This window comes from Tenericutes bacterium MZ-XQ, from assembly GCA_002838205.1.
Lineage (GTDB): Bacteria > Bacillota_I > Bacilli_A > Acholeplasmatales > Acholeplasmataceae > Mariniplasma.
Genome location: CP017950.1, coordinates 692,057 through 749,727, shown reverse-complemented (window position 1 = coordinate 749,727; position 57,671 = coordinate 692,057). Strand labels below are relative to the sequence as shown.

Annotated in this window: 53 protein-coding genes and 3 tRNA genes (2 of these 56 running past the window's edge); 50 read left to right on the top strand and 6 right to left on the bottom strand. The window is 31.6% G+C overall.

What is annotated here, in order from left to right; genetic code table 11:
* The 6 genes from BK011_03730 to BK011_03705 form a co-directional block, all read left to right on the top strand.
* Positions 1 to 577, top strand: partial view of a hypothetical protein gene (locus BK011_03730; GenBank protein ID AUD64825.1) — the end only. 749 nt of this gene lie to the left of the window's left edge; 577 of the gene's 1,326 nt are visible here — the last part of the coding sequence; the start codon falls outside the window, past its left edge; the stop codon is at positions 575 to 577.
* A gap of 78 nt (positions 578 to 655) precedes the next feature.
* Positions 656 to 732 (top strand) — tRNA-Pro (locus tag BK011_03725).
* 96 nt (positions 733 to 828) lie between these two features.
* A complete protein-coding gene (locus BK011_03720) occupies positions 829 to 1,347 on the top strand; it encodes a glutathione peroxidase (GenBank protein ID AUD64824.1) in 519 nt (172 codons plus the stop codon).
* The gene (locus BK011_03715) at positions 1,347 to 1,757 is read left to right on the top strand and encodes a hypothetical protein (protein AUD64823.1); all 411 of its coding nucleotides are present in this window, start codon (positions 1,347 to 1,349) and stop codon (positions 1,755 to 1,757) included. Before BK011_03720 ends, BK011_03715 begins: the two co-directional genes overlap by 1 nt.
* A gap of 41 nt (positions 1,758 to 1,798) precedes the next feature.
* Positions 1,799 to 1,875, top strand: a tRNA-Arg gene (locus tag BK011_03710).
* Positions 1,876 to 1,878: 3 nt separating this feature from the next.
* Positions 1,879 to 1,967, top strand: a tRNA-Ser gene (locus tag BK011_03705).
* A gap of 10 nt (positions 1,968 to 1,977) precedes the next feature.
* On the opposite strand, the gene BK011_03700 is transcribed toward BK011_03705, so the two are convergent.
* Complete coding sequence (locus BK011_03700) at positions 1,978 to 3,252, bottom strand: hypothetical protein (protein ID AUD64822.1); 1,275 nt, start codon at positions 3,250 to 3,252, stop codon at positions 1,978 to 1,980.
* 867 nt (positions 3,253 to 4,119) lie between these two features.
* On the opposite strand from BK011_03700, the gene BK011_03695 reads away from it, so the two are divergent.
* Entirely contained in the window at positions 4,120 to 5,085 is a 966-nt protein-coding gene (locus BK011_03695; protein AUD64821.1) for a hypothetical protein, read from the top strand.
* Between the two features lie 239 nt (positions 5,086 to 5,324).
* Complete coding sequence (locus tag BK011_03690; protein ID AUD64820.1) at positions 5,325 to 5,792, top strand: hypothetical protein; 468 nt, start codon at positions 5,325 to 5,327, stop codon at positions 5,790 to 5,792.
* A 146-nt stretch (positions 5,793 to 5,938) separates the two neighbouring features.
* On the opposite strand, the gene BK011_03685 is transcribed toward BK011_03690, so the two are convergent.
* Positions 5,939 to 6,754 (bottom strand): hypothetical protein, encoded by an 816-nt coding sequence (locus BK011_03685; protein AUD66139.1) that lies wholly within the window; start codon positions 6,752 to 6,754, stop codon positions 5,939 to 5,941.
* A gap of 876 nt (positions 6,755 to 7,630) precedes the next feature.
* Here BK011_03685 and BK011_03680 point away from each other — a divergent pair.
* The 8 genes from BK011_03680 (at position 7,631) to BK011_03645 (ending at position 16,892) form a co-directional block, all read left to right on the top strand.
* A complete protein-coding gene (locus BK011_03680; GenBank protein AUD66138.1) occupies positions 7,631 to 8,275 on the top strand; it encodes a hypothetical protein in 645 nt (214 codons plus the stop codon).
* 132 nt (positions 8,276 to 8,407) lie between these two features.
* Positions 8,408 to 8,950 carry a hypothetical protein gene (locus BK011_03675; protein AUD64819.1) on the top strand — a complete coding sequence of 181 codons (543 nt, stop codon included), beginning with the start codon at positions 8,408 to 8,410 and terminating at the stop codon, positions 8,948 to 8,950.
* Positions 8,951 to 9,689: 739 nt separating this feature from the next.
* A complete protein-coding gene (locus BK011_03670) occupies positions 9,690 to 9,905 on the top strand; it encodes a heavy metal-binding protein (protein AUD64818.1) in 216 nt (71 codons plus the stop codon).
* On the top strand, positions 9,902 to 11,803 hold the full coding sequence (locus BK011_03665; GenBank protein AUD64817.1) for a copper-translocating P-type ATPase: 1,902 nt from the start codon (positions 9,902 to 9,904) through the stop codon (positions 11,801 to 11,803). Before BK011_03670 ends, BK011_03665 begins: the two co-directional genes overlap by 4 nt.
* Entirely contained in the window at positions 11,742 to 12,425 is a 684-nt protein-coding gene (locus BK011_03660; protein ID AUD64816.1) for a hypothetical protein, read from the top strand. The genes BK011_03665 and BK011_03660 overlap by 62 nt, the downstream gene beginning before the upstream one ends.
* A 668-nt stretch (positions 12,426 to 13,093) precedes the next feature.
* Positions 13,094 to 13,726, top strand: coding sequence for a hypothetical protein (locus tag BK011_03655; protein ID AUD66137.1), 633 nt, complete (start codon positions 13,094 to 13,096; stop codon positions 13,724 to 13,726).
* A gap of 443 nt (positions 13,727 to 14,169) precedes the next feature.
* Positions 14,170 to 14,535 (top strand): transcriptional regulator, encoded by a 366-nt coding sequence (locus BK011_03650; GenBank protein AUD64815.1) that lies wholly within the window; start codon positions 14,170 to 14,172, stop codon positions 14,533 to 14,535.
* A gap of 14 nt (positions 14,536 to 14,549) precedes the next feature.
* Positions 14,550 to 16,892, top strand: coding sequence for a cadmium-translocating P-type ATPase (locus tag BK011_03645; protein AUD64814.1), 2,343 nt, complete (start codon positions 14,550 to 14,552; stop codon positions 16,890 to 16,892).
* Between the two features lie 277 nt (positions 16,893 to 17,169).
* On the opposite strand, the gene BK011_03640 is transcribed toward BK011_03645, so the two are convergent.
* A complete protein-coding gene (locus BK011_03640; protein AUD64813.1) occupies positions 17,170 to 17,553 on the bottom strand; it encodes a hypothetical protein in 384 nt (127 codons plus the stop codon).
* A 154-nt stretch (positions 17,554 to 17,707) separates the two neighbouring features.
* On the opposite strand from BK011_03640, the gene BK011_03635 reads away from it, so the two are divergent.
* From BK011_03635 to BK011_03525, 23 genes are all read left to right on the top strand, one after another.
* Positions 17,708 to 19,348, top strand: coding sequence for a mercury(II) reductase (locus BK011_03635; protein AUD64812.1), 1,641 nt, complete (start codon positions 17,708 to 17,710; stop codon positions 19,346 to 19,348).
* Between the two features lie 527 nt (positions 19,349 to 19,875).
* The gene (locus tag BK011_03630; protein ID AUD64811.1) at positions 19,876 to 20,589 is read left to right on the top strand and encodes a hypothetical protein; all 714 of its coding nucleotides are present in this window, start codon (positions 19,876 to 19,878) and stop codon (positions 20,587 to 20,589) included.
* A gap of 382 nt (positions 20,590 to 20,971) precedes the next feature.
* On the top strand, positions 20,972 to 22,837 hold the full coding sequence (locus BK011_03625; GenBank protein AUD64810.1) for a hypothetical protein: 1,866 nt from the start codon (positions 20,972 to 20,974) through the stop codon (positions 22,835 to 22,837).
* Between the two features lie 42 nt (positions 22,838 to 22,879).
* Positions 22,880 to 23,644, top strand: coding sequence for a hypothetical protein (locus BK011_03620; protein ID AUD64809.1), 765 nt, complete (start codon positions 22,880 to 22,882; stop codon positions 23,642 to 23,644).
* Between the two features lie 78 nt (positions 23,645 to 23,722).
* Positions 23,723 to 24,106, top strand: a complete 384-nt coding sequence (locus BK011_03615; GenBank protein ID AUD64808.1) for a GNAT family N-acetyltransferase — start codon at positions 23,723 to 23,725, stop codon at positions 24,104 to 24,106.
* A gap of 55 nt (positions 24,107 to 24,161) precedes the next feature.
* On the top strand, positions 24,162 to 25,961 hold the full coding sequence (locus BK011_03610) for an oligoendopeptidase F (protein ID AUD64807.1): 1,800 nt from the start codon (positions 24,162 to 24,164) through the stop codon (positions 25,959 to 25,961).
* 162 nt (positions 25,962 to 26,123) lie between these two features.
* Complete coding sequence (locus BK011_03605) at positions 26,124 to 26,477, top strand: hypothetical protein (GenBank protein ID AUD64806.1); 354 nt, start codon at positions 26,124 to 26,126, stop codon at positions 26,475 to 26,477.
* A gap of 18 nt (positions 26,478 to 26,495) precedes the next feature.
* Positions 26,496 to 27,911 (top strand): hypothetical protein, encoded by a 1,416-nt coding sequence (locus BK011_03600; GenBank protein AUD64805.1) that lies wholly within the window; start codon positions 26,496 to 26,498, stop codon positions 27,909 to 27,911.
* A gap of 27 nt (positions 27,912 to 27,938) precedes the next feature.
* Positions 27,939 to 28,502 (top strand): hypothetical protein, encoded by a 564-nt coding sequence (locus BK011_03595; GenBank protein AUD64804.1) that lies wholly within the window; start codon positions 27,939 to 27,941, stop codon positions 28,500 to 28,502.
* A gap of 111 nt (positions 28,503 to 28,613) precedes the next feature.
* Entirely contained in the window at positions 28,614 to 29,375 is a 762-nt protein-coding gene (locus BK011_03590) for a hypothetical protein (GenBank protein AUD64803.1), read from the top strand.
* A gap of 164 nt (positions 29,376 to 29,539) precedes the next feature.
* Entirely contained in the window at positions 29,540 to 30,130 is a 591-nt protein-coding gene (locus tag BK011_03585) for a hypothetical protein (GenBank protein ID AUD64802.1), read from the top strand.
* A 26-nt stretch (positions 30,131 to 30,156) separates the two neighbouring features.
* Positions 30,157 to 31,593, top strand: coding sequence for a flotillin (locus tag BK011_03580; GenBank protein ID AUD66136.1), 1,437 nt, complete (start codon positions 30,157 to 30,159; stop codon positions 31,591 to 31,593).
* A 105-nt stretch (positions 31,594 to 31,698) separates the two neighbouring features.
* Positions 31,699 to 32,034 (top strand): hypothetical protein, encoded by a 336-nt coding sequence (locus tag BK011_03575; GenBank protein AUD64801.1) that lies wholly within the window; start codon positions 31,699 to 31,701, stop codon positions 32,032 to 32,034.
* A 91-nt stretch (positions 32,035 to 32,125) separates the two neighbouring features.
* Positions 32,126 to 32,611 (top strand): hypothetical protein, encoded by a 486-nt coding sequence (locus tag BK011_03570; protein AUD64800.1) that lies wholly within the window; start codon positions 32,126 to 32,128, stop codon positions 32,609 to 32,611.
* A complete protein-coding gene (locus BK011_03565) occupies positions 32,611 to 33,144 on the top strand; it encodes a hypothetical protein (protein AUD64799.1) in 534 nt (177 codons plus the stop codon). The genes BK011_03570 and BK011_03565 overlap by 1 nt, the downstream gene beginning before the upstream one ends.
* Positions 33,145 to 33,258: 114 nt before the next feature.
* Complete coding sequence (locus BK011_03560) at positions 33,259 to 34,362, top strand: hypothetical protein (GenBank protein AUD64798.1); 1,104 nt, start codon at positions 33,259 to 33,261, stop codon at positions 34,360 to 34,362.
* On the top strand, positions 34,349 to 35,278 hold the full coding sequence (locus BK011_03555) for a pseudouridine-5-phosphate glycosidase (GenBank protein AUD64797.1): 930 nt from the start codon (positions 34,349 to 34,351) through the stop codon (positions 35,276 to 35,278). The genes BK011_03560 and BK011_03555 overlap by 14 nt, the downstream gene beginning before the upstream one ends.
* Before the next feature lie 110 nt (positions 35,279 to 35,388).
* Positions 35,389 to 37,371 carry a hypothetical protein gene (locus tag BK011_03550; protein ID AUD64796.1) on the top strand — a complete coding sequence of 661 codons (1,983 nt, stop codon included), beginning with the start codon at positions 35,389 to 35,391 and terminating at the stop codon, positions 37,369 to 37,371.
* 1,415 nt (positions 37,372 to 38,786) lie between these two features.
* Positions 38,787 to 40,220, top strand: coding sequence for a hypothetical protein (locus BK011_03545; GenBank protein ID AUD66135.1), 1,434 nt, complete (start codon positions 38,787 to 38,789; stop codon positions 40,218 to 40,220).
* 64 nt (positions 40,221 to 40,284) lie between these two features.
* Positions 40,285 to 41,319, top strand: a complete 1,035-nt coding sequence (locus BK011_03540) for a threonylcarbamoyl-AMP synthase (GenBank protein ID AUD64795.1) — start codon at positions 40,285 to 40,287, stop codon at positions 41,317 to 41,319.
* A gap of 77 nt (positions 41,320 to 41,396) precedes the next feature.
* Positions 41,397 to 42,383 carry a hypothetical protein gene (locus BK011_03535; protein ID AUD64794.1) on the top strand — a complete coding sequence of 329 codons (987 nt, stop codon included), beginning with the start codon at positions 41,397 to 41,399 and terminating at the stop codon, positions 42,381 to 42,383.
* Between the two features lie 250 nt (positions 42,384 to 42,633).
* A complete protein-coding gene (locus tag BK011_03530) occupies positions 42,634 to 43,176 on the top strand; it encodes a hypothetical protein (protein ID AUD64793.1) in 543 nt (180 codons plus the stop codon).
* A gap of 84 nt (positions 43,177 to 43,260) precedes the next feature.
* Positions 43,261 to 44,484, top strand: a complete 1,224-nt coding sequence (locus tag BK011_03525; protein ID AUD64792.1) for a hypothetical protein — start codon at positions 43,261 to 43,263, stop codon at positions 44,482 to 44,484.
* 126 nt (positions 44,485 to 44,610) lie between these two features.
* On the opposite strand, the gene BK011_03520 is transcribed toward BK011_03525, so the two are convergent.
* Positions 44,611 to 45,129: a hypothetical protein gene (locus BK011_03520; protein ID AUD64791.1), complete on the bottom strand. Its 519-nt coding sequence runs from the start codon at positions 45,127 to 45,129 to the stop codon at positions 44,611 to 44,613.
* Between the two features lie 175 nt (positions 45,130 to 45,304).
* On the opposite strand from BK011_03520, the gene BK011_03515 reads away from it, so the two are divergent.
* From BK011_03515 to BK011_03505, 3 genes are all read left to right on the top strand, one after another.
* Positions 45,305 to 46,387, top strand: a complete 1,083-nt coding sequence (locus tag BK011_03515; GenBank protein ID AUD64790.1) for a hypothetical protein — start codon at positions 45,305 to 45,307, stop codon at positions 46,385 to 46,387.
* 99 nt (positions 46,388 to 46,486) lie between these two features.
* Entirely contained in the window at positions 46,487 to 46,999 is a 513-nt protein-coding gene (locus BK011_03510; protein AUD64789.1) for a hypothetical protein, read from the top strand.
* Between the two features lie 788 nt (positions 47,000 to 47,787).
* Positions 47,788 to 48,207, top strand: coding sequence for a hypothetical protein (locus BK011_03505; GenBank protein ID AUD66134.1), 420 nt, complete (start codon positions 47,788 to 47,790; stop codon positions 48,205 to 48,207).
* Between the two features lie 112 nt (positions 48,208 to 48,319).
* Here the strand turns inward: BK011_03505 and BK011_03500 are convergent, their stop codons facing one another.
* Entirely contained in the window at positions 48,320 to 49,897 is a 1,578-nt protein-coding gene (locus BK011_03500; protein AUD64788.1) for a gamma-glutamyltransferase, read from the bottom strand.
* A gap of 120 nt (positions 49,898 to 50,017) precedes the next feature.
* Between BK011_03500 and BK011_03495 the strand changes: the two genes are divergently transcribed.
* From BK011_03495 to BK011_03475, 5 genes are read left to right on the top strand one after another with little or no spacing between them, the layout of a single operon-like run.
* Positions 50,018 to 50,635, top strand: coding sequence for a hypothetical protein (locus tag BK011_03495; GenBank protein AUD64787.1), 618 nt, complete (start codon positions 50,018 to 50,020; stop codon positions 50,633 to 50,635).
* A 14-nt stretch (positions 50,636 to 50,649) separates the two neighbouring features.
* The gene (locus tag BK011_03490; protein AUD64786.1) at positions 50,650 to 51,543 is read left to right on the top strand and encodes a 6-phosphogluconate dehydrogenase (decarboxylating); all 894 of its coding nucleotides are present in this window, start codon (positions 50,650 to 50,652) and stop codon (positions 51,541 to 51,543) included.
* Positions 51,540 to 52,907 (top strand): glucose-6-phosphate dehydrogenase, encoded by a 1,368-nt coding sequence (locus BK011_03485; protein AUD64785.1) that lies wholly within the window; start codon positions 51,540 to 51,542, stop codon positions 52,905 to 52,907. The genes BK011_03490 and BK011_03485 overlap by 4 nt, the downstream gene beginning before the upstream one ends.
* Positions 52,904 to 53,539 carry a cyclase gene (locus BK011_03480; protein ID AUD64784.1) on the top strand — a complete coding sequence of 212 codons (636 nt, stop codon included), beginning with the start codon at positions 52,904 to 52,906 and terminating at the stop codon, positions 53,537 to 53,539. The genes BK011_03485 and BK011_03480 overlap by 4 nt, the downstream gene beginning before the upstream one ends.
* Complete coding sequence (locus tag BK011_03475; GenBank protein ID AUD64783.1) at positions 53,523 to 54,125, top strand: hypothetical protein; 603 nt, start codon at positions 53,523 to 53,525, stop codon at positions 54,123 to 54,125. Before BK011_03480 ends, BK011_03475 begins: the two co-directional genes overlap by 17 nt.
* A gap of 28 nt (positions 54,126 to 54,153) precedes the next feature.
* Here the strand turns inward: BK011_03475 and BK011_03470 are convergent, their stop codons facing one another.
* Positions 54,154 to 55,380, bottom strand: a complete 1,227-nt coding sequence (locus BK011_03470; GenBank protein ID AUD64782.1) for a hypothetical protein — start codon at positions 55,378 to 55,380, stop codon at positions 54,154 to 54,156.
* Positions 55,381 to 55,699: 319 nt separating this feature from the next.
* On the opposite strand from BK011_03470, the gene BK011_03465 reads away from it, so the two are divergent.
* From BK011_03465 to BK011_03455, 3 genes are all read left to right on the top strand, one after another.
* The gene (locus BK011_03465; protein AUD64781.1) at positions 55,700 to 56,620 is read left to right on the top strand and encodes a hypothetical protein; all 921 of its coding nucleotides are present in this window, start codon (positions 55,700 to 55,702) and stop codon (positions 56,618 to 56,620) included.
* Between the two features lie 216 nt (positions 56,621 to 56,836).
* Positions 56,837 to 57,286 (top strand): acetyl-CoA carboxylase, biotin carboxyl carrier protein, encoded by a 450-nt coding sequence (locus BK011_03460; protein ID AUD64780.1) that lies wholly within the window; start codon positions 56,837 to 56,839, stop codon positions 57,284 to 57,286.
* A protein-coding gene (locus BK011_03455; protein AUD64779.1) for an acetyl-CoA carboxylase biotin carboxylase subunit crosses the window boundary here: on the top strand, positions 57,276 to 57,671 show its 5' end (the start). Its footprint extends 969 nt past the window's final position; 396 of the gene's 1,365 nt are visible here — the first part of the coding sequence; it begins with the start codon at positions 57,276 to 57,278; the stop codon falls past the right edge of the window. The genes BK011_03460 and BK011_03455 overlap by 11 nt, the downstream gene beginning before the upstream one ends.

The following is a 57,671-nucleotide window of genomic DNA, read 5'->3' as shown; positions in this document are numbered from 1 at the left end:
CGGTGATGTTTTAAGTGATTATGTATCAATCATCAATGCGCCTACAACCGATAAGCCATTTATGAAAACTTATACAGTTGCTTATTTAGGGAACGTCATCGGTGGGAAAGACATTAAGTATTTGAATCTAAAGATGAAAGATTTAAAAGACTTAGTTTTAAAACAAATGCTTAATCAAGAAGTTGTATGGTTTGGCTCTGATGTCGCTAGATTTGGAGATCGTAAAGCTGGCATTTGGGATGATGAAAAATTTGATTATGAAGAAATGCTTGGTATGTCTTTTGAGATGTCAAAAGCCGATCAGTTAGATTATGCACAAAGTGCAATGAATCATGCGATGGTTTTAACTGCAGTTCATTTAGATGATCAAAGACCACAAAGATGGAAAATTCAAAATAGCTGGGGAGACCAAAACGGAAATAAGGGATATTATATGGCTTCTGATTCTTGGTTTGATCAGTATGTTTATCAAGCAGTGATTCATAAGAAATATTTAAGTGAAGCTCAACTTAAAGCTTGGGAAGAAGAACCAAAGGTATTAAAGCCTTGGGATCCAATGGGTTCACTTGCAACATAAATAAAAATGATACTGACTTAGCGTCGGTATCTTTTTTTAATGACAAAAACATGTTAAAATAATGGAGGTTAAATGTGTCGGGACGTGGCGTAGTTTGGTAGCGCGCTTGGATGGGGTCCAAGAGGTCGCAAGTTCAAATCTTGTCGTCCCGACCATTTTTTATATACTGACGATAAAGTAAGCAGAACGCTATCTTTTTATCAAAATATTTGATAAAATATAATTGTATAAAATATAAATGGAGGATAGATATGAAAATCTATGATTTTAAAGTCAAGAATATCAAGAATGAAGATGTAGCGCTTGATCAGTATAAGGGTAAAGTTTTACTGATCGTAAACACTGCACCAAAATGTGGATTTGCACCTCAATATGAGGGTTTAGAAAAGTTGTATGAAACTTACAAAGATCAAGGATTTGAAATACTTGATTTTCCTTCAAATCAATTTATGAATCAAGCTCCAGGAACCAATGAAGAGATTAAATCTTTTTGTGAACTTACATATGGTACACAATTTGAGACATTTGCAAAAATTGATGTAAATGGTAATAAAGAAGAGCCTCTTTATAATTATTTAAAGCAACATGCTCCTTATGAACTTAAAGATAATGGTAAACCTGAAGGGTTTTTTAGAAAGATCATTTTTGGGAACAACATCAAATGGAATTTCACTAAGTTTCTTGTAGATAGAGATGGAAACGTAGTTAAGAGATTTAGTCCGGGGTTTAAACCAGAAAAAATTGAAAGCTATATCCAAGAGGTATTGTAATGATTTGGAATCTAGATGATCAATTATGCTTTTTGATGTATTCTAATTTTAGAAAAATATCAAGAATATATCAAGATTATTTGGAGCCATTTCAGCTAACATATACCCAATACATTACACTTATCGTTTTATTTGAGAAAGACAACCGAACCATTAGCGAAATTGGAGATAGACTGGGTTTAGATTCAGGTACATTAACACCATTGATTAAAAAGTTAGAAAAAAGAGGAATCTTAAAAAGAATACGCGGTAAAGATGATGAGAGAAGAGTATATATTGAGTTAACTGAATTAGGAGTTAAACTAAAAGAAGACTTAATGCATATTCCTTTGGAAATGGTCAAACATTATGATCTAACTTTGGAAGAAGTAAAAAGACTTTATGAACTCCTTGATAAAACAGTACAATGATATAGACAAAAATCACACATATATGATAATATAAAGTGGTCGCATCCGTAGCTCAGTTGGATAGAGCGTAACCCTCCGAAGGTTAAGGTCGCATGTTCAATTCATGTCGGGTGCACCATGTGGAGGAATACTCAAGTGGCTGAAGAGGCGGGCTTGGAAAGCTCGTAGACTGTAAAAGGTGCAAGGGTTCAAATCCCTTTTCCTCCGCCAAATTTTATAATTAGAGCTGATACACAAGCCTTTGTGTATCAGCTTTTTTATATATGCTTTCTTTTAGATTAGGTGTAATCATGCCTATACCCGAATGCAATCTTTTCTTATTATAGTAGTCCATATATTCATTTACTTTAAGTTTGTAAGCTTGATCTGTAGGAAAAGGATAACTTGGATAAACAGCTTCTCTTTTGAAGTGAGAGAAAAATGATTCCATAGCTGCATTATCATAAGGATAACCAACAGCACTATAGGATAGTTGGACATTAAACTTTTGAAGATGTGTTCTAAAGATTTTTGATGTGTATTGAACACCTCTGTCAGAGTGAAACATCATTGGATGTGTCTTTCTATAGTTTGTAGCTTGTTTATAAGTGTTTAATGATAATCTAGTATTGTTTATTTTTGATATATCAAAAGCTATAACCTTTCTAGCAAAGAGATCAATAATCACACATAAATAGACAGGTCTATAATTTATTTTGATTTCTGTGATATCACTAACCCAAACGCGATTTGGCATTGCCTGATTGAAGTCTTGTTTTAGTAAGTTTCTATATTTGATGGATGTTTTTGGTCTGTTATATTTTTTAGCTTTATTCTCTTTGCTGAACTGCAAACCAAGTTCATGCATGAGATACCTTATCTTCTTTTCACTGGCAATGATTTGTTGCTCCTGCAATATGACTTTGTATTTAGCAGCACTGGCTATTTTGTTTTGCTTATTATATATAAACATGATTTTTTCTTTGAGTAATTTATCCCTTTCAATTGCAGGAGTTGTTTGATGATTTTTATAGTTATAATATGTAGATCTTGTTACATTAAATAACTTGCACATAAACTCAATGGAGTGTGTTTTACTGTTTAAAGTAATCAATGAAATTCTTTCATTAACTGACATTTGGTTTGTTATAGAATATGTTCTAAATAATTGATGTAATGCATCATACTTAGCTTTTTCAATAACTTTCACTTGACTTTTTTTTAAAGGCAATGTACCTATTGTGTCAATCCAATGATAAACGGTTGATTTTGATAGCTGATATAGTTCACATATTTCTATAACCTTTGATCCACCCTTTATTTTTTGAATAACCTCATTTTTAAATTCTAGTGAATGTCTTTTCTTGAGTAATTTCACTCTTTTTGTTTCATTTATCCAAAGATAGATAATGCTACGACTTATCTTATGCCTTTTTGCGAGAGTAGCTACGTTAACTCCATTATGATAGGATAATACTATTTTATCCTTTTGTTGACTTGTTTTTCTTTGTTTCATTTCTTTCACCTCGAGTTATTATACGATGAAATATAAGAAATAGTTCAAAAATAAAAAAAATAGACTGAATTCCAATATTCCAATAACAGTGTCCTTTTGATTGAGGCAAATTTTATGGCTTAATTAAGGGGACAATATGGAAATATATTAGATTAATTGAGTAATTTATGTCCAATTTAGTGTTGCTTTTTTATATGAGATCACTTGAAAATGTTAATAAATCGCTATAAATATATGATTTTAGATGAGAAATAAGGTCAAGATTTAAGACAAAGAAAATTGGAATTTTAGATTTTTGTTATATTAAGAATTGAATGTGCTATAATATAGAAAAGAAAGTTAAAAAAATGGTGGGGAAATAATATAAATAATGATAGATTTATAGGGTTCAAATCCCCTTTCCTCCACCAGTTCATCCAACGGTAGATGTATTGACGGTTGGTGTGATATCTTCTAGCCGCACTTGTCACACCACGACGAAGGGCGTACTTGACTAATGATTGACGATATTTTAGAATTTGAAGATCTGTTTTCATGGCTTTATTCCTCTTTCTTTTGTTTTTAGAGAGGGGGGAAGGTCTAAAAGTACTTCCTATGGTCCATGTTTGACAAATCTTCACTGTGCGTTTACACAATTTGGATGAAATGTCATAGTTCTATTGTAAACGCACACCGAAATTCTCACTTAATGTGTCCACTTTATTGACATAAAAGCAGTTTCCTGATAAAATAAAATACAACTATTTATGGAATTGTTTTTGGGAAACGGGAAAATACGGTCAAAAAAAATAAAATGCAAAAAAGTGCAATATTTATGTAGTTGCTTGCATTAGTATAATGAAAACAAAAAATGAAAGGAAGAAAAAAATGAAAAAATTAAGTTTATTATTATTGGTATTATTCGCAACAATTAGTCTTGCAGCTTGTGATGGAGTAAATTTAGATGGAGACAAAGACAAAGAAAACAATGACAATACTCCGACTGTTACAGAAAATGATCCTGAACTAACAACAGATTTAGCCTCAGCAACATTTATATCACAAGGTTTATTATCAAGTTCAACTAACTCAACTGTAACTTACCAAAGAGACACTCATGTCATGAAATTATCAACAGCACAAAACATGACTACAGAAGCTAGCATTGAATCAAGAATGGAGCAGATGATGACATATCTTGACATCATTGAAGTATTCTTAGATGGTTCACCAGAAGAAGTTTTAAATGTAGAACATGAAGAGTCTACGAAAGAAGGTTATTCTAGTCAGATATCATATCAAATTGAAGGTGTAACTTATAATGTTTATTATAATGTAGTAAACTCTGATGAAGATAACACTCTTGAAGAAGGAGAATTTACACTTGAAGGTATCCTAGAGTATAGTGATTTATCTTTCAATGTAAACGGTGGAGCAGAAACTTCTGCTACAGATGGAGAGATTGAATTATGGTATGAAACTGTTGACCCTGTTACTGATGACTACGTAAGAGTTGAAGTTTACAAGGACGCATTTGAACAATACTTCGAGATTGATTCATATATGAATGGATTAGATTCATATTCTGAAATTCGTATGGAAAAAGATGGATTAGACGGAGCAGTTGAGATTTACATCGATGAGAACGATATGGATTACACATACGAGATTACAAAAGAAGTAGATGGGAACAGTACTATATTTTACTTCGAGTACAGTGTCGGTGATGTTTATGGATCTATTGAAATGACAGTAACTATAGACAGTGAGGGTAATGAAGTACGACATTTCATCATTGAAGAAGGTGACTATTACCGCGAGTATACTGAAGGTATTTCTGACGATGATGCATAAACAAAACTGGATTGTATAACGATTTTAAGTAATTCTAAAAGTATTTCAACACTATTTATCGTGTTCTTATTAGTAGAATAAACTGATAAAAGAAATCAATTATGATGTGATAGATTACAAAAAAATGTATCACTCACAGAATCTGATCAATACATGGTATTATTAGAATAAAAACCATCATTTAGATGGTTTTTTTCTTACATAAGTAAAATATATTATAATCTATTATAACAATCATCATTTTATTTGTACGTCAATTCTATTATAAGAATGTATTTGCACCAAAACCGAATAAACCAAATCATATAGGGGTAGCAGTAATTATTCAATATGAGAATAAGATTTTACTAGAACATAGAGTAGATAGTGATAGATGGGCTATAATTGGTGGAGGCTTAAATATAAATGAAGATTTGGTTTCCTGTGCAATACGAGAGGTTTTTGAAGAAACCGGACTAAAAATCAATAAAAATCAATTGCAGTATTTTAACATATATGACGATCCTTCAAGAATAGCTCATTATCCAGACGGGAACGTTCTGCGCGTAATCACTGTTGTGTATCATATAAAACTATTTGATTTTCCTATATTAAAAACAAGTTTAGAATCTAAAGAATTGAAATTCTTTTCAAAAGATGAAATCATGCGCATAAAGATGGCTGAAACACATATTCCAATTATTCAGGAATACTATATCTTAGAGTAATTTCATTTAAGACATTGCTGCAGTAAATATACCAGAATTGTTATTTAAACTAGATTGGACTGTATAGGGTGTTTCCAACACTTATTTTGGGAATTATACCTATTCTTATAGAAAAACCATCAGCAATGATGGTCTTTTTTTTGGCTTTATTTAGAGATTTTTTCATATTCTTCAGGAGTTTTATATTTAAGAGATGCATGTGGACGTTGTGTGTTAAAAAAGACAATGTATTCGTCAATAGCTTTTTCTAATTCTTCAAAGCTATTATAGATATGTCGATAGATTTCTTCTTTCTTTAAACTAGCAAAGAAGCTCTCAGCTACTGAGTTATCATATGGACAACCTTTTTTTGAAAACGATTGTGTAATTTTGTTTTCTTTGAGTAATTTTTTGAATGATTTGGCAGTATATTGTTGACCTTGATCGCTATGAAATATTAATTCCTTTGGTTTGTTTCTAGATTTATATGTCTTTTTCATCAATTCGATTAACTCTGATGCTTCTAATGTTTTAGCCAATCTATGACCGATAACTTTTCTTGAGTATAAATCAATAATAACAATTAAATAATAATGTTCTTTCCTTACACGAATGTAAGTGATATCGCTAACCCATATTTTATTGACTTCTGGATAATACTCGGATTTAGACATGATATTTGGTTTATATGAGTATTTTCTTTTATGATAGTTATTATAGTTTTCATCAGGTTGATTAGGTTTAAGATTCATTTCCTTCATTAATCTCACAACACGGGCGTGACTAATAATGTAATTATCCTTTTTCAATAGGATACGAATTTTACGGCCGCCAAATCTACCATCTGAATCCTTAAAAATAGATTGTATTAATGGTTTAAATTGATCATCTTCTTCATCAACGAGATATACCTCAGGTTTTCTATTTTTATCATGATAGAATGTAGAAGTATTTAAATTAAGTACTCTACAAATTGCTTTGATTGGATATTGCTTTTCTTCCAGTAAGTATACCAAATCAATCTTGTGTTTTTTAGCGATATCAAGATTTGCTATAATGTATTGCTGGATTTGATTTTCTCTATCAAGTTTTTCTATCATTCTTTGATAATCATAAATTTGTCTTTTACTAGTAGTTAATTCTCGTATTGATTTGTCAGTATGTTTATCAATCCAGTTATAGATAGATGTCTTTGGAATACTATAATATTTTGATAAGTTGGATACGCTTTCTCCTTTCTGGTATTTTGTAATGATATTCTTTTTTAACTCTAATGTGTAAATCATTTATTTACCACCTTTCTAATTTTCAACTTTAATATTATACATTAGATGGTATAATTTATAAGAAGAGGTGGCTTTATGTTTGAAACTTGGAATAAATCTAAAATTAATAATCTCTCTCAAAAAGATATTGAACAGTGGTTTGATGTTCTTAATCACGGTCTTGAAGAAGATAGAGGATTTGATTTATCAGATCCCAACATAGAAAGTATTAGAGTAGGTATTAAAAAGGATTATATTGATTATTTAAAAAGTTGTGGAAACAATCAAAACTTTTATGCTTATTATATTTTACGAGATGATGGAACGATTGTATCTGTTTGTAGAATAGTGATTGTTGATGGTAATTACTATCTAGAAGGTCTAGAAACACACAGAAACTATTATCAAAAAGGTTTTGCAAGCAAGTTACTTACTAAAGTTTTGTATGAGTTAAAAAGATACAAACTTAAAACCATCTATTCTATTGTTAGAAATCATAATCATAAGTCATTAAACTTTCATTATAAAAACGGATTTAGTGTAGATGATAAGGATGATGTAGATACTAAATTTGTCCTAAATGTTGAGGATTATATTAGAAAAGAATTGTTTGATAACTGGGCGAATAACTATAGTAAAAGTGTTATTAAATCAGAACAAGAAGAAACATATCCATTTGCTGGATATTCTAGCATCAAATATCAGATTATTGATATTATAACAAAAAGGTCATTTGCACATATTCTTGATATGGGTGTGGGGACCGGAGAAATCACGAGTCCTTTATACAATTTAGGATATAGTGTAACAGGTGTGGATTTATCAGAAAAGATGATAGATATAGCCAAAAAGAAATTGCCTAATGCAATATTCATATGTGATACTTTCCAAAATTCTTTAACAAAACTGAATACTCAGTATGATTTCATCATATTCAATTATTCGATTCATCACCTTGACTATCAAAGTCAAATAGACTTGCTTCTAAAAATTAATGAGAACCTTAATAGTCAAGGAAGAATTATCATAGGTGATGTATCAACAGTAAATACGCTAGATATGAATAAACTACATGAAAAGTATGATTCTATTTGGGATGATGAAGAGTATTATCCAATACTAGATGTTTATCAAAAAAGTGATTTAAAGAATTATTACAAAATTTCTTATAACAAAATTAACGAAGTAGCCGGACTTTTTGAACTTTGCAAGTTGCGAACCAACTGTAACCGATTTTAAATAATTTAAAGAAAAAAACCTAAGATGAACTAACTGGACAAATTTGTCTCAGTTTTGACATACTTTCCCCTTTAAAGAAACAGTATTAAAAGTTATAATAATAGCATGAAATGATGAAGGGAGATTTATAATATGGATATTGATACTATCATTTTTGAAAATAGAAAAAAGCTAAATTTAACTCAAACAGATTTAGCTGATAAACTAGGTGTTTCTGGCAAAACAGTATCTAGATGGGAAAAAGGAATATCTACACCAGATGTCTATTCATTAAAAAAGATGTCAGAGGTTTTGAATATACCAATGAGTACTTTTTATGATGAGATTAATAAGTTAGATGTGACATCGCCTACAATAAATGTGAGTTCTATTAATCGTTATATGAGCAACACAATCATTTCAATTTGTATGCTGTTAGTAAGTTTCTTATTTTTATCAATTGTATTAAGCTATGAATCAGAGAGTTCTACCTTTATAGATATTATAGGTATTATTGGATTGACACTGATTATTCTATCCGTTACACTGTTCATCATTTCTTATATTAGTTTTTATAATGACATCAAATATAGCAATATGCTAAAAACATATAAGAAACACCTTTTTATTTATTTGGCTATTTACTTGGCTTTATTATTGCCATTAATTATTTTTGTAATCGTATCAGCCTTTTAAGCTGAGTTTAATACATTGTGATTGGGATTAGATTTAAACTCATGAACTTATTTATTAGAGAATGAAATATGAACTTTTAGCATTATTTATAGTAAAGTTAGTCTAGAGGTTATCAAAAATAGTGATAAAGTCCATAATGACAAGACAATTTGACATACAAGGGTTTGATACCCAACAATAAGTAGATAGTGGAAGACCCCATTTTGACACAATGAAATTGCTGCTAGAAAAAGTCGAAAAATAAAACCTCTAAACTAAGCCATAATTCAGGGGTGTAATTTTTTCGGGTGGGGGTGTAAAAATTTCCGTTAGGGGTGTAAAATTGTATCAAAATAGGTCATACAACCCATCTAACTAGAATAGGTCTGATACATAAGCGAATTACCATTCGCACTAAGTATTAGTCTTTTTTTCATGCGGAAGGGGTATATTATCCCTTTCTGCGTATTTCCGAGAGTCATTTAGAAGACAAAAACAGAACTTTTTCTTGCTTGTATGAAATTCTTATTCAATCATTTAAACAATTACCTAATTATTAACACGTTTACTCTACTATTTACACGATTATATAATGTTGAGAGCAGCTAACTCGAAGTAGATATAATGATACCTAAAAGTAAATTTTCAATAACGTGATATAATAAAACTTTAAAAAAACAAAAAACGTGTATAATCTTGATTTAGGTCAAGGAATTAAATGTTTTGTTCAACTATACTTAATACAGAAAGGGTGATAAAAATGAAAAAAACAATTTTACAACTTGAGACAGTAACATGTCCATCATGCATCAAAAGAATTGAAGGTAGTTTAAAAAAATTATCTGGAGTTGATCATGTTGAAGTTAAATTTAATGCTTCAAAAGTTGAAGTGAGACATGACGAAAATGAAATTACAATAGATGCTTTAAGTCACATGATTACTAAATTAGGTTACAAAGTATTAAGTGTCATATGAAATGGTTAAAACATAACCTCTATATCGTTACTATATCTATACTGTTTGTAGCATCCATGGTTTTGGATAATCTTGATCCGAATAACATTATCTCAAAGATAATCATGACTTTATTAACGATATTCGCAGGCTTTCATATATTTAAAAAAGCATTTATGGATTTAAGATATAGAATTATTGGTATTGATCTATTAGTTACGATTGCAGTGGTTGCAGCTTTCATAATCGGTGACTTATTTGAAGCTGCAGCAGTAACTTACTTATTTACTTTAGGACACGTTTTAGAAAAAAAATCATTAGAAAAAACAAGAAGTGCATTAAGTGTTTTAATTGATTTAAAACCGACATTTGCAAGAGTAATTGATAAAAATAATGAAACTATGGTAGAGCTTAATCAGTTAAAGCCTAAAGATATTATCTTAGTCAAACCAGGAGAAAAGATTCCTACTGATGGTGTTATTATTGAAGGTTCTGTGATGATTGATGAACAAATGATGACTGGTGAATCTATGCCTGTTTATAAAGAAGTTAATGATCAAGTATTTGGTGCAACTCTTCTACAATCCGGCTATATAAAAATAGAAGTTACTAAAGTTGGTAGCGATACTAGATTAAGTAAAATCATCCATATGGTAGAAGAAGCTCAAGATAAAAAAGCACATACTCAGAAATTTATGGAAGTATTTTCTAAATACTATACGCCATTTGTTGTGTTATTTGCGATCATTATTTATGGTTTGACTCTAGAGATTAGATTAGCGATTACTATGCTAGTTATTGCATGTCCTGGAGCACTCGTGATATCCACACCTGTTTCATTTGTTGCGGGTATTGGTAATGCTGCAAGAAAAGGTATATTATTTAAAGGTGGGGATTCGATTGAAAACTTATCTAAAGGTAACATTGTATTTTTTGATAAAACCGGGACGCTTACTTTAGGTAAACCCGTATTAAGTGAAATTAAAGTATATGACAACAATCAAAATCACTTATTGAAAATTGCGGCAATTGGAGAATCATTTAGTGAACATCCCCTATCTTTGGCTATTATTGAAGCAGCTAGAGAAAAAAATATAGATATAGAAGATGAACCAACAGATGTTGAAATGAAGATAGGCAAAGGTATTATTTTTACATACAATAAAATTAAATACGCTATTGGAAACAAACAATTACTATCTTTTGAAATACCACAACCGATTGAGCATGAAATCGAAATGATGGAAGCACAAGGGATGACAACCTTAATTATGTCAGATTCACAAAAAATATTAGGTTTATTTGGGATAGAAGATGGTATTAGAAATGAATCTGTAAAGCTCATCAGAAAACTTAAAAAACTAGGAATCAAACAAACAATTATGCTTACAGGAGATCAAAAAAGAGTAGCACATCATATAAGTCATACATTAGGTATTGATCAATATTATGCAGGGCTATTACCAGAGGATAAAGCAAGCATTATAGAATCTTATCATAAAGATAATCATACAATTTTTGTTGGCGATGGCATTAATGATGCTCTAGCACTTTCAACAGCAAATGCATCTGTTGCAGTTGGTGGTATGGGTAAAGATATAGCTATGGAAACTGCTGATGTTGTTTTATTAAGTGAAAATATTGGGAAATTAGAAGACGCCATCAAAATTAGTAAAAAAGTTAAAATGAACATGATCCAAAATGTAGTTTTCTCATTATTTGTGGTATTATTTTTAATAATAGGGGTTATCTTTAGACAAGTAACTATGTCTATAGGCATGCTAGTCCATGAATTTTCTGTATTAGTCGTCATCGTTAATGCAATCAGATTACTTAGGTATAACCAAGGAGGTCGTCATGACAAAAGATCTAGAACCAAGCAATTGCATAAAAGCAGTTCCGATCTTCAAAAATCTTAATGAAAAAGAACTAGATGAAATTATCATGATTTCTAATCATCAAAAATTAGATAAAGGTGATTTTATATATACAGCAGGAGAGTATATAAAGAGTCTTTATGTTGTACATCGTGGGAAAATTAAAATGACTAGATATGCAGAAGATGGTAAAGAACAAGTGATTAGAATTCTTTCTCATGGTGATTTTTTAGGAGAACTCGCTTTGTTTAATGATTCTAAAGTCAATACATATGCAGAAGCTTTAGAACCAACAGTTATATGTTTAGTTGAAAATAAAAGGTTAAAGAAACTAATGGCAGAAAGCCCAGCTTTATCGTTTAAAATGCTCAATGAGTTATCTAATCGATTAGAAAAAGCAGAAGCACTCATTGAATATCATCACTTATATTCTGCAGAAGCTAAAGTTTCTAGATTATTACTTGATCTTCAAAAAGATGGTATGGTTAAGTTCCATACGACAAAAGTTAATCTGGCTTCTCAATTAGGGATGACACCAGAGACATTTAGTAGAAAACTTAAAGCTTTAGATGATCTAGGTTATATAGAAATTATGAATAATAAATTTGTAAAAATCAAAGATATGTATCAGCTAGAACTATTAATTAATCCTGATCATATATAGTTACTCCAAAGACTCTTATAGAGTCTTTTTTTAATCATAAAGAGTTCTTCTTGGATTATCTAAGGAGGATCTTGCATAACAAATGTGAGTTTCTAGACAAATATTATACTCATCGAAAAAGAAGTATATAATCCATCACTAAAACTTTGTATTGCAAATTGTAAAGAATTAAACACAACACTAGATGAACTATTCTGGGGAGGAAGAAGTAATGAAAGATGAGCGTTTAAACAAAGATATGACCACACCAAGGGACAAGTATCTCTTTATGTAAGAATCACTACATTGGATGGGTTCATCATATGCATGGAAATAGTAGGATGCTTAACTTTTGATAGGGTGCGTAATTGTATTAAAATAGGTCATCAAACCCAATTTTGATTTAATAAGACCTATTAAAGGGATAAGTGTACCTATGCTGGAGTATGCCTATTCTATCGGGAGGTCTTTTTTATTTTCTCGGACAAATCATAGGAGGAAATCAAATGAAGGATTTAAAAGAACACATCGATGATGTACAAAGAAAATGTAGTTACTATTTTAAGAACACAGATTTGCTGCTTCAAGCTTTCACAAGAAAGTCTTATTCAGCTGAATTTGGTGGGGAAAACAATGAGGTTTTAGAGTTCTTAGGCGATCGAGTTTTGGATTTTTATGTAACCAAAGTCATCGCTGAAAGATATGGATTTTTCAAATCTCAAACGGATACATATGATGAGCAAGAAGATAACGATGAATATTGCATTAAGGCTCATCGAAATGAGCAAGATTTTACTGAGCTGAAGAAAGAAATCGTAAGTAATGCGAATCTTGCTAGAAGAATTGAAGAGTTAGGTTTCAAGTCGATGATGTATTTGGGTCAAAGTGATATTGATAATCAAGTATGGAATCAAGAAAAGGTTAGAGCTGAGCTATTCGAAGCCATTCTTGGTGCTATCGCAATCGACAGTGATTGGGATCCAGATGAGCTCCAAAACTCTGTGGAATTCATGCTTCAAATTGATGATCAATTACATGATGTAGAAGATGGCATGGATGAGCTAAAAGAAAATCTAACACAGGATAATGCAGTCAGCACACTTAAAGAATTGGCTGAAAGTGGCAGATGCTCCATACCACAATACGACCTTCCTGATGAGCAAGTTTATGACGATGGTGAGTATTGGTGGTCATGCACCTGCTATGTTCGCAGCTGGTCCATTCAAAAAACAGCACTTTCTAAGTCGAAAAAGGGTGCCAAAAGGTATGTCGCTTATCTCGTTTTGTGTGACTTCTTTGGTATTGAACCAGAAGAAGAATAATTTAAGATAACTGCCTATAAGGTACTTGGCTTCCCATTATATAGAAATGCTTCCCAGATAACACTAGGTTATGGTAATATTCCACATACAAGTAAAAACAGATCCCGAGATAGATTCAATATGAAATGCTCATAGCTCAAGGTTATGGGCATTTTTCATCCTTAAAGGTGTCTTTATTTTCTATCATAGAAAATATTATTTAGATTAAACAATATAATTAACTCAAAACCATAATAAAAAATTCTTGTTCATCGAAATAAGTTGGGAAAAATGACTTAAAACCTGAAATGCACCTAATATTCGTTACAATCTATTTGTTTCGATGCTAAAAAAATGCATAAAAAACGATGAAGCAATCTAAAGAAGTTGTTTTTATTGACTCCGTAGTTTATTGTGATATAATATATCTATATGAATGAGCGCTCATATAGATAGGAGATAGTATGGATCAAAAAGATATAATAGAGTTTTGTGAATGTAATGTTCTTCATCCTGAAAAAATTGAAATAGCCCATAAAAACTTACTAGATAATGAATCTATTTCACTGCTAACTTTGTTCTTCAAAACATTTAGCGATCCCACAAGAATGAAAATCATATTGGCATTAAAAGAAACCGAGTTGTGTGTATGCGATCTGTCTGCTGTGATCAATGTCAGTCAATCCGCTGTCTCACATCAATTGAAAACCTTAAGAGAGAATCGTTTGGTTAAATACCGAAAAGAAGGAAATGTTGTTTATTACTCGCTTGACGATGACCACGTCCACGTGTTAATAACTCAAGCAATGAATCATCTAAAACATAAGTAGAATGGAGAAAAAACATGAAAGAGATTAAATATAGTTTATCAGAAATAAGCTGTGCGAGTTGTGCAGATAAGATTGAACAAAAGATAAAGAAGTTAAACGGAGTTGAGGAAGGTTATTTAAACTTTGTTACAAAAGAAATCAAGGTACAAGTTGCGGATTCAACTGATACTGCAAGACTATTTGACACGATTAAAAAAATTGTGAAAGATGAAGAAGGTGATGTCGAGGTATGTGAACTAACCCCGAATGTCATTTATGCAATAGATGGTTTAGACTGTGCAAATTGTGCGGCTGAGATTGAAGAAAAATTAAACAAAACCGAAGGAATTTTAGGTGCCAACGTTGATTTTATAGCAAAAAAACTGACACTTCAATTCAAAAATTCGCTAGATCAAAAACGTATAGAAGAAAAGGTTCAAAAAATTATTGATAAAATTGAACCAGGCGTAACGATAGCACAATCAAATGTGAAGAATGAAGATCACGTGGATGAAGAATCATCAATGACGAAAGATTTAATCATCTTCGGTATAGGTATCTTACTATTTATTGGAGGATTATTGATTGCTGAAGGAACGGTTTTTCGTTATGTATTACTTATACTAAGTTATTTCATCATCGGTGGAGAAGTTGTACTGAAGGCAGTCAATAACATATATCGAGGTAAGGTGTTCGATGAAAACTTCTTAATGACGATAGCAACTATGGGTGCATTTGCTATTGGAGAGCATCCTGAAGCAGTTGCAGTTATGATTTTTTATAAGGTCGGTGAATTTTTCCAAGACGTAGCAGTCAATCGATCCAGAAGATCCATAAAAAAATTGATGTCAATCAGACCTGATGTCGCAACGATTAAAAAAGGCAACACTTCTGTGGAAATGCGTGTTGAAGACGTTCAAACTGGAGAGATAATGATCATTAAACCAGGCGAAAGAATTCCGCTTGATGGTGAAGTGTTGTCAGGAGATTCCACAATTGACACAAAAATTCTAACAGGAGAATCTGTGCCTGTAAATGTTACAAAAGGTGAGATGGTACTCTCTGGTTGTATTAATATCAATGGTTTATTGACCGTTAAAGTTACCAAACTCGCAAGCGAATCAACTGTTTCTAAGGTACTTGAAATGGTTGAAAATGCAACCAGCAAAAAAGCACCAACCGAGAATTTTATCACTAAATTTGCACGAGTATATACTCCAATTGTCACTTCGTTGGCTGTTTTGATTGCGGTAATACCACCACTCGTTATACAAGGTGCAACTTTTGAGGAATGGATCTACAGAGCACTTATATTCTTAGTTATTTCGTGTCCATGTGCACTCGTTGTATCGATTCCGCTTGGTTTCTTTGGTGGTATTGGAGCTGCATCAAGAAATGGTATCTTAGTTAAAGGTGGAAACTACCTAGAAGCATTAAATAACATTGAGATTGCAGTTTTTGATAAGACTGGCACATTGACTGAGGGAACGTTTACAGTGACTGAAATCAATACAGCTAATGGTGCAACACAAGAAGAGTTGCTCGAAAAAGCAGCTTATGTGGAAAGTTTTTCTAATCATCCTATCGCTGTCTCAGTCGTCAATAAATACAATAAAGAAATAGATCAAAGTTTAATAACTGATGTTGAAGAAATATCTGGACACGGTGTAAAAGCAACTTATCAAAATGATATCATTGCAATCGGGAATGCTAGATTGATGAAAAGAGAGGGTGTTGAATTCAAGGAATCTATTGCATTGGGTTCGATTATATACATCGCTATCAATGGAAAATATGTTGGAAATATTGTTGTTTCAGATCAGATAAAGCAAGACTCAAAAACTGCTATTAAAATGTTGAAGTCATTAGGCATAAAAAAAACTGTCATGCTAACTGGTGATAAGAAATTAGTTGCTGATACAGTTGGACAAGAGTTAGATATCGATGAAATTCATAGCGAATTGTTGCCTGAAGATAAGCTCAATATTGTAGAGAAGTTATTACTCCAAAAATCGAGCAGAGGGAAGCTGTTCTTTGTAGGTGATGGTATCAACGATACACCAGTATTAGCGAGAGCTGATATTGGAATTGCTATGGGTGGACTCGGTGCCGATGCAGCCATCGATGTAGCTGATGTCGTGATTATGAATGATGAGCCTTCTAAGATAGGTACTGCGGTCTTTGTGGCAAAGAGAACCAGAAAGATTGTTTGGCAAAATATATACTTCGCATTAGGAGTTAAATTCCTGTTTTTAGCCTTAGGAGCTATCGGAATTGCAACTATGTGGGAAGCCGTGATTGCTGATGTCGGGGTGTCATTATTAGCAGTACTAAATGCAATGAGGGTACTCAAATATAACTATAAAATAAATAATTAACTTAAATTATACTAACTTAATAGAGTTTATTCAATTTATGGTTATGTTTTTTAACAAGTCTTTAATAAAAACAGCTTCATTAAGCCATAAATTAAGGGTGCTAGAAAATTACATATATATGACACTAGGGTGCTAAAATTTTTACACGATTTGAAGGCTAGGGTGCTAAAGTTGTATTAAACCTCAGAACCTTAGACAGTAGAGTGACGGAGGACTTAAACCCTTTTGAATACTCTTTAGGTGATGTGATAAAATGAGTGTAGTTCGTATTGGCAATTTAGCATACGATCTCATTTGGACTGACTGATATCATTTTATAGATGAATGTACTTAATATCTCTGAATCAAGTTCATCGATGACTAAATTCTTTTTACCTAAAATCTCACCTATTTTATCCATACGTTTTTTGGTATCATAATTTTTTACGTGTTCAAGTTCAAACTTGTTAATCTCTGCTGTTAGAACTTTAAGTCGATCCGAGTATTCTCTATACTTGGCATTAAATATTGATTCTGGAATATCTGGTTTTTTTACCTTTGTATCAATTAGATTGGATAATGCTATTTCGTTTTCGTCTCTTTCTAATGTTAACTTTTCAATGATACTTTCAACATCATCAACCTTGATGGTTGATTTAATTACCCTTTGAATGGTTGTCATGATATCCAGATCTTTTAAGAAGACTTTGTATTTACGTCAATAAAGTGGATATAAAGAGAAAGCATCCTCGGGACATGATACAATATTATTGACAGTTAGATTAGATATAATGTGTACACTGAATTAAACAACTAAAATAAGAAAGGTAAAACATATGAAAAAGTATGAAGCAGTTATTCAAGGTATGACATGTGATGCCTGTGAAATCCATGTAGAAAAAGCTTTAGGGTCTATAGAAGTTAAAATCATTGATGTTGATTATAAAACAGGAGTTGCTCAATTTGTCTCAAATGAAAGCGTTTCTTTTAAAGATGTTGAATTGGCATTGAGTAAAACACCATATTATTTGAAATCTGTACATGAAGAGAATCATATAGCACAAGACAGCACATCCAATAAAAAAGATTTTGATTTAATTATTATTGGATCAGGCAGTGCTGCTTTTTCTGCAGCAATTAAGGCTAAAGAATATGGTAAGACGGTAGCAATTATAGAACGGGATACGATTGGAGGCACATGTGTTAACGTTGGATGTGTGCCATCAAAAACCATGATTCGTGCAGGTTATATAAATCAATTTTCAAAGAGCCACAATTTTCAAGGATTAAATATATCATCAAACGAGGTAAATTTTGAACAACTGATTGACCAAAAGAATCATTTAGTTGACCAGTTAAGACAAAAAAAATATATAAACTTACTAGATGTTTATCAAATTGAACTTATTAAAGGACACGCAAGATTTATCAATAGTAGTCAAATTTCAGTAAATAACAACGTTTATACTGCAGATAAATACTTGATTGCGACAGGTTCTAAGCCTGTGATTCCCAATATAAAGGGGTTAGATCAGGTTAATTATTTGACCAGTACTACATTACTAGAATTAAAAAAAACACCTAAAAGTATTGTTATTATCGGATCTGGATATATTGCACTAGAACTCGGACAAATGTTAAAAAATTTGGGATCAAAAGTTACTTTTTTAAGAAGAAGTCATTATTTATTAAAAGAGTATGATTCAGAAATATCGATTAAAATGGAGGAAATACTAAAGACTGATGGTATTGAATTGATCAATGATATTTCTTATGACAAAGTTGAAAAGAACCAGGATTTGATTCAGATTCATTTCACAAAAAACAACGAGAAAACATATTTAGAAAGTGAAGCACTACTCGTTGCAGCCGGACGTACTCCTAGTACAGAAGATTTGAATCTTGATTTAGCTGGAGTTAAACTTGGTGATACAAACGAGATATTAATTAACGATTTCGGTGTAACTAGCAATGAAAATATTTATGCAGCTGGTGATGTCACTGGTGGTCCTATGTTTGTATACGTTGCAGCTTATCAAGGTGGAGTAGTTATGGATAACGCATTTGGTAATGTTAAAAAGACGATAGATTTGAGATATGTGCCTAGTGTTATATTCACGACACCCTCAATCGCATCTGTTGGCTACACTGAACATGAAGCAAACAGGCTAGGATACTCAACAGTTTCACGAACAATTGATTTAGAAATGGTGCCAAGAGCACTCGTCAATCATGACACTAGGGGTCTTTTCAAAATTGTTGTTGATCAAGCAACTAACAAAATTATAGGTGTACATATTTTGGCTGAGGATGCTGGTGAGATCATTTACTCAGCCACATTGGCCATCAAATTCGGATTAACGATTCAAGATTTAAAAGAAACGATGGTTCCATATCTAACCATGTCAGAAGGACTTAAGTTAGCAATCCTCTCGCTTGAAAAAGATGTTTCTCATTTATCTTGTTGTGCAGTTTAATCATTAATTAGGCAGAACTGAATTGGTATATATAAGACTTATTCAATAGTTGCTTTCGATTATCCTCTTGGTAAAGCTATAATTTTAGGGTGCTAAATTGTTTTAACATCGATTACCTTAAACAGTTAAGTAAAGGGGATTTATACCCTACAAATCAATCTTTTGATGTAGAAATCAACGATGGTACTTTGATCTAATAATTTAATAGTTAAAATCAAAAAATATGTTTCTTTGGTATTATAGACGGTTTTCAACCATGTAAGGGGAAACATATTTTAGCCGTTTTTGATGTTACTTCAATACACACATGGTTGATTTTGCAAGCAATTTGGTTTTTTCAACGCAGATTGAATGTGACAACATACTATTAAAACTGACGGAAAATGGACAAACCTAATTGGACAAACAATTTTGCTGTTTTTATTGTATAATTGTAATAAACAGTTGTTGTTTTATGACTTATGAAAATATGAACTATTAGCACAAAAACAGATTTAGTAGTAAAGAAGAGATTAAGGAGAAAAAACATGAATCACAAAAATAAATTTCTGGAGTATGACCATAACAGAGCTATCATTTATTCAGCTCTAGAAGGACAATATAATTATGATTTGATAAAATGTAAAGAGCAATGTAGTATCCTGTGTACAATATTTGACTTTCATTTCATTCAAGGACAATCTAGCGAACATCATCTAGAAATATATCAAGGTATAAAAGAATATATTATAAATAAACAAAAGAATGAGTTTATCTTATTTGCACCTACAGAAAAATGGAAACCTACTTTAACAAAAGTCTTTCATAAATTAAACGGTGTTATTGATCAAAGAAGCATCTTTGAACTTGATAAAGAAAAGTTTTTAAATCAGTTTAATCAACATCAGTTTCGCTATCATGTTGAACTGATTGATGAGCAAACCAATGGTTCAAAAATTAGTTTCAAAACTGCAGTTATTAAAAAAGATGATCAAGTCATATCTTACTGTAAAGGATTCATGATAGGCGATAAACAGGTTGAAATTGATGTTTTTACTGATGAGAACTTTCGAGGCAATAACATGGCTTTTGAGGTGTCATTGTGTCTAATCAAGTATTTGCTAGATCATCAGTTAACCCCAAATTGGAGTTGTTGGTCTAAAAAAGAATCATCAAAACGCTTAGCACAAAAACTAGGATTCGACTTCAAAAAGAATGTTAATGCATATATTTGGGTCAGTGATTTTGGTATGCCATTGTAGGTTAAACTGAAAACATAGAGCATTTCAAATCGTGCACAAAACTAATGATTTTACAAGATGTCAAATATAAAAACCAATCCTTAAGTGATTGGGTATAGTTGTTTATTGGACTTACTTATTAATTTATATCTGAGAAACAAAACACTTCCATATTACAATTTATATGGAGGTGTTTTAATCATTTTAATGAATCTTATGAAAAATTTTCCTTAATTAAAAATGCTCGCTTTATTGCAATTTAGAATCAGCCAAATATGCCTTGTTTAGAACATTTACATATATGGTAATAAATGATAAAATAATATGAGTAATAAAAAACGAAATAACACTATACAAAGTAGATAAAAACAGTTCTAAAAAAGATAGAAAAGAGGTGAGCAACATGATTGAATGCAATATTAATAACATAAAAAAATCTTATGGTGCAAACCTTATTTTTGAAAATATTTCTTTTTCAGTCCAAAGCGGTGAACGCATTGGACTTATTGGACCAAATGGCTGTGGAAAAACAACACTCTTAAAGATTCTTAATAAGCAAGAAAATATTGCAGAAGGTGAAGTTACTTTTAAAAAAGGAACACATGTTGGATATTTAGATCAAATTCCTGATCTAGAGGATGGCATTATTGTAGAAGACATTTTACTAGAAGCAAAAAAAGATATTATGGACTTAAAAAAAGAAATAGATGATATCGCTAAACAACTTCAAAATAAAACTGGGAAAACTTTAGAGCGATTATTAGATACATATAGCGATTTAATCCACGACTTCGAACAAAAAGATGGATATCTAGTAGAAACAACCATAAACAAAGTTTGTACAGGATTAAAAATATCTAACGACATGAGAAAACTATCATTTTCTGTATTATCTGGTGGAGAAAAAACAAGAGTGATGCTTGCGAAGATTTTATTAGAAAATCCTAGCCTTCTACTATTAGATGAACCAAGTAATCACCTTGATTTAGAATCTATTGAATGGCTTGAAAACTATTTAAAAGAATATCAAGGTAGTGTTATTATTGTTTCGCATGACCGATATTTCCTTGACAATGTTTGTCAAAAAATTGTTGAACTATCCATAAATCGCGCAATTGTCTATCACGGTAATTATAGTTATTATGTAATCGAAAGAGAAAGACGTTTTCTGTTAGAATTAAAAGCTTATTTAGCCTTGGAAAAACAAACGAAGCGAATGGAAGAGCAAATCAAAAGATATCGCATATGGGGAGAAATGCGAGATTCAGATAAAATGTTTAAAAGAGCTAAAGAGTTAGAGAAAAGATTAAGTAAAATAGAACCTTTAGATAAACCAGTGAAAGAGCATCAAAAAATGAAGCTTGATCATGGAAAAGTGATGCGAAGTGGAAAACGTGTTTTAGAAGCCAAAAATATAAAGAAACAATTTGATGATTTAGTGATATTTAAAAACGCACATGTGGATGTGATATATCAAGATCATCTTGCCATATTGGGTCCTAATGGCAGTGGAAAAACGACATTACTAAATATGTTACTTAATGATTATCATAAAGAAGACCCTATGTTTAAGTGGGGTAGTAACATTAAGATTGGCTATTTACCACAAGAAGTTATTTTTGATAACGAAAAGCAAACGATTATTGATTTTTTTATGGATAAACATCATGTAAATCAAGCAGTAGCAAGAAGAGAGCTTGCCAAGGCATTATTTGTTAAGGATGATGTCTTTAAGCAAATTGATATGTTAAGTGGTGGAGAAAAAAGTAAGCTTATGCTTTGTTCACTGACATATGATGAAGTCAATTTGATGATTTTGGATGAACCAACGAATCATTTGGATATTGATTCAAGAGAAACATTAGAAGAAATGCTCATGGATTATCAAGGCACATTATTATTTATCTCTCATGACCGATACTTTATTAATAAAATTGCTACTAGAATAGGTGAGATCCAAAACTATAAGATTAAATATTATGAAGGTGATTTTAGCTATTACAAACTTATGAAACAAAAAGAACAAGAAGAAAAGCAAAAAAAGAAAGATAAAAAAACAGCAGTTAGAGTAAAACAAAAACCTATAGAGCATAGAGATATTATCAGTGAGATTGAAGAGATTGAAAATCAAGTAAATGAAATTGATATAAAGATGAATGCGGATGCTTTTGATAATGTGAAGTTATTAAGCCATTACGAAAAAAAAGAAGAACTATTAAAAACTCTTACGAAACTATATAGTTTGCTTGAAGAACAAGATGATATTTAAATTAGCATCTGAAAGATAAATTGAACATTAGGAGACATACTTATGAAGAAAAATATTCCAATCATAGATCATATAGGATTAAACGAAGAAGGACTGATATCAGCAGAAAAAATGTTTTCATCGAGAAATATAGAGAAGCTACCACCTCATATTACAACCGCTCTAGTTTTATTTGATCCTAGACCCTCACAAGAAATCCTAGACAAATCAAAAGAGTTATACAAGTTTGTTACAGCGTCTAGCATTTTATCCCAATATGTTTATGATGATAAAATCGTTGTAGCATATGCGCCACTTGGAGGTCCTGCCACTGGCGGTTTAATTGAGGAGCTTTTAGCATTTGGGATTAAAAAGATATTAGCATGTGGTAGTAGTGGACTTATTGGGGATTTCCCTAAAGAGAATTTTTTAATTGTTACAAAAGCAATTCGAGATGAAGGTTTAAGTTATCATTATTTAGAACCAAGTTTGTATGTTGAAACTGACCAAAATCAAAATCGTTTAATTGAAGCTGCTTTAAAACGCCACCACCTTAATTGCGATCAAGGGATTACTTGGACAACTGATGCGTTTTATAGAGAAACAAAATCAAGAATGGGATTGCGTAAAGAACAAGGCGCAATCGCAGTTGAAATGGAATGTGCTTCAATTGCAGCAGTTTGTAAGTATAGGAATGTGCCTTTTTCTCAAGTCTTATATTTTTCAGATATTGTAAAACAAGAAGGCTGGTCTAATTTTCTTGATACAAGAGCATCAATTAAAGAGAAAATAAACAAGATTATGACCGAGATTGCAATTCATCTATAAGCATATAGTTTATGACATATTGAGGGTCGAAAAAAAATATGAAAGTTCAGTATGTTTAATGAATGAGGTGAAATGATTATGGAAATCAGAAAATATACAAAAAATGATGAATCCTTATTATTTGATTTACTCGTTGATGAAGGTGATGAATGGATGGATTATCATAGTCCAAATGGGCGCAAAAAATATAGGAAAGCAATCGCATCAAGTATCGTCTATATCGCTTTAAAGAATAACGAGTTATGTGGTTACGTTCGCTGTAAGGATGATGGCGGATTTGGAATCTATATATACGACTTACTTGTAAGAAAAAGCCACCGAGGTAAGCAGTTGGGTCGAAAACTAATAGAAAAAGTTTCAAAAGATTATCCTAGTCAAACGGTTTATGTTATGAGTGATGTTGATGCATATTATAAAAAACTTGGCTATGAAAAAGTGGGGTCAATTTTTGTTGTTAAATAATCATTGAAAAAGATCATCAGGAGCTATGTTATAATAAGTTAAAGGAGTGATTGAAATGAAGAAACAGTTACCAAAACGTCATGAACTTGACGTTAATTACACATGGGATATGAAAAACCTATTCAAACAAGAAGAGGATTTTTTAAAAGCATTTGACTTTTTAGAAAAAGAAGTTCATCAATTTTGTGAATATTTTGAACAACAATTAAAGACAAAAGAAATGATTAATGAAGCACTCATCAAGTATCAAAGCATACAAGCTCAAGTATCTAGAATTAATGCGTATGCATCACTACAAATGAGTACAGATTCAATTTTAGAAGAAAATCAAATGCGCCAAGGGAAAGCGATGCTAAGATTCCAGGCGATTTCAAGAAAACTTTCTTTTTTTATGAATGAACTAAAACAAGCAAGTAATGAACTTTTGTTAGATGTTATAAAACTAAACGAAGATCACAAGTATTTTTTATCAGATTTAATGGAGGATAAAAAATATGCACTACTACCTGATGTAGAAAAAGCACTTGTGGCATTATCACCAGTTTTAAACGCATCATATACAAACTATAGTAGATTTAAATTAGCAGATATGAAATTTTCTGATTTTATAGTAGATCAGGTCACTTATCCAAATTCATTCACACTTTTTGAAAATGAATATGAATATGAAGAAAACACAAATGTTAGAAGAAAAGCATATGAGACTTTTTATCAAAAACTAGCCGAGTACCAACATGGGTTTGCAAGTAATTATCAAGCACACGTACAAAGAGAAAAAATAATGTCTGAACTTAGAGGTTATTCAAGTGTCTTCGATTATTTGCTACATGACCAAAAAGTAACCAAGGATTTTATGGACCGTCAAATTGATTTGATTATGGAGAAATTAGCACCAGCCATGAGAAGATATGCGAAATGTCTTCAAAAAATTCATGGATTAGATCAAATGACTTATGCTGATTTAAAAATTGCTGTAGACCCAACATTTGAACCTAAAGTAACGATTGAACAATCAAAAAAATTGCTCATAGAAGGTTTATCAGTTTTAGGCGAAGAGTATAATCAAATCGTTAAAAAAGCGTTTGATGAAAGATGGATTGATTTTCCTCAAAATCAAGGAAAATCAACAGGCGGATTTTGTTCATCACCTTATGGTGCATCCTCATATATATTAATTAATTGGAACGGTCAAATGGATGAAGTCATGGTTTTAGCACATGAAATTGGTCATGCTGGTCACTTCCAGTATGCAAACAGTCATCAAAGCATATTAAATACCAGACCATCTATGTACTTTGTTGAGGCACCATCAACAACCAATGAGTTATTAATGGCAAATCATCTGATTGAAAATGCTCAATCAGAAAGAGAGAAAACTTGGATTAAATCTGTGATGATATCAAGAACATATTATCATAACTTTGTGACCCATTTATTAGAGGCAGCTTTCCAAAGAGAAGTTTATTTGAAAGTTGATCGAAAAGAACCACTTTCAGCAAATATATTAAATCATATTAAACTTAACATATTGCGTAAGTTTTGGGGAGATGCTGTTACGATTCCAGAGTGGGCAGGTCTAACGTGGATGAGACAACCACATTATTTTATGGGACTTTATCCATATACATATTCTGCTGGTCTTACATTAGGTACTAAAGTATCTAAAATGATTGAGCAACATACGATTAAACCGGAAGACTGGATTGCTGTTTTAAAAGCCGGAGGCACAAAAGCCCCTCTTGATCTAGCAAAAATGGTAAATGTTGATTTATCAACTGATGGAGTTTTGCTTGAAGTTATTGAAGAGATATCAAAGATTATTGACGATATCATTGCCAGCAAACAAGAAAAATAAATATTAAGAAGAGTTGAAAATCAAACTTCAACTCTTTTATTTGTTTCATGTTTAGATGTACTGTATATTTGATTGGTTTTTGTGATAAACTAATATATATTAAGCAAATGATGAAAGGCAAAATGTCTAAGCAATGAGTTGCTTTAGATGTATGGGTGAATTATGAGACACTATATGAGTTTAACTCCAGAACCTTATGAAATGATCAAAAATGGTGATAAAACCATTGAGTTGCGTTTAAACGATGAGAAAAGATCTTTCATACGTATTGGAGATATGATTGAATTTACACATACATCAAATCATACAAATAAAATGGAAGTTATCGTAATGAATCTTTATCAATATCATACATTTGAAGCATTATATGATAATTTACCATTAGATCAATGTGGATATGATAAATCAAATATAAGAGATGCAAGTCCTGATGATATGTTAAAGTACTATTCAAAAGAACAGCAAATCATTCATGGTGTCCTTGGTATCGAAATCAAATTTGTAAGAGAACTTTAAAAAGTGATGGTGAGGTATATGAAGAAAATCGCTTTAATTATCATAATATTCGGTTTCATCATCGCACTTTCATCCTGTGATGAAGTTAATTTTGAGTTTGTACCCGATCCAAAAGATCCTGAAGGTCCAATCATTGATGAATCATTAGGTACATTTGATCGCCTTTTCGAATCGATTACTTATAGAAAAATTACAATTAATCTAACAGAAGAGAACTGGGAGTCTTTAGCTCAATCTCTATTGGATCATCAGTCACAGTTTGGCAATCTAAAAACTGATCAATATGTTCATGCTGATATGATTTATGAAGATGATCAGGGTAAGATTGAAATTGACAATATTGGCTTTAGAACAAGAGGCAACCTATCTTTACAACCACTTATGGATGAATCAGGCAATATTAATATGAATAGTTTCAAAATCAATTTTAGAGAACAATTTTCAGGACTTCATCCTGAAAATTCTGGTAGAAGAGGTTTTGAACTTAAAGAGCTTGACTTGAAATGGAATCGAAACGATGATGAGACTTATATCACTGAATCTTATGCTCTTGATATGTTTAACCAGTTTGGTGTGCATGCTTCTAAAACGTCTTTTGTGCTTTTAAGTCTTAGCATTGATGGAGATGAAACATTGATGGGGTTGTATACAGCCTTTGAGCCTATTGATGATGAGTTTATTGAAAGAAGATTTTCTAAAGCGGAAAGTGATGGCGACTTATATAAATCTTTGTGGCAACACTATGGACCCGCTACCCTTGAACCTATAACGAATCCTGATGCAATAGGTATTAGAGATGTTCGTTCAAATTATATGCCAGCATATGATTTGAAAACAAACAAAGACACATCAGATCATAGTGCTCTTTTAGATTTTATAGATCAATTGAATTTTTTAAGCGATCAAGAACTAGAAACTTACTTGAATCAGTATTTTGAAGTAGAAATGTTTTTAAGGTTACTTGCAGTTAACGTTTTTATTGGAAATCCTGATGATTATAGAGCAATGGGTAACAACTATTTTATGTATCAAAATAGTGAAAATTTAAGATGGATGATGATACCTTACGATTTTGATCATGGTCTAGGTCAAGGTTGGTGGCAAAGCAGTGTTTATCCAAATTACTCGATTGGCGTTGATATATATGATTGGTTTGATTTAAACGATGCTTTAACAGGTTTTGATTATAAGCACCCACTAGTTGATAGAATATTGGAAAACGGTGCATATAAAGCTTTATATGATCAAATTTTAAATGAAATTCTTAATGATACATATTTTACGACAAATTATTTTATTACTAGATATCATTTGGTTAAACAAGTTTTTGAAGGGACTTTTGATCATGCACTTCACAATCAGTCTTTTGGATTAAGAAATGTTGAATCTTACATCAACGATAAAAGAGAAGATGTAACAAACCAGCTCAAATAATTAAAAGAAAGAGAAAAGGATAAAAACATGAAATATAGTAATCAAGTTCAAATCATTAAAAATAAGTCAGAGTTTACTATAGATTTTGATATCATCGATAAAAAACTTGACTTAGAGGATAAAGCTGTCAAAAGAGAAGTGGTAAGAGGGATATCAATACAAGATAGAAAAATCTTAGTTGTTTATCCTAAAGATGAATTGATTTATGGTACCCCTGGTGGTGGTATCGAGTCAAATGAAACAATGGAAGAAGCATTAAAAAGAGAAATGTTTGAGGAAGTTGGAGCAGATGATTTAGAAATCGTTAAATATCTTGGGAAAATGACGTCAATTAGGAAAAAACCTGATGAAGATCTAAATTTTATACCAACACATCACTTATATTTAGTAAATATTAAAAGATGGGGCGTTCAAAATCTAATAGAATATGAGCAAGCATTAGGTTTAAAATATGCATATATTGATATCGATGATGTCATAAAAACAAATGAGCAAGCATTATTGAAAAGAGACCAAAAATATTTGGATTTCTATACAAATCAAACGATATTATTTAAACATTTAAAAGAGCTTTTAATTGAGCATCAATAACAAGAACACACATTTTGATATGTGCGTTCTTTTTTTAAATTGATGTGATAGCCTTTTTATTTACAGATAAATCATATAAAATGAGAGTAATAAAGAAAAGAAGGTGGTTTCATGAAAGTAGTTATATTAAAAAGTATTTTAGGATTGGGTTTTGTATGTATGCTTGTGATGAATTACTTAGCAAACGCATTACCACTAAACAATAGAAATACAGGTGAGATTTCAGACCTTTATCCTTCGTATTTCACGCCTTCAGGATTTACTTTTTCAATTTGGGGCGTTATATATATATTACTTTCGATTGTCATGATAAGATTTATCATCACACCGCAATCAGATTTTTTTAATCAATACCAAGAAAAATTCGTGTATTTGTTTTTTGCTACAACCATCTTTAATGCATTATGGCTTTTAGCGTGGCACTATGACTATATGGTTTTATCAACTGTGGTCATGATTTTACTGTTTATCTCTTTAATTTGGATTGCGTTTTTCTTACCGAATCTAAGTGTCTTAACGAAAACAACGTTTAGTATATATGCTGGTTGGATTAGTATAGCGCTTATTGCAAATATCACAATTACCATTGTGAAATTACAAGTACCGATATTTACAAACCATGAGGCTTTTTGGTATATTAGTATAACATGTGTTGGACTCCTTATTGGTGTAGCATCATTGGTAATCACTAAGAATTTCCCGTATTTTTTAGTATACATTTGGGCCTATTTTGGTATTTTTATGAAGCATCTAAGTCAAAATGGTTATTATTTGGACAAGCAAATGAATATCTATAACGCTTCATTGTTGTCTATGTTCATCATAATAGGTATTGTTATGTTTGTGATCAATGACTATAAGTTTTTAAAGTAATTATGAAATAAAAAGAATGCATTAGACTATTCAGTGATTATTTAGATAGAAAATCGCTTTAAGTAAAGATTATCCAAAAATATGTTATTTATTTGATTCAATTGAAAATATAGACTTACATGGTGTATAATTGATATAAGATATAAGAATGCGAGGTGTTTTATATGTGGGGAGATATGACAGCATTTCAACAAACATTTTTCGTGATTGCAGTTGTTGCTACAGTGGTGATGATTGTTTTAATCATTTTAATGTTTATTGGTATGGATGAAATTGACAGTTTTGAAGGTGTTGATGATGTAGATTTTGATATCGATGCAATCAACGATGAACCAATCAGTGGCATTGGTGGTTTAAAAATTTTAAGTGTTAGAGGTGTTTTAGCCTTTTTAAGTATTGGAGGTTGGACAACTTACTTATTAAGTGATGCTATGCCTGAGTGGCTAGCAGCACTCATTGGAGCAGTTGCTGGTGTGATTGCTGCATTTTTACTAGCATATGCACTTAAACAAGCGATGAAATTAGAATCGTCTGGTAATCTTGATTATCAAAGCGCAATTGGCAAACCAGCAATGATTTATATTAGAGTACCTGCAGAGAGAAAAGGACGCGGGAAAGTTATATTAAATCAACAAGGTAAAATGGTCGAAGTAGATGCTTTAACTGATGAAAAAGAAGATTTAATTAGAAATACTAAAGTTGTTGTAGCAGCTTTAGAAGATGAAAGTACATTACTTGTAAAAAAGACAAAATAAAAAAAGGAGAATAGAACATGATTTTAATGACAGCAGGTGGACTTTTTGGTTTAATTGTTGCAATATTGGTTATCGTATTTATGGTTATTGCCTTTATTGTATCAAGAATTAAGAAATGTCCATCAGACAAGATTATGGTTATTTACGGGAAGGTCGGACAAAATACTGATGGTACTAGCCGATCTGCAACATGTATTCACGGGGGAGCGAAATTTGTTTATCCATTTATTCAAGCTTATGAATACCTTGATTTAACTCCATTATCAATTAGTGTTGATTTAACTAAGGCGTTATCAAGACAAAATATTCGTATTGATGTTCCTTCAAGATTTACTGTAGGGATTTCCACTGAACCAAGTGTAATGATGAATGCTGCAGAGCGTTTATTAGGATTACAGTTAAGTGAAATTCAAGAATTAGCTAAAGATATTATCTTTGGTCAATTACGTCTAGTGATTGCAACAATGGATATTGAAGAAATCAATACCAACAGAGATAAGTTCTTAGAAGCAGTAAGTGACAACGTTGAAACAGAACTTAAGAAAATCGGTTTAAGATTGATCAACGTTAACGTTACCGATATCAATGATGAATCAGGATATATCGAAGCGTTAGGTAAAGAAGCAGCAGCGAAAGCAATCAATGACGCGAAAAAGAGCGTAGCAGAAAAGAATCGTGATGGTTCGATTGGTGAAGCTGAAGCCTTAAGAGATCAAAGAATTCAAGTTGCAACTGCAGATGCACTTGCAATTGAAGGGGAAAATAACTCTTTAGGAGAAATCTCTAAGTCAAATGCAACACGTCGTGAAATTGAAGCTGAAGCGTTAAGAAGAGCAACTGCAGCAGAAAAAATTGCGTCTGCAAAAGCATTAGAAGAATCATATGTTGCTGAAAAAGAAGCTGAACTTGCGAGAGCTGCTCGTGAAAAAGCATCACTTGAAGCCGATATTATTGTTAAATCAGAAATCGAAAAGCAAAAGAAAGTTATTGAAGCAGAAGCGGTTGCTGAAGAAACAAGAAGAAAAGCAAAAGGTGAAGCGGATGCGATTTATGCGAAGATGGAAGCTGAAGGTCGCGGTATGTTTGAAATTCTTCAAAAACAAGCTGAAGGTTTCACTCAATTAGTTAAAGCAGCTAACAATGACTCTGATGCAGCAATTAAGCTACTTATTGCAGATAAACTTGAAACATTAGTTGGTATTCAAGTTGAAGCTATTAAGAATCTTAAATTTGATAAGATTACTGTTTGGGATGGTGGCCAAGGTAAAGATGGTACAACACAAACTGCTAATTTTGCATCTAACTTAATGCGTGCGATTCCTCCAATGCAAGATCTTTTTGCGATGGCAGGTATGGAACTTCCTAAATATTTAGGGAATAATATTCATCCTAAAAAAGTAGAAAAAGAAGAAGTCAAAGAAGAAAAAGCACCAGAAAAAAAAGAAGTTAAGAAAGAAAAATAATGATAGATTAGGCTAAGCGATATGCTTAGCCTTTTTTTGCATAAATGGATATGCTATAATATGACTAATAAGTTTAATAAATTTTAAGATCAATAGGGGGATAACATGAGATTAGTGGTTCAAAAAGATATACAAACACTTAAAAGAGTCATTGTTGAGCAGTTTAGTGATTATAATATTGTACATCAAGGACAAATTAGTGAAGAAGTAGTCTTTTTAGTTGTTGAAAAGTATTTTATTAGAAACTCTAGTCGAGCATCATTGTCAATCGTTATGTATCAAGAAGATGACTTTGAAACGACTATTGAAGCTGTAGGTTCAGGTGGTGGAACTGGATGGCTTTTTAAATTTGATTGGGGTGCTAAAGAGTCTTTTGAAAGTAGGATAATAAAGATTCTCGAACAACATCAAATCAGTTTTAAGGAAGTAGCTTCACAATAATGCATTTTGTTAAAAAATGCATTTTTTTTATCTTTTTCATTTCTTTTTTTAAAAGATTAGTGTATTCTATTTTAGAAAAGAGGTACACAAGATGACTATAGATACAATCATTATATACAGTTTAGCCATTTTATTATTAATCGTTTCACTTATTAAAGATAAGCAAAAGACTAAAAAAGCACTGATTAAAGCTAAGAATACATTTGTAAAACTCATGCCAGTGTTGTTACCGTTATTTCTATTCATTGGGATCATCTTAACACTAATCACTCCTGATTTTATTAGTAGGACGATGGGAGAAGAAAGTGGTTTGTTTGGATATATCATAGGTTTACTTCTTGGAAGTGTTACGTTTATGTCACCATTTGTTGCATATCCACTAGGCTCTGACTTAATTGAGCAAGGTGCGTCAGTGCCGATAGTTGCAGGATTTTTAGTCACACTCATGAGTGTAGGACTGGTTTATTTTGCTATGGAAAGTAAACTTTTTAACAAAAAAGTAGCTATATACAGAAATCTTGTAAGTTTTATTGGAGCAATTTTAGTCATTCTAGTTGTCCTATTGGTAGGTGTATGATGAAAAGAATGATTAAAAAACAAAAGTTTTTGATGATCTCTATCATCATGCTTATCGTGATGACGATAATAGATATTTCTATGACCTATAGAGCTTTAGAGAATACTTATGATCAAATCATTTCAATGCTTCTAATTGTACCACCCATATTCATTCTTATAGGGCTTTTTGATGTATGGGTACCTAAAGAAACAATCGTAGAACATATGGGTGAAAACTCTAAGACTAAAGGTATGATATTATCATTTATATTAGGTGCATTTAGTGCAGGACCAACTTTGATAGCTTTTCCAATTGCGTACATGATGTTAAGAAAAGGTGCTAAATACAGTAATGTTCTGTTTTTCTTGATGGTATGGAGTTCATTAAAGTTACCGATTATTCTATTCCAAATCGCTGAACTTGGATTTAGATTCGCAATGATTATCGATATAACTCTATTGGTATTGTTTTATATAAGCGCAAGCATCATTCATTTGTTTGTTTCTAAAACTGAAATTGAGAGCTTTGTTTTAAAGGCACAAGAACTATGATTAAGAGGAGAAATTCTCTTTTTTTCTTTTTCACTTTACAAATGGAATCTTTAGGTGTAAAATAAAAATATAAACAAAAGTTTGAAAATGAACAATTGTTAGAGGTGATTGTAAATGAAACTAAATGATAATGAGCAAAAGGTATTATCGATTTTAAAAGAAGACCCATATATCAGTCAAAAAATGCTGGCAGATCTATTGGGTTTATCTAGGCCTGCAATCGCAAATCTAATATCAGGTTTGCAAGATAAAGGTTATATTTTAGGTAAACCATATGTGCTTAGAGAAGATAAATATATAACATGTATTGGTGGAGCTAATTACGATCGTACACTTAAACTTGAGGATGATCTTATACTAGGCACATCAAATCCAGTTTTCTCACAAACATCATATGGTGGTGTGATCAGAAATGTTGCAGAAAATTTGGCAAGACTTAATCAACGTGTGTCATTGATGAGTATTGTTGGAAATGATACATCTGGAAATGATCTCATTCAAGAACAAAAAAAACTCATGGAAGTTTTTGCTGTGGATCAAAAAAACCACGAGCATACGGGTAGTTATTATTCAATCATCGATCAGAAAGGCAATATGACTGTTGGTTTTGCGGATATGTCTATCAATCAATACATGAATAGATCTTGGATCTTAGAGCATAAAAGGCATTTAAATTTAAGTTCATTCATGGTTGCAGATCTTAATCTTTCAATGGATGCAGTAGAAGCTTTACTTGAACAAAGTATTTCAGAACAAATTCCACTAGCTATCGTTGGTGTTTCGGGTCCAAAGATGAAACATCTACCTGAAGTATTAGAAGGTTTAGAACTTCTTATTTGCAATCTTGACGAAGCCCAAGCATACTTTAAGACAAAAGAAGATGATCCAATAAAGTTATGCAAATTGTTTTTAAATAAAGGGATTCACAAAGTGGTGATTACAGCAGGCACGAAAGGCTCTTATTATGGAACACATGATGAGGTATATCATCAAAAAGCATATCTTATAGAAGAAAAGCAAATTGTTGATGTTACAGGTGCTGGTGACGCCTTTAGCAGCGCAGTCATTTACGGATTAGTTTCAAGTCATACATTTGAAGAAAGCGTAAAATTTGGAGCAATCAATTCAAGTTTAACAATCCAATCAAATCATTCAGTTAATCCAAAATTATCAATAAATTTAATTAAAAAGGAGTTAAAAAAATATGAAACCATATGAAAAGTATTTAAGTATGAAACAAGAAGTCAAAGAGGCATTAGAAAATCATAAACCAGTAGTTGCATTAGAATCTACAATTATCTCACACGGTATGCCATATCCTCAAAACGTTGAAATGGCAAAAAAAGTAGAACAAATCGTTAGAGATCATGGTGCCATACCAGCGACTATCGCCATTATGGATGGGCAAATCAAAATTGGTTTAACAGATGAAGACCTAGAAACACTAGCAAATGCTAAACATGTAGCAAAAGTTTCAAGAAGAGATCTAGCAACCATCGTTTCAAGCAAGTCATTAGGAGCTACAACAGTTGCCTCAACAATGATTTGTGCAGCTATGGCAGGGATTAAATTCTTTGTTACTGGTGGTATAGGTGGAGTTCATAGAGGTTATGAAGATACCCTTGATGTTTCAGCTGACTTGGAGGAACTATCACAAACCAATGTGAATGTGATCTGTGCTGGAGCAAAAGCGATTCTTGATTTACCAAGAACGATGGAGTATTTAGAAACGAAAGGTGTGAGTGTTGTGGGATATCAAACTGATGTACTTCCAGCATTCTATACAAGAACTTCGGACATTAAACTTCATCATAAAGTTGATACAGTAGAAGAACTCGCACACATGATTTTCACGAAAGATCAATTAGGACTAAAAGCAGGTGTTTTGATTGCAAATCCAATTCCAGAAGAAGATTCATTAGATGCATCATACATCAATAAGATCATTGATGATGCAATCAGACAAAGTGTTATAGACCATATTGAAGGTAAAGACGTTACACCATACCTACTCAAAAAGATAGTTGAAGAAACCAAAGGGAAGAGCTTAGAAGCCAATTTAGCTTTAGTATATAACAATGCAAAAGTAGGCGCTAAATTAGCGAAAGCATATAGCGATATTAAGGCATCGTAATCCATAAAAAGGACCTATAATTCTAAAATAGCGTCCTTTTTTATTTAATCAATACATGATATAATTAAGAAAATACGACATACACTAAAATACCAATTTGAGGTGATTTAATGGAACAAAAAGTATTTCCTATTGTCATAGAAAAAGAGGTTAAACGTCACGCCTATTTAATCACAGGTGAAAAATATTATATTTTATTAGATCCAGGTGCAGATTATCATGTAAATGTTCTTGTTGAGGAGCTCAATAAGCACATAACTTTGAATAAACTTGATTTTTTGATTCTCCAAAGTAGTGATCTTTTAAATATCACATCAATCAATCATCTAATTAAGCATGGATTTAAAGGCAAAATCATTGTAAATCAAATAGGGACACCTTACTTAAATCATATAGTTGATGCTGAAATTATGACCATAGAAGATTTGCATTTTGAACTCGTCTTAAATGAACAAGAAAAACTTTTATTTATACCTACTCCATTTTTACCTTTTCCTGATTGTTTTTCAACGTATTATCAAAGCCAAAAAGTCTTATTCTCAGGCCATTTGTTTTCTCAAACACCTATAGAAAAGAAAAATACTGAACAATTGATCTTGGCAATCAATCAGTTCCATGAGTCTATTTTACCGAGTGTAGAATTCGTTAGACAAAACATTAAGAAACTAAGAAAATATGATATAGATATCATATATCCAAGGCTTGGTGAACCCCTTTCAAAAGAACAAGCAAAGATAACAGATGCTGTGATTAAATATGATTTTTATAATACTAATCAAGTTGTCTCAAAGATCAATGATAAAAATGTATCGTATAACTATGAATCTATTTGCAATCATATGTTAAAAGTTTTGGAAAAATACTATCATCGTGAAGATATTTTATCGATATTTGATGACTCAGAAATTAAGTTAGATATGTTGCCACATCTTGAAATTGACCAAACAACCTTGACGGGCTATAAATTATGGAATGCTTTTTTCGAGCTCATCTACCAACATAAAGGTGTAGAGTGGTTAATTGTTTTGGAACCTGTTGTAAAAAAATATCATAAACTCTATAATATTCACATGCCAACTATTTTTAAAACTAAAATGCTCGAACAAAGAAAACGTATCGAAAGTTTAAGCACCTTAAAAGAATCCTTGGAAGAAAAAGTCTCTAAACTAGAAGGTAAGATAAGTGAAACATCAGAGAAACTTTTAAGATGTCCAATTACTGGTTTATATAATCAACGATTTATGATTCAACATCTGATTAACAATATCGATCATCCATTAGAACCAAACTTTGAAAGAGCACTTATAACTATCTATATTGATAATTTAGTTTCCATTAATCGACAATATGGTAGTGAAAAAGGTGATGAAACCTTAAGGAATTTAGCATATTTGATTAATAGAATCAAATCAGAAGATACACTTGCATTTAAGCAAAATGGACCTGGTATTTTTGTCTATAAACATCATGTTTTAAAAGACCAATTAAAGTCATTTGTCATTAAACTTAGACAAGCCATTCATGACTCTGATCTTTTTGTTGAACCAATAACAGTATCTATGAGTATTGTAAAAGTTGGAGAACTCAATGAAAAATATGAAACCATAGAGCAAGTAAATCAATGGATTGAGCTTTCGTTGATGCGCTTAGAAAAGGCGAAACAACGTGGTAATGATCAAATCATTGATGATACGAATGATGATCAACAAAAAACTGATGGAATGATTTTATTGGTTGATGAAGATGAGACTTATCAAAATCTCATGGTAAAAATATTTGATCGGATTCAGTATAAAGTTTTGGTCGCAAAAGATATCTACGAAGCATTAGACCTTCTTGAGAAACATCAGATTGATGTCATAATATCTGAGATTAATTTGTCAAAACTAGATGGGTTCCAACTGAAACAAAAAATCAATGATACCATTCATTTTAAAGATATTCCTTTTGTCATCACGAGCCATCATAAAAACTTAGATGTGATTATGAGATGTAATTTGCTTGATGTGAATCTTGTCTTAAGAAAACCAATCATACCTGAAGAACTCATTGGATATGTAAAACGTGTTAGAAACCAAAGGGTGGTTTTATGATATTAACAATCATATATATGATCTTGGGTTTTTTTGGTGCATTAAGTCTATGTTTTATCATTTTGATTACCACACAAAAACATAGACATAAAATAAAGCTTAAAAAAACAAACCTTGCTAGAAATTATATTTTTAAAAAATATTTCGATAATGAAGATGTTAAACTCCCAGTCTCCAAGACGTTTTTCTTAAAAGCACTCATCGATGTTGATGAACAAGTCCAATTAGAAGAGAATGTTAGAGATTTAATCATTGCAGATCTCTTAGATCATCAATTTCTAAAAAAACAAATAAGAAGATTAAAATCTAATAAGAGACATCACAGATTATTAGCTGTCTTTTATTTAGGTCGCTTAAAACAAGTTCATATCACAGAAATGCTTTTTGAGAGATTTAAGGTTGAAAAAGACGAGACGATTAAGCTGAGTATGATTCCACATTTCTCTGTACTCAATAAAGAAGAAGTGTTTGAAGTATTGATGAATGACTTAATCTATAAGAATGACATTTATCATGAGCGCATGTGTACACTTATATCCAATCACTTACGAGCAATTTATGATATCTTACCTAGATATAAAAAAGATTTTAGATACCATATTGTTTTGGCTTTAAGTCGTATGGGTCAGTTTTTTGCTGATGACTTTTTACTCACATATATGCAAGAACAACTCGAGTGGATCATAAAAAGTCATCCCTATCAAAGTGATCGAAACCAAAAAATTAAAGATATATTATTAAATAACTTATTAAAACATGTACCATCACTTTTTTATGATGAAACTTTTTTAAACCATCAAGATATTTCTGTTAAAAAAGCAGCGATATCTGCTTTAGCATTTAAGCCTCAACTATCGTGTGTCAGCCGGTTAATAAATGATTTAGATGATAGTGATTTAGATCAACAGCGCATCAAGACGTTATCTAAAATGATGCTTAGCGAAAAAACGTATTTAGAGCATGTTCTAAGAATATACCATGATTTAAATGAGCTTCAAAAAAGAAAGATTGCTTATGTTTTAGCTGAAAGAATAGATTATATCATCTTACGACTTATCAATAAGAATCAGTCGTTGTTAACTACTATCATTAAACAAATTATGAGTCAAAACATCATTGAACCGCTCATTGACTTTTTAAACTTAAATCAAGATTTAGAAATTGAAAATATATTAGTTCAAATGATCAAACCGATTTTAATCCAACATATGGAGTTATCGAAATCTTTTAGAACATATTTGAATCCTCGAGTACTCGCAGCTTTTGGTATGCAAAAACTAGAGTTCGAAGTGATTCCAAAAGAAAAAGCACCTAAAGAAAAAGATAAGATTAGATGGATTATTAGATGGCTATTACTGATTCATTTACTTATCCCAATGATTTTTATAGCTAGATACAATATAAAGATCTTTAATATGTCATTAAAAGAAATCATAGAGTCATTTTTGATAGATGCTAACATATATTTGATCTTTTATTTTGGATTGATTAATATGGTCTATATCATCTTATTTTTGTTTGCTTTATCAGGTTCAAAAAGACAAACCGATTTAGCAAAGACAAAACCATTTACTGTATTGTTTACTGATCAACTTTTACCAGGTATTTCAATTATTGCGCCAGCATATAACGAAGAACTAAGTATCATTGATAGTGTAACAAGCTTACTCAATCTGAAATACCCTGATTACGAAGTTATTGTAGTAAATGATGGCTCTAAAGACCAAACTTTAGTTAAGCTCATTGATCATTTCGAACTTGAACGTAAGCATCCTTCTTTCTTGAAGTCTATAAATACCAAAGATATTAGAGGAGTTTATCAGGCAAAAGATATTCCTAACTTAGTTGTTGTTGATAAGCAAAATGGCGGAAAAGCTGATGCTTTAAACGTAGGAATTAACGTCAGTAAAAAGCCATATGTCTGTGGGATAGATGCTGATAGCATCTTAGAAGGTGATGCTTTATTAAAAATAGCTTCAGTGATGCTAGATGACACTAAAGAAACGATTGCTGTGGGTGGAAACATTTATCCAGCTAATGGATTTACTTTTGATAAAGGACAAGTTGAAAAAAGATCAATTCCTAAAGAAATGCTATGTCGTTTTCAAACAATTGAATATTTACGTGCATTCACAAGTGGCAGAATTGGCTGGAGTGAAATCAAAAGCTTAATGATTATTTCTGGTGCATTTGGTTTGTTTCATAAGCAAGCATTGATTAAAGCAGGTGGTTATTTAACAAGTAGTGGATCTTTTAAAAAAGACACTGTTGGTGAAGATATGGAACTTGTGGTCAGATTAACCATGCAGGCATTAAAAGAGAAGAAACCTTATCTTGTCAGTTATGTTCATAATGCATATTGCTATACAGAACTTCCAAGTGATATGAAAACATTACTAAAACAAAGAAATAGATGGCAAAGAGGTCTTATTGATATTTTGTCTTATCATAGAAACGTTGCCTTTAATAAAGACTATAAACAGATTGGATTCATTGGATATCCATACTTTTTCATATTTGAGTTTTTAGGGCCGTTCTTAGAGTTACAAGGCTATATTATGTTAGCTTTAGCGATCGTTTTAGGACTTCTAAATTCAGTTATTTTATTAGGTATATTTACTGCATCCATAGCTTTTGGTGTTGTCATTTCTTTATCATCGTTTTATATGTCTGAAAAAGAAATGCTCATGATGAGTCAAAAAGATATGTATAAACTCTTATTCTATGCTATTTTTGAGAATTTCGGATATCGTCAGATCATTAGTATCCATAGAGCAATCAGTAGTTTTAAGGCATTAAGGGAAAGTGGTCAATGGGGCGCGCAAAAGCGTAAAGGGTTTAATAAATAATAAAGTGATGAAATAGTAATTTATGATATAATGGTTGAGTATGATTTTTTAAGAAGGTAATCAAATGAAAACAAGAATATATCAAGTGAGTGATTTAAATCAAATAGATGTACAAAAAGACATAAAAGAAACATTACTATCTGGTAAAAATATTATTTTTCCCACTGAAACAGTTTATGGTATTGGAGCCTACGCATTATCAGAAAAAGGCATTAAAGGGATTTATGAAGTCAAAGGTAGACCAAGTGATAATCCTTTAATTATGCATATCTCTCATCAAACAGATGTATATAAGTATACAAAAAATCATCAACCTTATGTTAAAAATTTGATGGACAAATTTTGGCCTGGTCCGCTGACAATGGTATTTGAAAAACAAAACCATGTGCCTTATATGATCACTGGAGGTCTTGAGACAGTGGGTATAAGAATGCCTAGTCATGATATCGCTTTAAAAGTCATTGATATCGCTGGTGTACCAATTTGTGCACCAAGTGCAAATATCAGTGGAAAACCATCATCAACACTTTTTGATCATGTGTTAGAAGATTTTAAGGATAAAGTTGATATTATGATTGATGGTGGAAAATCCAAAGTAGGTATTGAGTCGACAGTATTAGATGTGACCCATGAAATACCAGTGATATTAAGACCAGGTGTCATCACAAAAGAAATGCTAGAAGAGATTATCCCTAAAGTTATCGGTGGGAGTTTAACATCCGAACATGAAATCCCTAAAGCTCCTGGAATGAAGTATCGTCATTATGCACCAAAAGGTGAATTGATGATTATAGATGGAGAAAAGGATAAGGTCGTTACATTTATCAATGATATAATAAATTCAAGTAAAGGTGATCATAAAATTGGTGTGATTTGTACATCAGATTTTAAAGACTTACTAAAAGATGTCTATATTTATTCAATTGGCATGCCAAACCAAGAAGAAGAGATTGCATCGAATTTGTTTGCAGCACTTAGAGATATGGATAAAAATGAAATAGATATCATTTATGCGATTGCTTTTCATGAAGGAAAATATAAAGATGCCTTAATGAATCGGTTGTTAAAAGCAGCAAATCAAAATTATATGAAGCTATAAACGAGCATGCCTGTGCATGCTTTTTTAATTGTTAGATTTCATGGTAAAATACAACTATGAAATCAAAGGAGCTAGTTATGAAAATTTTATTGATTGGTGGGACGGGTTTAATATCAACTGCAGTTGTTGAAGAAGCACTAAATAGAGGTATGGAGGTATTTTTATTAAATCGGGGAAATAAAAATGTTGAGTTCAATAAGCCTGTAACACAACTGACTTCAGATATTAACGATGAACAAAGAGTTAAAGAACTTTTGATTCCTCACTTTTTTGATGTGATTATTGAGTTTTTTGCGTTTACTGTTGAACATGTTCAAAGAGATTACCGTCTTTTCAAAGGTAAAACAAACCAATATATTTTTATTTCTACAGCATCCGCATACCATAAACCTTTACCTAAAAGTCCAATAACTGAAGATATTCCACTTGAGAATCCTTATTGGCAATATTCTCAAAATAAAAAGTATGCTGAAGAGTACCTATTAAGCTTAAGGGATGATGAATTTAATGTAACAATTATTAGACCATCTCATACGTATAATGATCGATCACTTGTATTTCAACTTAGCCCTTGGAGTCATCCATTTACGATCTTAAACCGCATGATCAATGATCAGCCTATCGTTCTTCCAGATGATGGAGAATCTTTATGGACATTAACATATCATAAAGATTTTGCGAAAGCTTTTGTTGATATTTTTGGAAATGAGATGACCTATCAAGAATATTATCACTTAACAAGTGACAAAGTTTATACTTGGAATGAAATTACAGCATCAATCTATGAAGCACTTGGAAAAAAACCTAATATTATCTATATTCCAACTGATGATATTTTAAAGCATTTTCCTGAAGTTAAAGGTGAGCTTTATGGCGATAAAAAAGAAAATGCAGTATTTAATAACTCTAAAATTAAAGCTGTAGCCCCACATTATGTTTCAGAAACTGAGTATCCTGAGATTGCTAAAAGAGCAGTTAATTATTATTTAACACATAAAGAAGCACAGACCATTGATGAAAAATTTAATGAAAAATATGAGAAACTTATAAAAGCATTTGAATAATACATGAAATGTTAAGATCACTTGTGATTTTGGTGATGATAAAAATATAGATCAAAGCATAAGATTGTTTTATGAATGTTATTAAAGCTTAAGAGCATAGATATCATCATATGTAAAAAGCGGTTTTGATGTTCTGTAAATGCGATATATTTTAAGTTGAAAAAGATAAAAATCAACACCAATAAACATCTTGTTCATGTTACAATAAATAGAGATAAAACAAACTATGTATAGAACACGAGGTAACCAAATGATCGTATGTGTCGGAGCTAGCGCAAGCGGAAAAACTGAATTAGCAAAAACTCTTTACAACCACTTTGGATATAAGAAATGCGTCACTACAACCACAAGAGATAAACGCGTGGGTGAAAAAGATGGTATAGACTATCATTTTTTAAGTAAAGATCAGTTCGAATCTTTAATTGAAAACAAAGGTTTTTTTGAAGTGACACAGTATAATCAAAACTATTATGGTATACAAAAGAAAGATGTTTTTAAACAAGGGATCATCATTGTTGATCCCAATGGAGCAAATACTCTTATTGATCAATTAGAAAAAGATGTATTTGTTGTATATGTAAAAGCATCTGAATTGATTAGAAGAAAAAGAATGCATGACCGATTAGATGATCCTAATCTGATCGAAAAAAGGATTTTAAATGATAGAGAAGTATTTAAGGAAGAACATATCAAACGAATCGATTTAATTCTATATAATGAATCAGAGCATATAGAACAATTAGCAAAAAAAGTACATCAAGCATATCAAGCATATATGAGCCAGCATCTTTAATCGATTTTGAGCTCATTTTTTTTGCGAATAAAAATCAAAAAGAGGTATGTAATGTTATAATATGTTTAGCAATAGGAGGCACCAATGAAAAAATCACTTATCATAACAATTTCATATTTTTTAATACAAGGAATTGCACATAACATTGGTCATCCAGTCACTCCCGCATTTGTAAGATCTTTAGATATACCAGATTATATGTTTGGTGTATTTTTTGCGTCCATGAGCTTTGGTCTAATGATTGGCGGACCTATTTGGGGGACATTAGGTGATGCAGGTAAGAAAAAGAAATATATTCTCATAGGAATTATATTATATAGTATTGGTCAATTATTTTTTGGATATGTTGGTAATCAATATGGCATGATTTTCTTTAGATTTTTAAGTGGTATAGGAGCTGTAGCAGCAATTACACTCTTAACAAGTCACATCATTGAACTATCTAATAAAGAGCAAAGAGCAAAACATTTAGCATATGCAGCTGCAGCATTAACTTTAGGTGCATCTATGGGATATTATTTAGGTGGGTTTATGAGTACAAATGATACCATTGTTGATTTTCTAAATATTGATAACTATAGCAAAATCTTTTTAATACAAGCTATCTTTAATTCGATATATGCAATCTTTTTATATTTTACGTTTGTGGATTCTAAATTCGATGCCCAGACACCTAAAAAAGGAAATATATTTACAAACTTAAAAGAGGTTGCTCATATTAGACTTAGTTTGTTATTCTTTCTAATCTCACTTACATTTATGACAATAGGTGCAACAAATCTTAGTAAATACATCGATGTTTATTTTGATGAACTAGGATATTCTCCACAAGATTTAGGAACATTTGTGTTTGCAACTGGGGTTGTATCGGTTGTAACCAGTGTTTTTATTGTTCCATTTTTCTCAAGATTAAAAAAGCAACTTGTTGCAATTGCTGTGATTCAACTATTAAGTGCAGCTATTGTATTTTACGTGTTTAGAGCTTCTAATTTTTTATTAGCAGCATACACGATATATATGATCTATGTGGTGGCTAAAGCCGTTTATCTACCTTTAGAACAAAACTATATTTCTTTACATGCACAAGAAGGCAAATATGGTAGGGTCATGGGTGTTAGACAATCATTCTTATCCATTGGTATGGTTTTAGGGCCGTTATTGGGTGGATTCTTATATGAAAGAAGTGCCCTGTTACTATTTGATTCGTCAGCTATGACGTTTATAATTGGTGTATTATTATTGGGTGTTGTTTATGCCTTAGAAAAAAGATATCAACAAAAGCAAAAAAAACAAGAGCAAATCATGTGACAATAAAAAAACACTTTGATAAAATTAAATTATCAAACATCTTGTCAATGTATTGATACATCCAACTTTCTCCGGATATAAGAAAAACACGCAACCCATTTTGCGTGTTTTCTTTTTGTATAGGATTTAATATGATAAATCTATCCAATATCTCTGGATGATCTCATGGTCAGTAACATCATACACTTCATTTTCGAGGATTCCTCCATTAGCGATAATAGTTTTTGCTGAGGCTACATTTGACTTGTCACAAACCATTAGCACTCGAGTGATACCTTTTTCTTTCGCTTTTTTTAGAGCAAGACCTAACATTTTTTTAGATAAACCTTTACCTCTCATTGATGGACGAATACCATAGGCGATATGTCCTCTAATTTTTAGGAGTATGTCATTTAGATAATGTCTTATGTTTACAAATCCAATAATATTATCTTTTTCATCAACAAAGAAATAGTTTGAATCAGGTACATATCCTCTAGGTAAATTAATATCATGCTCAGCATCATAAAAATATTTTAAGAGTTCTTCATATGACATATCCTTAAGATCTGATGTCAGTGGAGTCATAGACTCATCACCCCAGTCTTTTAGATAATCAAGGTATTTTTCTTTGTATCCAATCGTGGGTTTTATTAATTTATACATAGGGTAACCTCCACATTTTCTAATTCTATGATAACATTTTATCTGCTCTTATCAAAATCTAAAAAAAATAAACCGCTTTGTTAAGGTAAAAAAAATAAAAAATGAAAAAAATTCAATTTTTTACCAACAAAAACAAAGACTTGTTCGTTTATATAGTGAAAGGAAGGTAGATACCATGAAAAAAATGTTAGGTATTACATTATTTATATTTGGATTATTATTTTTAGGAGCATGTACACAAGGCAGTACACTCAGTTTAAGTTTAAGTAGTGATGAAGATGTGTTCTCATATCAAGCTTTAGCAACCTCTTCATTATTGCAAAGTCAAACTGGTGATACACTAGTTGAAAAAGAATCAGGATTTTCACTTTTAAGTGGATCACAAACACTTGATACAGTAGAAGAAGTTGTAGAACCAGTAGAAGTTGTAGAACCTTATTTAGAACTTATTGAAAAATTTATGTCAGGTGATCAAGGATTTAACGCTACAGTTCAAACTTCTGATAATGTAGATTATGAGTTTATGATTGTGTTTCAAACATCAGATTTACTAGGAGAAGCGCAAACATACACATTATATTATAATCAAGTTTTAGAAAGTGATTTAGAGGATGAAACAGATGAAACTGATGAAGTTGAAGAAGAAGATGAAGCTGATGAACCAGATGACGAACAAGAGTACATTATCAATGGTATATTAGTTTATGGTAGTCAAACGTTTACTGTCAAAGGTGAAAAGGAAATAGAAGCTGACGAAGAAAAACTAGAATTTATTTCTTATATCGATGAACTTAATTATGTTCGATCAGAATATAAAGTTGAAGAAGATGAAACCAAATTCTCTATAGAAGAAGTTCGTGACGGTGAAGTATTTAGTGAATCAGAAATCAAAATTGAAATAGAAGATAACGAAATCAAAGTTGAATTAGAACAGTTCATGAATGGTAACGAATACTATTATGAGTTTAAGTACGAAAATGAAGATGGCGATAATGTCATTAAAGTTGAGTATGAAACTCAAATAGATGGCGTTGAAGAAGAAGGCGAAATTAAAGCTTATGTAGTTGTTGATGAAGTTACTGGCGAAACCTCATATTTTATCGTATTAGATGATGATAAAGATGGTGAAGCTGATTATGAGTATGAAAAAGATCGTGACGATGACGACGATGATGATGATGAAGATGAAGAAGAAGATGATGACGATGAAGACGACAGCGAAGATGAAGTAGAAGACGAAGAAGAAACTGAAGTATAATCGTTAAAACGTATTTACAACATATGTAAACAACTTGTGATAGAATTATGTTAAGGAAGGTCTCATCCTTCCTTAATTTAATTGCAAAGGGCGAAAAACATGGTCATAAAACAGAAAATCATTGAACAATTAAAAAAACGAGATGAACAAGCTTTTGAGTATGTTTACAACCTCACAAAAAAAGGTGTTTACATTGTCATTTATAATATTTTAAAAGATCACAGTATGACTCAAGATATCATGCAAGACGCATATTTAAAAATGCTAGATAAGATTGACCAGTATCAGGCAAAAACAAACTTTTATAACTGGCTTCTGATGATATCAAAAAATCTTGCTTTAGATACCTATAGAAGAGAGCAAAAGTTAGTTCATTATGATGAAGTTGATTATGATGAAGTTTTGACATCTCATGAAGAAACGCCAGATCAAAAAGATCAGTTTAATCGCTTGTTAAGTGTTTTAACTGATGAAGAAAAAGAGATTGTATTATTAAGAATTGTTGAAGATATGAAACATAAAGATATCGCAAAAATAGTTGATAAGCCAACTGGTACAGTGACCTGGCTTTATCAACAAGCCCTGGATAAAATGAAGAAAGTGAGGGGATAATTATGCGTAAAAATGAAATTAAAAAAGTTTTAAAACAAGAAATTGAACGTCATGTCCCTGAACAACTTGATTTATCTAAGTTCAATTTAAAACCATCTGAAAAACCTGTGAAAGCTCATGGGTTTAGTATCCAAAGAAAATTTGGGTTTGCATTAGCATCATTTATGGTCGTTTTTGTAGTAATATTTTCTTTCTTATTGCAGCCAAATCAACCAACAAATCCAACACAGCCATATACATTTTCTGGAGATAACCAAGTAGTATCTTTTAGTGCGATGTCAACAGCTGCAATTTTATCACACACAGAAACGCAAAACTTATTGACGAGTGTATCTGTTCAAAGATTAAACACTATACCCACAAATCCAGTGATTGATCACGTGCTACCATATTTAGAACTAGCAGAAAGATTTTTAAATGATGATAATGGATTTATGATTGTTGAAAGTGAATCAGAGTTAGCTGAATATGCATATAAAACAGAGTTTAAGACGAGTGATTTAACGCGTTCAGTCATTACTTATGTTATGCACTACAATATGATCAACGAAGAAATAGATGGTGATGAGTCATCATATGACATCGAAGGTATATTAATCTATGGAAGTAAAACATATGATGTCTTTGGATCTAAAGAGTTTGAAGAAAATGAAGAAAAATATAGTTTTAAATCATCTATTGATGAACAGAATTATGTAAGTACATCATATAAAGAAGAAAAAGATGAAACTAAGTTTTCTTTCAAAGTTGTCGTCAACGGTAAAGTTGTAGAAGAATCAGTTATTGAGATAGAGACTGATAATAACGAAAAAGAAATCACTTTAGAATTTGTAGATGGTAATAATTATGGCACCTACACTTTTGAGTATGAAGTAGTTGACGGTAACTCTTTACTTGCCATAGAGTTCGAATCATTTATAGATGGTATCGAGCGTAGTGGAGAGATTGAAGTTTATGTCATTTTTGATGAAATCACACAAACATCTTCATATAGACTCATTGTAGATGAGGACGATGATGAAGATGAGTACGAGTATGAAGTTCGACGTGAAAATGATGAAGATGATGAAGAAGATGACGAAGAAGAGGATGAAGAAGATGAAGACGAAGAAGATACAGAGGACGATGAAACGGAAGATGAGGATGAGGAAGATGATGATGAAGAAGATACAAATGGCGAAAGCGAGTATATCTCTTTAAATGTTTAAAATAAATAGAAAAATGATTATCGTTATTGTTGATATGCTTATTCTATTTACCGTTTTGATCGTTACATTCTTATGATAATAAAACACTCGGAAAATCCCGAGTGTTATTTTTTTAGATATATGCAATTGTACCATCACATCTTTTTTCTGTACCAACATATATGCGTTCATTTAAGTTTAAAATGATTTGTCCTCTTCCAAATAAGCCTAAGTCCTCTTTAATTTCAATCGTATGTCCTTTTTTTGACAATCCCTCAACAATGTTTTTATCAAGAGATGGCTCAACATAAATCGTTTGATCTTTAACCCATTGATATCTAGGTCTATCAAGAGCTTCTTGAGGGTTCAAATTTAAATCGATCATGCTTGAAATGACTTGCAGATGACCTTGTGGCTGCATGAACCCACCCATGACGCCAAATGGTCCAATAGGTTTATCATCTTTCATAATAAATCCAGGAATAATAGTGTGATAAGGTTTTTTATTTGGAGCTAAAACATTAGCAGAATTTGGATCGACTGAAAAATTGTGTCCGCGATTTTGTAGTGTTATCCCTGTATTTGGAACAACCAATCCTGAACCAAAGCCCATATAATTACTTTGAATAAATGATACCATATTACCGGCTGAATCCGAAGTTGCTAAATATACAGTACCTGCTTGTTTTGGATGACCAAAAGTGTGATTTATAGCATTGTCCTTGATCAATTCATAACGCTTTTTAGCATAGGATTTAGACAATAGCTCTTCAATGGTCACATTCATGCTTTTTGGATCTGCGATATATTTAAGTCCATCGCTAAATGCAAGTTTTGTTGATTCGATTTGTGTATGATAAATATCTAAGGGTGATTTTTGATTTACATTATCATTTTCAAGTATGTTTAATCCCATTAAGCCGATAATGCCTTGAGTGTTAGGTGGAAGTTCAAGGATATCATACCCTCTGTATTTAGATGAAATAGGCTTTACCCATTCTACTTCGTGTTTTTCTAAATCAGTTTTTCTTATAAAACCTTGATATTTTTTTGAAAAAGCATCGATTTGATCGGCGATATCGCCTTTATAAAATGTATCACCATAGGTATTCGCAATATCTTCAAGAGTTTTTGCATGATCTTTTAAATATACAGTATCTCCTAGTTTAGGCACATTTTTAAATGTGTCAAACCAATATTGAAACATTGGATCTTTCAATTTTTTCTCATAGATTTTATATGCTCTATCCCAATAGTATTGAACTGTAGGTGCAATCTTAAATCCATCTTTCGCAAGTTTAATTGCCGGTGCTAGAACTTCTTTAAAATCAAGCTTTCCATACTTCTTTGAAAGTTCAGCCCAACCCTTAACAACACCAGGAACAGTCACTGGTACAAATCCAAAAGTTGGTATTTCTTTTAATCCTTTTTTATATAGATTTTCAAGACTTAAAAGTTCAGGAGAGTGACCAGATGAGTTCATACCGATGAGTTTTCCTTCATGCCAAACAATCGCAAAATTATCGCCACCAATTCCATTACTTGTGGGCTCTGTTACAGTGAGTGCTGCAGCGGTAGCAATAGCTGCATCAATGGCATTACCACCTTTTTTTAATATGTCTAAACCTGCTTGAGCAGCATTTGGTTCGCTGGTCGCAATCACACCTAATTTAGGTTTGATGAAGGCACTTTTAGGGTTTGCAAATTTCATGATTAAAACCTCTTTCATAATTCTATAGTCTTATTTTAACATTTATTTTCCTTTTTGAAATCGTGGTGTATGAGTTCTTAACATGATATAATATGAATATCAAAATAAAGAGGTATAAGCATGCGATCAAAAATTGTGTTAGACAATGAAAGTGAAGAAATTAAATCTTTAATGATAAAGGATCCAAATTTGGCACCTCTATTTGAAAAGAAAAGGGAAATAATCGTTCATGTGTCTAAGGATTATTATCAATCGTTGGTTGAAACTATTATTGCTCAACAGTTATCAACTAAAGCTGCACAAGCCATATCAAATAGGTTTAAAGAGTTAATGAATCATGACAATAAACCTGAACATATGCTTGTCATGGAAGACGAAAAACTTAGAAATATTGGTCTTTCAAGACAAAAGATAAAGTACTTGAAATCTTTAGCAGAACATGTTCTAAATGGAACACTTAATTTTGATCAGTTTGAAAAAATGTCTGACCAAGAAATTATTGATGAACTTGTATTAGTTAAAGGTATTGGTGTATGGACAGCACAAATGTTTCTTATGTTTTCGATGGGTCGGATGGATGTTTTTTCCACATTAGATTTAGGGCTTAGAAACGCACTTAAAAAATTGTTAAATCGACCAGAAATGACTTTTGAAGAAATAGAAACATATAGCCAGAAATGGAAACCATATCGTTCAATCGTTTCCCATTATTTATGGCATATATGGGATGAAGCTTAGAAAGGATGAAATATATGAAAATCAGATGTATAGGATTAGGTAAAATGGGGTCTAACTTGGTATATAATCTTAAAGAACATGGCTATGAAGTGATGGGTTATGATACGAATAAAGAAATTGTAGATCAATTAGCCAAAGATTTCATGACAACGACTTCGCTAGATGTTTTATTTAAAAATAGAGAGGAACGCGTTGTCTTATGGATGCTCATACCAAATCAAATAGTTGATAAAGTCATTGAAGATTTATTACCTTTTTTGAAACCTCATGATATTTTAATTGATGCTGGTAATTCTAATTTTAATTATTCAATCAGAAGATTCCATTATTTAAAATCAAAGCAAATTGATTTTATTGATTTAGGAACATCTGGAGGTACTTTTGGAGCGAGACATGGTATGTGTCTCATGGCTGGTGGAGAAAAAGAACCTATAAATTATGTATCTCAAGTTCTTAAAGATGTATCTACTGAAGGTGGATATGCGCATGTAGGTAAACCAGGAGCAGGTCATTATGTTAAAATGGTTCATAATGGGATTGAATATGGAATGATGCAAGCCATTGCAGAAGGACTGGATTTACTTGAGCAATCACCATTTGAATTTGATTATAAACAAATCACTGATATGTGGAATCATGGATCCATCATTGAATCCAATTTACTTAAGCATGCAAAAGGTGCATTTGAAGAAGATCTTGATCTAAGTGAAATAGAAGGAAGAGTTGATGATTCTGGTGAAGGCATGTGGATGATTGAAGAAGCCTTAAAACTTAAAGTCTCTCTACCAATTATTACCCAATCATTATTTACAAGATATAAATCAAGAGACGATTTACGTTTTCAGGAAAAAGTTATCGCAGCAATGAGAAAGGAGTTCGGTGGTCACGCCGTCTACAAGAAGAAATGAAAAAATTGATTTTTACAATATTTGGATCAACAGGAGATTTAACTTCTAGAAAGTTGCTTCCAGCTATATCAAAATTATATAAAGAAAATAAAATACCTAAAGAAACACTTGTCGTCTGTTTAGGAAGAAAACCATTTGATCATGATCAAGCTTATTTAAAGCATATGGATGATGCAGCAAGTAAAAAATTAGATTTAAAAATTTTAGAAGATATTGTCGTTTATCATCAAATGCAAATCACTGAAAACAAGGACTATCATACACTTAAAGAAATGCTTGATGAGCATAGAAACCAAGACACAAAAGAACTGTATTATTTGGCTGTCGGTCCGGAATTATTTTATGATGTAGCTAAAAATATTAATCATTCAGGATTAGTCAAAAAAGACAACTTGAATCAATCGATTATCTTTGAAAAACCTTTTGGACACGACTTAACAAGTGCTAAAAAAATCAATCAAGAACTCTGGGAGTTTTTTGATGAAAAGCAAATTTTTAGAATTGATCATTACTTAGGAAAAGAAATGATTCAAAATATTTTAATGGTTAGATTTGCAAACCGTATTTTTGAAGAGGTTTGGTATAACAGAACTATAAAAAATGTAAAGATTATAGTTAAAGAGACAGAAGGTATTTTAAATCGAGGCGGATATTATGATCAATCTGGTGCACTAAAAGATATGGTGCAATCCCATTTGTTACAAATGGTCAGTTTGGTTGCGATGGAAGTGCCCTTATCTTATTTTAGTGAAGATGTTAAAAATGAAAAAGTAAAGGTTTTAGATCATATAACATTTGACGAAAAATCTTTAATTTTCGGTCAGTATGAAGGCTATTTAGATGAAGAAAAAGTTGAGAAAGATTCAGAAACCGAAACTTTTGTTTTTCTAAAAGCATTTGTTAATACACCTAGATTTAAAGGAGTGCCATTTTATTTAATGACTGGTAAAAAGTTAGATAAAAAAGAGTCTGTGATTATTATTGAGTTTGAAGAAACTTCAGAACAAAGAAAATGGAATCTTCCACTTTCTACAAACAAACTCTTTATCAAAATCGCTCCTGAAGATGGTGTGGGTTTAAGGTTTAACTCAAAAGTTCCAGGACTCTCTGATGATGTTCAAGAAGTTGAATTAGAGTATTGTGCAGCATGTCAAGCATTTGGAAATATGAGTGAAGCTTATGAGAAGTTATTACTAGATGCGACTGGACATCATAAATCCTTATTTACTAGATGGGATGAAATCGAACTATCTTGGAAACTCATTGACCATATTAAAAAACATCAAGATAAACCTATAACATACAAATCATTTGATGCATTAAGAGCATTAATCAAAGAGAAAATGGATGTTGATATGTCATGAAATACTACGATGTAAGCATGCATGTAAAAGAAGATATGCAAGTCTATAAAAATAAACCGGAAAAAAAACCTGTATTTAGTATTGCATCTGACTTCAGTACTGGAAGCAGTCATGAAACACAAGTAGAACTTAATCTTCATACCGGAACACATATGGATTTTCCACTGCATATGATTAAAGATGGGAAAACCTCTGATACATTAGATTTAAATCGGTTGATAAGACCTGTCAAAGTTTTTGATATGACACATGTTAAAGATGGGATATCAGAAGCAGATCTTATTAACTATGAAATTGATGAAAATGATTTTATTCTGTTTAAAACACAAAATAGCTTTGAAAATGAGTTCAATTTTAACTTCATATATCTTAAAGAAAGTGCAGCAAGTTATTTAGCGCAAAAAAAAGTTAATGGGGTAGGCATAGATGCGCTTGGTATCGAACGCGATCAAACTGGACATCCAACCCACAAAATTTTATTTCAAAAAGATATCTATATCATTGAAGGATTAAGATTAAAAGAAGTGAGTGAACAAACATATTTCATGTATGCACTACCTATAAAGATGCCTAAATCTGATGCGCTTCTTTTAAGTGTAGTGTTGGTGGACAAAGATGATCAGGCTTGCTAGAGTTGATGATATTGACCAAATTTGGCAATTAAGACTTGAGACATCTGAGTTGTTAAAAGAAAGACATATTGATCAGTGGCAATACCACAAACCTGAAAAATCAACGATTTTAGAAGATATAGAGTTAGGTGAGTTTTTTATTGATGAGGTAGACAATTATATTGTTGGAATGATTGCAATAAAAAAAGGTATTGAACATACATATAATCAAATTTTTGGTGGTTCATGGGGATATGATCGACCTTATATGACGATACATCGATTAGCAGTAAAAAAAGATTGTTTGGGAAAAAATATATCTATAAATATGATGAAATTTGCCCATGAATATACATTAAGTCAAGGACTAGATTATATTAGGATAGATACACATGAAGACAATAAATATGCTCAAAGATTATTTACCAATCTGGGATATAAACTTAGAGGATTTATATTACTAGATGAAAATCATCCTGGAGAAAGAAAAAGACTTGCATTTGACATTAAGCTTAAGCAACCGGTAAAGATGTCAAGCACTAAAAATATAAAAAACGAGTATAAAGTTAATAAAAAGCATCATTTAAAGACATGCTTAAAAAAGTAAAAGTTATAAGAATTAATCTAATTAAGTTTTACTTATAAAGTCTATTGGTACTCAACAAACCATAGATAAGACGAATAAGTTTTCTAGCAGTTAAGGCGAGTGCACGTTTGTGTTGATGAGTCGTGACTTCATCATATTTCTTATGATAAAAATCACGATACTCAGGTATATGAATTCTAGCCATGTTGGCTGCTTGGATTAAAAAGTAGCGCAAATATTTATTTCCAGTTTTAGTCATGTAAGTCTCATCAGCGGTGAATTTCCCGGATTGATTTTTACGCCAGGTAATACCTGCATATTTAGCAAGTGCATCATTGGATTCAAACTGACTAATATCAACAATCTCAGCTAAGATACCGGCTGCATAAACTTTACCAATACCAGGTATAGACGTTAAGATTTGATAGTGATCATGATTAAACCCAGCGACTTGTCGCAAAATGGCTTTATCAATATCTTTCATTTCATGTTCATAACATTTAATGACATTTATGGATGAGGCGAGAGCTGTATTAATAGGATCATAAGAAACTTTATCAAGACGATAAGAATCTCTAGCAGCTTTTTGGATCTTAGCAGCGATATCAAGTGAATTATCAAAGCGATTTTTACTTGATTTAGCAACAAAGTCAGATAAATCTTCTAAAGATGAATCGATAATATCATCAATGGTTTTATAATCTAATAAGAGATCAACAGCAGTTGATCCAAAGTTATTAGAAAATATAGTTTCAAAGTTAGAAAACTTTATAAACACGTTATTAAGGGCATAAACCTTCTCATTGGATAGTTTTTCAGCAATATGAAGTCTATGCCTTGTGAGTCTTTCTAAAGCAAGTCTTTGACCACCTTTAAAGGGAGTTAACTCATCGGTTCTTCCAACTCTAGCAATATCAGCTAAGATGTAAGCATCTTTAGGATCAGTTTTATCCATATCAGCAAAACTTTTTCTATAATTTTTAGAAATTTTAGGATTGATGAGATAAACTTTGATATCGAAAACACTCAAAAACTTAGAAGCTGATAAGTAGGTCGCAAGATGACCGGAGTAAACACCAGTTGACTCTAAGATGACAATGACTTTAGAGAGATGATGTTTATCAAGAAGTTTTAAAATATGCGTTTCAATTAAGTTCGCACCATCTTGGGTATTAGGAATATTGACAGATAAAAGTTTATCACGATTAAAGTTAAGTGCATAAACGTGATTGGACAGTTTAGCAACGTCAATACCAACACATAAAGTATGATTCAAAAGAACACCTTCTTTCAAGGGAAAATAGATATAAGAGAAGTCCTAGCCTTGAAAGACAACTGCAGCCTCGCCAATAAGAAACCACCGTTAGACATAGAAGTTGAGTGAAATCTAACGGGTAACAACAACCGGTTAGCAGATAAGCCAATCAAGCAGGTTTGCACGCTTAAATAGCACCATGATGTGCAAGGAGTGGAAGCAGATTCTTCTAGTTACATCTTGATTTAATTATAACACTAGGACTTCAAACTTATAAATAATGATATGTAGTAAGGTATCAACCTAAATCTACACTACATATTATACGAGGAGTGATTAGATGAAAATATTCTTAGATCCAACAATGTTAAAAATAGATGTTTATGATCAAACGATCAATAGATTTAAAGATCACGATTTTGTCTATGATATTGAACAGAGTTTTGATGCCGATGTGATTGTATCTATGGGGAGTATATTAGAGCCTCAGTCACTTGAAAGATACCCAAATCTTAAATGGATAGCTTTAATATCTGCTGGTTACGATCATGTCGATTTAGATTATTTGAAGAAAAGAAACATTATGCTTACAAACGCTAAAGATGTATTTAGTATTCAAATTGCTGAAGATATTATTTCTAAGATGATGTTTTTCAATAGAAATCTGGGATTTCATTACGAAAAACAAAAGGAAAAACATTGGAAATATAAATCTGTAAACAGTGAGATTTATGGTTCAACGATCGGGATTTTAGGAACCGGATCTATCGGTCAACATGTCGCTAAAAGACTGAAAGCATTTGATACTAAAATTATTGGATATAAAAGAACATTTGATCATGTTCCATTTTTTGATGTAATCTACACAGGAAAAAATGGACTATATGAACTATTAAAGGAAAGTGATTATGTTATATTAGCACTTGCTTTAAATGATCAAACAAAGCATATTATAGACGCTAAAGCATTATCGATGATGAAACCCAATGCTTTACTAATTAATGTTGCGAGAGGTGATGTCATCGATCAACAAGCATTAACAAAAGCGTTAATGACACACCAAATTAGAGGTGCTGCATTAGATGTCACAACTCCAGAGCCACTCCCAGAAACTGATGTTTTATGGACACTTGATAATTGCTTTATTACACCACATAACGCAAGTGCATCTCCGAAAATTCATGAACGAATAAGAGATGAGATTGAAGATACAATCGATCGCGTGATTCATAAAAAAGAGTTAGATAACCAGATCATTTAGAAATGTGTGCGCTTGCACACTTTTTAATTTTGTGAAAGTATAGTTTTCAATTGACTTTCCTTCATTATATGATAGAATAGAAACAGTATTTTGATATTCAAAAGATTTGAATAACAAAAAGAAGGTGGTAACTGTAAAAAGTGAATATATAATAGAATTGATGCCGAATTTGAAAAACCAACTATAATAAAACTATAAAAAAGTGATGGTATAGTCATGACAATAAAAGAAATACAACAAATCATAAAAGAGTTTGAGACATCGAGTTTAATGACCCTTGAACTAGAAACAAAAGATGTCAAAATTAAATTATCGAAACTTAAACAAAATGAATTAAATGAAAAGCAAATTGAAAAGCAAAGTGAACCTTTAACAACTGAAACCAATCAAACGAAATCTAAAATTGAAAATAAAAACGAAACCTATATTAAATCTCCACTTGTTGGGACTTTTTATGCTGCTGCAACGCCTGACGCTAAGCCATATGTCCAAGTTGGGCAACATGTAAAAAAAGGACAAGTTGTTTGCATTATTGAAGCTATGAAAATCATGAATGAAATAACTTCACCAAAAAGTGGTGTCATTAAGTCAATAGAAGTAAATAACAAAGATGTTATTAGCTATGACCAAGTCTTGATGACAATAGGTGACGGTGTTGAAAAATAAAATACTTATAGCCAACCGTGGAGAGATTGCTGTTCGTATTATTCGTGCCGCAAAAGAGTTAGGTATAGAGACAGTAGCAGTTTACTCAAAAGCTGATGCTGATAGTTTACATGTGAAGCTAGCTGATCAAGCGATATGTATTGGAGAAAACTCAAGTACAGATAGTTATTTAAACATGAATAGAGTTTTATCTGCAGCTATATCATCTGGTTGTAACGCAATTCATCCAGGGTATGGATTTTTATCAGAAAATGCAGATTTCGTGGAAATGGTTGAAAGTTGTCAAATTAAGTTTGTAGGCCCATCATCAAAGTCTATTGAACTAATAGGTGATAAATCTTCAGCAAGAATGATCGCTAAAGAAAATCACGTACCGATTGTTGAA

Excerpts from the sequence above, each read along its gene's own strand:
- BK011_03720 (AUD64824.1), top strand. The coding sequence starts at position 829 with ATGAAAATCTATGATTTTAAAGTCAAGAATATCAAGAATGAAGATGTA.
- BK011_03715 (AUD64823.1), top strand. The coding sequence starts at position 1,347 with ATGATTTGGAATCTAGATGATCAATTATGCTTTTTGATGTATTCTAAT.
- BK011_03700 (AUD64822.1), bottom strand. The coding sequence starts at position 3,252 with ATGAAACAAAGAAAAACAAGTCAACAAAAGGATAAAATAGTATTATCC.
- BK011_03695 (AUD64821.1), top strand. The coding sequence starts at position 4,120 with ATGAAAAAATTAAGTTTATTATTATTGGTATTATTCGCAACAATTAGT.
- BK011_03675 (AUD64819.1), top strand. The coding sequence starts at position 8,408 with ATGGATATTGATACTATCATTTTTGAAAATAGAAAAAAGCTAAATTTA.
- BK011_03670 (AUD64818.1), top strand. The coding sequence starts at position 9,690 with ATGAAAAAAACAATTTTACAACTTGAGACAGTAACATGTCCATCATGC.
- BK011_03665 (AUD64817.1), top strand. The coding sequence starts at position 9,902 with ATGAAATGGTTAAAACATAACCTCTATATCGTTACTATATCTATACTG.
- BK011_03660 (AUD64816.1), top strand. The coding sequence starts at position 11,742 with ATGACAAAAGATCTAGAACCAAGCAATTGCATAAAAGCAGTTCCGATC.
- BK011_03650 (AUD64815.1), top strand. The coding sequence starts at position 14,170 with ATGGATCAAAAAGATATAATAGAGTTTTGTGAATGTAATGTTCTTCAT.
- BK011_03645 (AUD64814.1), top strand. The coding sequence starts at position 14,550 with ATGAAAGAGATTAAATATAGTTTATCAGAAATAAGCTGTGCGAGTTGT.
- BK011_03640 (AUD64813.1), bottom strand. The coding sequence starts at position 17,553 with ATGACAACCATTCAAAGGGTAATTAAATCAACCATCAAGGTTGATGAT.
- BK011_03635 (AUD64812.1), top strand. The coding sequence starts at position 17,708 with ATGAAAAAGTATGAAGCAGTTATTCAAGGTATGACATGTGATGCCTGT.
- BK011_03630 (AUD64811.1), top strand. The coding sequence starts at position 19,876 with ATGAATCACAAAAATAAATTTCTGGAGTATGACCATAACAGAGCTATC.
- BK011_03625 (AUD64810.1), top strand. The coding sequence starts at position 20,972 with ATGATTGAATGCAATATTAATAACATAAAAAAATCTTATGGTGCAAAC.
- BK011_03620 (AUD64809.1), top strand. The coding sequence starts at position 22,880 with ATGAAGAAAAATATTCCAATCATAGATCATATAGGATTAAACGAAGAA.
- BK011_03615 (AUD64808.1), top strand. The coding sequence starts at position 23,723 with ATGGAAATCAGAAAATATACAAAAAATGATGAATCCTTATTATTTGAT.
- BK011_03610 (AUD64807.1), top strand. The coding sequence starts at position 24,162 with ATGAAGAAACAGTTACCAAAACGTCATGAACTTGACGTTAATTACACA.
- BK011_03605 (AUD64806.1), top strand. The coding sequence starts at position 26,124 with ATGAGACACTATATGAGTTTAACTCCAGAACCTTATGAAATGATCAAA.
- BK011_03600 (AUD64805.1), top strand. The coding sequence starts at position 26,496 with ATGAAGAAAATCGCTTTAATTATCATAATATTCGGTTTCATCATCGCA.
- BK011_03595 (AUD64804.1), top strand. The coding sequence starts at position 27,939 with ATGAAATATAGTAATCAAGTTCAAATCATTAAAAATAAGTCAGAGTTT.
- BK011_03590 (AUD64803.1), top strand. The coding sequence starts at position 28,614 with ATGAAAGTAGTTATATTAAAAAGTATTTTAGGATTGGGTTTTGTATGT.
- BK011_03585 (AUD64802.1), top strand. The coding sequence starts at position 29,540 with ATGTGGGGAGATATGACAGCATTTCAACAAACATTTTTCGTGATTGCA.
- BK011_03580 (AUD66136.1), top strand. The coding sequence starts at position 30,157 with ATGACAGCAGGTGGACTTTTTGGTTTAATTGTTGCAATATTGGTTATC.
- BK011_03575 (AUD64801.1), top strand. The coding sequence starts at position 31,699 with ATGAGATTAGTGGTTCAAAAAGATATACAAACACTTAAAAGAGTCATT.
- BK011_03570 (AUD64800.1), top strand. The coding sequence starts at position 32,126 with ATGACTATAGATACAATCATTATATACAGTTTAGCCATTTTATTATTA.
- BK011_03565 (AUD64799.1), top strand. The coding sequence starts at position 32,611 with ATGAAAAGAATGATTAAAAAACAAAAGTTTTTGATGATCTCTATCATC.
- BK011_03560 (AUD64798.1), top strand. The coding sequence starts at position 33,259 with ATGAAACTAAATGATAATGAGCAAAAGGTATTATCGATTTTAAAAGAA.
- BK011_03555 (AUD64797.1), top strand. The coding sequence starts at position 34,349 with ATGAAACCATATGAAAAGTATTTAAGTATGAAACAAGAAGTCAAAGAG.
- BK011_03550 (AUD64796.1), top strand. The coding sequence starts at position 35,389 with ATGGAACAAAAAGTATTTCCTATTGTCATAGAAAAAGAGGTTAAACGT.
- BK011_03545 (AUD66135.1), top strand. The coding sequence starts at position 38,787 with ATGTCATTAAAAGAAATCATAGAGTCATTTTTGATAGATGCTAACATA.
- BK011_03540 (AUD64795.1), top strand. The coding sequence starts at position 40,285 with ATGAAAACAAGAATATATCAAGTGAGTGATTTAAATCAAATAGATGTA.
- BK011_03535 (AUD64794.1), top strand. The coding sequence starts at position 41,397 with ATGAAAATTTTATTGATTGGTGGGACGGGTTTAATATCAACTGCAGTT.
- BK011_03530 (AUD64793.1), top strand. The coding sequence starts at position 42,634 with ATGATCGTATGTGTCGGAGCTAGCGCAAGCGGAAAAACTGAATTAGCA.
- BK011_03525 (AUD64792.1), top strand. The coding sequence starts at position 43,261 with ATGAAAAAATCACTTATCATAACAATTTCATATTTTTTAATACAAGGA.
- BK011_03520 (AUD64791.1), bottom strand. The coding sequence starts at position 45,129 with ATGTATAAATTAATAAAACCCACGATTGGATACAAAGAAAAATACCTT.
- BK011_03515 (AUD64790.1), top strand. The coding sequence starts at position 45,305 with ATGAAAAAAATGTTAGGTATTACATTATTTATATTTGGATTATTATTT.
- BK011_03510 (AUD64789.1), top strand. The coding sequence starts at position 46,487 with ATGGTCATAAAACAGAAAATCATTGAACAATTAAAAAAACGAGATGAA.
- BK011_03500 (AUD64788.1), bottom strand. The coding sequence starts at position 49,897 with ATGAAATTTGCAAACCCTAAAAGTGCCTTCATCAAACCTAAATTAGGT.
- BK011_03495 (AUD64787.1), top strand. The coding sequence starts at position 50,018 with ATGCGATCAAAAATTGTGTTAGACAATGAAAGTGAAGAAATTAAATCT.
- BK011_03490 (AUD64786.1), top strand. The coding sequence starts at position 50,650 with ATGAAAATCAGATGTATAGGATTAGGTAAAATGGGGTCTAACTTGGTA.
- BK011_03485 (AUD64785.1), top strand. The coding sequence starts at position 51,540 with ATGAAAAAATTGATTTTTACAATATTTGGATCAACAGGAGATTTAACT.
- BK011_03480 (AUD64784.1), top strand. The coding sequence starts at position 52,904 with ATGAAATACTACGATGTAAGCATGCATGTAAAAGAAGATATGCAAGTC.
- BK011_03475 (AUD64783.1), top strand. The coding sequence starts at position 53,523 with ATGATCAGGCTTGCTAGAGTTGATGATATTGACCAAATTTGGCAATTA.
- BK011_03465 (AUD64781.1), top strand. The coding sequence starts at position 55,700 with ATGAAAATATTCTTAGATCCAACAATGTTAAAAATAGATGTTTATGAT.
- BK011_03460 (AUD64780.1), top strand. The coding sequence starts at position 56,837 with ATGACAATAAAAGAAATACAACAAATCATAAAAGAGTTTGAGACATCG.